This is a genomic window from Nonomuraea sp. NPDC003727 (assembly GCF_053586935.1).
This window is the reverse complement of sequence record NZ_JBSFNE010000010.1, coordinates 233,212-289,170: the sequence shown is the minus strand read 5'-3', so window position 1 is coordinate 289,170 and position 55,959 is coordinate 233,212. Positions and strand designations below refer to the sequence as shown.

Annotated in this window: 54 protein-coding genes and 1 other RNA gene (1 of these 55 only partly in view); 29 read left to right on the top strand and 26 right to left on the bottom strand. The window is 71.1% G+C overall.

Annotation, left to right across the window (positions count from 1 at the left end; translation table 11 throughout):
* The 3 genes in view from ACWDLG_RS26410 to ACWDLG_RS26400 are tightly spaced (each overlapping or abutting the next) and all read right to left on the bottom strand, a layout consistent with a single transcriptional unit that may run on beyond the window.
* Window positions 1-1,182: the 5' portion of a M20 family metallopeptidase gene (locus ACWDLG_RS26410; RefSeq protein WP_449924583.1), read on the bottom strand. The gene continues 9 nt to the left of window position 1, outside the view; only the first 1,182 of its 1,191 coding nucleotides appear in the window; the start codon lies at window positions 1,180-1,182; its stop codon lies beyond the left edge, outside the window.
* Window positions 1,179-2,192, bottom strand: coding sequence for a dipeptidase (locus ACWDLG_RS26405; protein WP_449924579.1), 1,014 nt, complete (start codon window positions 2,190-2,192; stop codon window positions 1,179-1,181). Before ACWDLG_RS26405 ends, ACWDLG_RS26410 begins: the two co-directional genes overlap by 4 nt.
* A complete protein-coding gene (locus tag ACWDLG_RS26400) occupies window positions 2,189-3,622 on the bottom strand; it encodes a flavin-containing monooxygenase (protein WP_449924576.1) in 1,434 nt (477 codons plus the stop codon). Before ACWDLG_RS26400 ends, ACWDLG_RS26405 begins: the two co-directional genes overlap by 4 nt.
* 85 nt (window positions 3,623-3,707) lie before the next feature.
* On the opposite strand from ACWDLG_RS26400, the gene ACWDLG_RS26395 reads away from it, so the two are divergent.
* From ACWDLG_RS26395 to rnpB, 4 genes are all read left to right on the top strand, one after another.
* The gene (locus ACWDLG_RS26395) at window positions 3,708-4,508 is read left to right on the top strand and encodes a Nif3-like dinuclear metal center hexameric protein (protein WP_449924573.1); all 801 of its coding nucleotides are present in this window, start codon (window positions 3,708-3,710) and stop codon (window positions 4,506-4,508) included.
* Between the two features lie 2 nt (window positions 4,509-4,510).
* Entirely contained in the window at window positions 4,511-5,251 is a 741-nt protein-coding gene (locus ACWDLG_RS26390; RefSeq protein WP_449924570.1) for a zinc ribbon domain-containing protein, read from the top strand.
* A 41-nt stretch (window positions 5,252-5,292) separates the two neighbouring features.
* Window positions 5,293-6,633: a bifunctional RNase H/acid phosphatase gene (locus ACWDLG_RS26385; protein ID WP_449924567.1), complete on the top strand. Its 1,341-nt coding sequence runs from the start codon at window positions 5,293-5,295 to the stop codon at window positions 6,631-6,633.
* A 716-nt stretch (window positions 6,634-7,349) separates the two neighbouring features.
* Window positions 7,350-7,747, top strand: an RNA gene (rnpB, locus tag ACWDLG_RS26380) — RNase P RNA component class A.
* A 54-nt stretch (window positions 7,748-7,801) separates the two neighbouring features.
* Here rnpB and ACWDLG_RS26375 read toward each other — a convergent pair.
* The 3 genes from ACWDLG_RS26375 to ACWDLG_RS26365 form a co-directional block, all read right to left on the bottom strand.
* Window positions 7,802-8,404 carry a site-specific integrase gene (locus tag ACWDLG_RS26375; protein WP_449924937.1) on the bottom strand — a complete coding sequence of 201 codons (603 nt, stop codon included), beginning with the start codon at window positions 8,402-8,404 and terminating at the stop codon, window positions 7,802-7,804.
* Between the two features lie 14 nt (window positions 8,405-8,418).
* Entirely contained in the window at window positions 8,419-8,883 is a 465-nt protein-coding gene (locus ACWDLG_RS26370) for a tyrosine-type recombinase/integrase (protein ID WP_449924564.1), read from the bottom strand.
* Between the two features lie 68 nt (window positions 8,884-8,951).
* Window positions 8,952-9,134, bottom strand: a complete 183-nt coding sequence (locus ACWDLG_RS26365) for a helix-turn-helix transcriptional regulator (RefSeq protein ID WP_449924561.1) — start codon at window positions 9,132-9,134, stop codon at window positions 8,952-8,954.
* A gap of 115 nt (window positions 9,135-9,249) precedes the next feature.
* On the opposite strand from ACWDLG_RS26365, the gene ACWDLG_RS26360 reads away from it, so the two are divergent.
* Genes ACWDLG_RS26360 through ACWDLG_RS26350 form a run of 3 tightly spaced genes read left to right on the top strand, consistent with a single transcriptional unit; the run spans window position 9,250 to window position 11,639 of the window.
* Entirely contained in the window at window positions 9,250-10,137 is an 888-nt protein-coding gene (locus ACWDLG_RS26360; protein WP_449924559.1) for a hypothetical protein, read from the top strand.
* 10 nt (window positions 10,138-10,147) lie between these two features.
* Entirely contained in the window at window positions 10,148-10,678 is a 531-nt protein-coding gene (locus ACWDLG_RS26355) for a GNAT family N-acetyltransferase (RefSeq protein ID WP_449924556.1), read from the top strand.
* A gap of 16 nt (window positions 10,679-10,694) precedes the next feature.
* Entirely contained in the window at window positions 10,695-11,639 is a 945-nt protein-coding gene (locus tag ACWDLG_RS26350; RefSeq protein WP_449924553.1) for a toll/interleukin-1 receptor domain-containing protein, read from the top strand.
* Window positions 11,640-12,363: 724 nt separating this feature from the next.
* Here the strand turns inward: ACWDLG_RS26350 and ACWDLG_RS26345 are convergent.
* From ACWDLG_RS26345 to ACWDLG_RS26330, 4 genes are all read right to left on the bottom strand, one after another.
* A complete protein-coding gene (locus tag ACWDLG_RS26345) occupies window positions 12,364-12,504 on the bottom strand; it encodes a hypothetical protein (protein WP_449924550.1) in 141 nt (46 codons plus the stop codon).
* A gap of 145 nt (window positions 12,505-12,649) precedes the next feature.
* Window positions 12,650-13,051 (bottom strand): carboxymuconolactone decarboxylase family protein, encoded by a 402-nt coding sequence (locus ACWDLG_RS26340; protein ID WP_449924547.1) that lies wholly within the window; start codon window positions 13,049-13,051, stop codon window positions 12,650-12,652.
* A gap of 7 nt (window positions 13,052-13,058) precedes the next feature.
* Entirely contained in the window at window positions 13,059-13,193 is a 135-nt protein-coding gene (locus tag ACWDLG_RS26335) for a hypothetical protein (protein WP_449924544.1), read from the bottom strand.
* 328 nt (window positions 13,194-13,521) lie between these two features.
* Window positions 13,522-13,761 (bottom strand): hypothetical protein, encoded by a 240-nt coding sequence (locus ACWDLG_RS26330; protein WP_449924542.1) that lies wholly within the window; start codon window positions 13,759-13,761, stop codon window positions 13,522-13,524.
* Window positions 13,762-13,904: 143 nt separating this feature from the next.
* Here ACWDLG_RS26330 and ACWDLG_RS26325 point away from each other — a divergent pair, with 143 nt between their 5' ends.
* Window positions 13,905-14,648 carry a GNAT family N-acetyltransferase gene (locus ACWDLG_RS26325; protein ID WP_449924539.1) on the top strand — a complete coding sequence of 248 codons (744 nt, stop codon included), beginning with the start codon at window positions 13,905-13,907 and terminating at the stop codon, window positions 14,646-14,648.
* A gap of 88 nt (window positions 14,649-14,736) precedes the next feature.
* Here ACWDLG_RS26325 and ACWDLG_RS26320 read toward each other — a convergent pair whose 3' ends face one another.
* The 4 genes from ACWDLG_RS26320 to ACWDLG_RS26305 all read right to left on the bottom strand — a co-directional run bounded on the left by ACWDLG_RS26320 (window position 14,737) and on the right by ACWDLG_RS26305 (window position 20,308).
* Entirely contained in the window at window positions 14,737-15,744 is a 1,008-nt protein-coding gene (locus ACWDLG_RS26320) for an NAD-dependent epimerase/dehydratase family protein (RefSeq protein ID WP_449924537.1), read from the bottom strand.
* Between the two features lie 63 nt (window positions 15,745-15,807).
* Window positions 15,808-17,979, bottom strand: a complete 2,172-nt coding sequence (locus tag ACWDLG_RS26315) for a bifunctional SulP family inorganic anion transporter/carbonic anhydrase (protein WP_449924534.1) — start codon at window positions 17,977-17,979, stop codon at window positions 15,808-15,810.
* Window positions 17,980-18,079: 100 nt separating this feature from the next.
* Window positions 18,080-19,561 (bottom strand): hypothetical protein, encoded by a 1,482-nt coding sequence (locus tag ACWDLG_RS26310; RefSeq protein ID WP_449924532.1) that lies wholly within the window; start codon window positions 19,559-19,561, stop codon window positions 18,080-18,082.
* 183 nt (window positions 19,562-19,744) lie between these two features.
* Window positions 19,745-20,308 (bottom strand): YbhB/YbcL family Raf kinase inhibitor-like protein, encoded by a 564-nt coding sequence (locus ACWDLG_RS26305; RefSeq protein WP_449924529.1) that lies wholly within the window; start codon window positions 20,306-20,308, stop codon window positions 19,745-19,747.
* Between the two features lie 240 nt (window positions 20,309-20,548).
* On the opposite strand from ACWDLG_RS26305, the gene ACWDLG_RS26300 reads away from it, so the two are divergent.
* Window positions 20,549-21,079: a PH domain-containing protein gene (locus ACWDLG_RS26300; RefSeq protein WP_354904562.1), complete on the top strand. Its 531-nt coding sequence runs from the start codon at window positions 20,549-20,551 to the stop codon at window positions 21,077-21,079.
* Complete coding sequence (locus tag ACWDLG_RS26295) at window positions 21,076-22,584, top strand: PH domain-containing protein (protein WP_449924526.1); 1,509 nt, start codon at window positions 21,076-21,078, stop codon at window positions 22,582-22,584. Before ACWDLG_RS26300 ends, ACWDLG_RS26295 begins: the two co-directional genes overlap by 4 nt.
* 414 nt (window positions 22,585-22,998) lie before the next feature.
* On the opposite strand, the gene sepH is transcribed toward ACWDLG_RS26295, so the two are convergent.
* Entirely contained in the window at window positions 22,999-25,983 is a 2,985-nt protein-coding gene (sepH, locus tag ACWDLG_RS26290; RefSeq protein WP_449924523.1) for a septation protein SepH, read from the bottom strand.
* Window positions 25,984-26,148: 165 nt separating this feature from the next.
* The gene (locus ACWDLG_RS26285) at window positions 26,149-27,135 is read right to left on the bottom strand and encodes a S8 family serine peptidase (RefSeq protein WP_449924520.1); all 987 of its coding nucleotides are present in this window, start codon (window positions 27,133-27,135) and stop codon (window positions 26,149-26,151) included.
* A 91-nt stretch (window positions 27,136-27,226) separates the two neighbouring features.
* On the opposite strand from ACWDLG_RS26285, the gene ACWDLG_RS26280 reads away from it, so the two are divergent.
* Window positions 27,227-28,018 (top strand): hypothetical protein, encoded by a 792-nt coding sequence (locus ACWDLG_RS26280; RefSeq protein WP_449924517.1) that lies wholly within the window; start codon window positions 27,227-27,229, stop codon window positions 28,016-28,018.
* Here ACWDLG_RS26280 and ACWDLG_RS26275 read toward each other — a convergent pair.
* From ACWDLG_RS26275 to ACWDLG_RS26260, 4 genes are all read right to left on the bottom strand, one after another.
* Window positions 28,015-28,362, bottom strand: coding sequence for a hypothetical protein (locus tag ACWDLG_RS26275; protein WP_449924514.1), 348 nt, complete (start codon window positions 28,360-28,362; stop codon window positions 28,015-28,017). The two genes, ACWDLG_RS26280 and ACWDLG_RS26275, sit on opposite strands and share 4 nt — an antisense overlap.
* A 71-nt stretch (window positions 28,363-28,433) precedes the next feature.
* A complete protein-coding gene (locus ACWDLG_RS26270; RefSeq protein ID WP_449924511.1) occupies window positions 28,434-29,726 on the bottom strand; it encodes a D-arabinono-1,4-lactone oxidase in 1,293 nt (430 codons plus the stop codon).
* 43 nt (window positions 29,727-29,769) lie between these two features.
* On the bottom strand, window positions 29,770-30,489 hold the full coding sequence (locus tag ACWDLG_RS26265; protein ID WP_354904546.1) for a polysaccharide deacetylase family protein: 720 nt from the start codon (window positions 30,487-30,489) through the stop codon (window positions 29,770-29,772).
* Between the two features lie 55 nt (window positions 30,490-30,544).
* On the bottom strand, window positions 30,545-31,768 hold the full coding sequence (locus ACWDLG_RS26260) for an MFS transporter (protein WP_449924507.1): 1,224 nt from the start codon (window positions 31,766-31,768) through the stop codon (window positions 30,545-30,547).
* 101 nt (window positions 31,769-31,869) lie between these two features.
* Here ACWDLG_RS26260 and ACWDLG_RS26255 point away from each other — a divergent pair, with 101 nt between their 5' ends.
* A complete protein-coding gene (locus ACWDLG_RS26255; protein ID WP_449924504.1) occupies window positions 31,870-32,967 on the top strand; it encodes a lytic murein transglycosylase in 1,098 nt (365 codons plus the stop codon).
* 30 nt (window positions 32,968-32,997) lie between these two features.
* On the opposite strand, the gene ACWDLG_RS26250 is transcribed toward ACWDLG_RS26255, so the two are convergent.
* Window positions 32,998-33,945: a ferrochelatase gene (locus ACWDLG_RS26250; protein WP_449924501.1), complete on the bottom strand. Its 948-nt coding sequence runs from the start codon at window positions 33,943-33,945 to the stop codon at window positions 32,998-33,000.
* A 39-nt stretch (window positions 33,946-33,984) separates the two neighbouring features.
* Between ACWDLG_RS26250 and ACWDLG_RS26245 the strand changes: the two genes are divergently transcribed.
* Both ACWDLG_RS26245 and ACWDLG_RS26240 read left to right on the top strand, forming a co-directional pair.
* Entirely contained in the window at window positions 33,985-35,964 is a 1,980-nt protein-coding gene (locus tag ACWDLG_RS26245; protein ID WP_449924498.1) for a prolyl oligopeptidase family serine peptidase, read from the top strand.
* Complete coding sequence (locus ACWDLG_RS26240; protein ID WP_449924495.1) at window positions 35,965-36,768, top strand: inositol monophosphatase family protein; 804 nt, start codon at window positions 35,965-35,967, stop codon at window positions 36,766-36,768.
* 78 nt (window positions 36,769-36,846) lie between these two features.
* Here the strand turns inward: ACWDLG_RS26240 and ACWDLG_RS26235 are convergent, their stop codons facing one another.
* Window positions 36,847-37,011 (bottom strand): hypothetical protein, encoded by a 165-nt coding sequence (locus ACWDLG_RS26235; protein ID WP_354904533.1) that lies wholly within the window; start codon window positions 37,009-37,011, stop codon window positions 36,847-36,849.
* Between the two features lie 228 nt (window positions 37,012-37,239).
* Between ACWDLG_RS26235 and ACWDLG_RS26230 the strand changes: the two genes are divergently transcribed.
* From ACWDLG_RS26230 to ACWDLG_RS26215, 4 genes are all read left to right on the top strand, one after another.
* Window positions 37,240-37,893: a response regulator transcription factor gene (locus ACWDLG_RS26230; protein WP_354904531.1), complete on the top strand. Its 654-nt coding sequence runs from the start codon at window positions 37,240-37,242 to the stop codon at window positions 37,891-37,893.
* The gene (locus ACWDLG_RS26225; protein ID WP_449924492.1) at window positions 37,890-39,239 is read left to right on the top strand and encodes a sensor histidine kinase; all 1,350 of its coding nucleotides are present in this window, start codon (window positions 37,890-37,892) and stop codon (window positions 39,237-39,239) included. Before ACWDLG_RS26230 ends, ACWDLG_RS26225 begins: the two co-directional genes overlap by 4 nt.
* A 284-nt stretch (window positions 39,240-39,523) precedes the next feature.
* On the top strand, window positions 39,524-39,823 hold the full coding sequence (locus ACWDLG_RS26220; RefSeq protein ID WP_354904527.1) for a DUF4193 domain-containing protein: 300 nt from the start codon (window positions 39,524-39,526) through the stop codon (window positions 39,821-39,823).
* A 51-nt stretch (window positions 39,824-39,874) separates the two neighbouring features.
* A complete protein-coding gene (locus tag ACWDLG_RS26215; RefSeq protein WP_449924488.1) occupies window positions 39,875-40,708 on the top strand; it encodes a hypothetical protein in 834 nt (277 codons plus the stop codon).
* Between the two features lie 51 nt (window positions 40,709-40,759).
* Here ACWDLG_RS26215 and ACWDLG_RS26210 read toward each other — a convergent pair whose 3' ends face one another.
* Both ACWDLG_RS26210 and paaK read right to left on the bottom strand, forming a co-directional pair.
* Window positions 40,760-41,356: a TetR/AcrR family transcriptional regulator gene (locus ACWDLG_RS26210; RefSeq protein ID WP_449924485.1), complete on the bottom strand. Its 597-nt coding sequence runs from the start codon at window positions 41,354-41,356 to the stop codon at window positions 40,760-40,762.
* Between the two features lie 3 nt (window positions 41,357-41,359).
* On the bottom strand, window positions 41,360-42,589 hold the full coding sequence (gene paaK / locus ACWDLG_RS26205) for a phenylacetate--CoA ligase PaaK (protein WP_449924484.1): 1,230 nt from the start codon (window positions 42,587-42,589) through the stop codon (window positions 41,360-41,362).
* A 118-nt stretch (window positions 42,590-42,707) separates the two neighbouring features.
* Here paaK and paaN point away from each other — a divergent pair, with 118 nt between their 5' ends.
* The 3 genes from paaN to ACWDLG_RS26190 all read left to right on the top strand — a co-directional run bounded on the left by paaN (window position 42,708) and on the right by ACWDLG_RS26190 (window position 46,657).
* On the top strand, window positions 42,708-44,354 hold the full coding sequence (gene paaN / locus ACWDLG_RS26200) for a phenylacetic acid degradation protein PaaN (protein WP_449924481.1): 1,647 nt from the start codon (window positions 42,708-42,710) through the stop codon (window positions 44,352-44,354).
* A 14-nt stretch (window positions 44,355-44,368) separates the two neighbouring features.
* The gene (locus ACWDLG_RS26195; protein ID WP_449924478.1) at window positions 44,369-45,202 is read left to right on the top strand and encodes a 3-hydroxyacyl-CoA dehydrogenase family protein; all 834 of its coding nucleotides are present in this window, start codon (window positions 44,369-44,371) and stop codon (window positions 45,200-45,202) included.
* 69 nt (window positions 45,203-45,271) lie between these two features.
* Window positions 45,272-46,657: an alpha,alpha-trehalose-phosphate synthase (UDP-forming) gene (locus tag ACWDLG_RS26190; RefSeq protein WP_354904514.1), complete on the top strand. Its 1,386-nt coding sequence runs from the start codon at window positions 45,272-45,274 to the stop codon at window positions 46,655-46,657.
* On the opposite strand, the gene ACWDLG_RS26185 is transcribed toward ACWDLG_RS26190, so the two are convergent.
* The gene (locus ACWDLG_RS26185; RefSeq protein WP_449924475.1) at window positions 46,638-46,919 is read right to left on the bottom strand and encodes a DUF4235 domain-containing protein; all 282 of its coding nucleotides are present in this window, start codon (window positions 46,917-46,919) and stop codon (window positions 46,638-46,640) included. The genes ACWDLG_RS26190 and ACWDLG_RS26185 overlap by 20 nt on opposite strands.
* A 69-nt stretch (window positions 46,920-46,988) precedes the next feature.
* On the opposite strand from ACWDLG_RS26185, the gene valS reads away from it, so the two are divergent.
* The 6 genes from valS (at window position 46,989) to ACWDLG_RS26155 (ending at window position 52,940) form a co-directional block, all read left to right on the top strand.
* Window positions 46,989-49,445, top strand: coding sequence for a valine--tRNA ligase (gene valS, locus ACWDLG_RS26180; RefSeq protein WP_449924472.1), 2,457 nt, complete (start codon window positions 46,989-46,991; stop codon window positions 49,443-49,445).
* A 94-nt stretch (window positions 49,446-49,539) separates the two neighbouring features.
* Entirely contained in the window at window positions 49,540-50,691 is a 1,152-nt protein-coding gene (locus ACWDLG_RS26175; protein WP_449924469.1) for an AI-2E family transporter, read from the top strand.
* 46 nt (window positions 50,692-50,737) lie between these two features.
* On the top strand, window positions 50,738-51,175 hold the full coding sequence (gene dut, locus ACWDLG_RS26170) for a dUTP diphosphatase (protein ID WP_449924466.1): 438 nt from the start codon (window positions 50,738-50,740) through the stop codon (window positions 51,173-51,175).
* 13 nt (window positions 51,176-51,188) lie between these two features.
* Complete coding sequence (locus ACWDLG_RS26165) at window positions 51,189-51,848, top strand: DUF3710 domain-containing protein (protein ID WP_449924464.1); 660 nt, start codon at window positions 51,189-51,191, stop codon at window positions 51,846-51,848.
* A gap of 27 nt (window positions 51,849-51,875) precedes the next feature.
* Complete coding sequence (locus tag ACWDLG_RS26160; RefSeq protein WP_354904501.1) at window positions 51,876-52,265, top strand: OB-fold nucleic acid binding domain-containing protein; 390 nt, start codon at window positions 51,876-51,878, stop codon at window positions 52,263-52,265.
* 18 nt (window positions 52,266-52,283) lie between these two features.
* A complete protein-coding gene (locus ACWDLG_RS26155; protein WP_449924460.1) occupies window positions 52,284-52,940 on the top strand; it encodes a DUF3159 domain-containing protein in 657 nt (218 codons plus the stop codon).
* Window positions 52,941-53,163: 223 nt separating this feature from the next.
* Here ACWDLG_RS26155 and ACWDLG_RS26150 read toward each other — a convergent pair whose 3' ends face one another.
* The gene (locus ACWDLG_RS26150; protein ID WP_354904496.1) at window positions 53,164-53,526 is read right to left on the bottom strand and encodes a DoxX family protein; all 363 of its coding nucleotides are present in this window, start codon (window positions 53,524-53,526) and stop codon (window positions 53,164-53,166) included.
* Window positions 53,527-53,679: 153 nt separating this feature from the next.
* Between ACWDLG_RS26150 and ACWDLG_RS26145 the strand changes: the two genes are divergently transcribed.
* Both ACWDLG_RS26145 and ACWDLG_RS26140 read left to right on the top strand, forming a co-directional pair.
* Complete coding sequence (locus ACWDLG_RS26145; RefSeq protein ID WP_449924457.1) at window positions 53,680-54,567, top strand: LysR family transcriptional regulator; 888 nt, start codon at window positions 53,680-53,682, stop codon at window positions 54,565-54,567.
* A 410-nt stretch (window positions 54,568-54,977) separates the two neighbouring features.
* On the top strand, window positions 54,978-55,959 hold a 982-nt coding region (locus tag ACWDLG_RS26140), incomplete at its 3' end, for a serine/threonine-protein kinase (protein ID WP_449924455.1).

The window sequence follows — 55,959 nt, the reverse complement described above, 5'->3', positions numbered from 1 at the left end:
CAGCACCGCGCGGACCAGCGCCCTGAGCAGCTCCATCCGGCGCGGCAGCTCCGCCACCACGACGTGCTCGTGGTCCGCGTGCGCGCCACCGCCGACCGCGCCGAGCCCGTCGAGCGTCGGCACGCCCAGGCCGGCGGTGAAGTTCCCGTCCGAGGCGCCGCCCACCGAGGCCGACGTCAGCGCCCCGAGCCCCAGCTCCTCCGCCAGCCGCTGCGCCAGCGCGAACAGCCGGGCCGACTGCGCCGCCTCCATCGGCGGCCGGTTCGGCCCGCCGCGCACCTCCAGCCGGATGCCCTCCAGCCGCGGCGACAGCGCCCGCATGAGCGTGTCCACCTTGGCCTGGGCGGCCAGGGTCGGCACCCGCACGTCCACCCCCACGTGCGCCAGGGCGGGCACCGTGTTCACGGTGGTCCCGCCGGACAGGACCGTCGGCGTCACCGTCGTTCCCGCGACCGGCCCGCCGGAGCCTGCCGGCGCCGCCGCGTCCCCGGAGCCGCCCGGGCCACCCGGACCGCCCGGACCGCCCGGGCCGGCCTGGCCGGCCGGGCCGCCCGGCTCGTCCGAGTCCACCACCGCCGCCATCCCCGCGATCGTGAGGATCTGATGGGCGAGCTCGATCCCCGCGTTGGCCCCCTTCCACGGCTCCAGCCCGGCGTGCGCCGCCTTGCCGTGCACGGTGACCGTGTAGTCGGAGGTGCCCTTGCGGGCGGTCTTGAGCGCGCCGCCGTCCGCGCTGGCCTCCAGCACGAACGCGGCCGCGAGACCGCGCGCGGAGTCCTCGATCAGCGCGCGCGAGGTGATGGAGCCGGCCTCCTCGTCACCCGTCACCAGCACGCTGACGCCGTCGAGCGTCTCCAGCCCGGCCAGCGCGTGGAACATCTGCACCAGCCCCGCCTTCATGTCGAAGACGCCGGGGCCGCGCGCGATGCCGTCCACCACCGACCACGGGTGGGTGGCCAGCGTGCCGATCGGCCAGACGGTGTCGTGGTGCCCGAGCAGCAGCACCTTCGGCTCGCCGAAGGTCCACCGCAGGTGCGTGACACCGTCGACGACGATCGTCTCCGGCTGCGCGCCCAGGTGGCGCGCGCCCATCGCCGCGACGACCTTCGCGCTGCGCGCCACCGCCTCCAGGTCGCTGGAGAAGGACTCGCAGCCGACCAGTTCCTCCAGGTCCTCGATCACGCCAGCGCCTTTCCGAAGAACCGGTGCACGTTCCCGCCGACGATCTTGTGCACGTCGGCCTCCGGCAGCCCCCGCGCCAGCAGCCCCTCGGTGACCAGTGGCAGGCCGCGGGGTCCCTCGAGCCCCGGTACGGCGGCGGCGACGTCGAGACCGGTGGAGGTGACGCTCTCGCAGCACGGAGGCGTGAGGTCGCGCCTGACCTCGTCCATGAAGTCGGGCCCGAGGCCCACGTGGTCGATCCCCACGACGCCCGCGATGTGCTCGATGTGGTCGAGCACGTGGTCGAGCGTGGCCTCGCGGGCGTTCTCGGTGAGGAAGGCGGCCAGGAAGTTCACGCAGACCACGCCGCCGGTCCCGGCCACGCCCCTGAGCTGCTCGTCGGTCAGGTTGCGGTGGTGGTCGCGCAGGGCGCGCGCCGAGGAGTGGGTCGCCATCACCGGCTTGGTCGCCAGCTCCAGCACGTGCGCGACGCCCGAGGCGCCCAGGTGGGAGACGTCGAACAGGATGCCCAGCCGCTCCATCTCCTTCAGCGCCTCGACGCCGTGGGAGGTGAGGCCGCTGCCGGTGGCGTCCTCGCCGCTGCCGTCGGCCAGCGGGGTGCGGCCCCAGTGCGCGATCGAGGCGATCCGCACGCCGAGGCGGTGCATCGTCGGGATCAGCTCCACGCTGGCGTCGATGCCGGGCATGCTCTCCATCGCCAGCACCAGCGCGATCCTGCCGGCGTCGATGGCCGCGTCGATCTGCGCGGCGTCCGTGCACAGCGCGACCTCGTCGGGGTTGCCCTCGGCGATCACGTGCGCGCACTCGATCATGCGCAACGTCTGCCTGAGTGATCCCTCCGGACGGTACTCCGAGGAGATGAACACCGGCAGGACCTGGAGGTTCACCCGGCCGGCGCGCAGCTGGGGAAGCCATTGGGTGCGGAAGAAGTCCGCCCACCGGTCGGGCGGTCTCGCCGAGACCGCCATGAGGAGATCGTTGTGCGTGTCAGCCACCACATGCGACGTCATGCCGATGACGTTATCCGGTAGGCGTCGAGCGGCGGGAGAGCGGTGAGCCTGCGGTACAGGCCCGCGCGTCCCGGCCAGTTGTTGACGACGCGCCCGTCGGCGGTCTTGTACCAGCTCTGGCAGCCGCCGCCCCACACCATCCGCTCCATCGCCGCCGCCAGCTGCCGCCGCCAGGCCGCCATGGCCTCGGGCCTGACCTCCATCGGCCCGTTCCTCTCCAGGTACGGCAGGCACGCCATGACGTGCCGCACCTGGCACTCGATCATGAAGACGATGGAGTTGTGGCCGAGGTTGGTGTTCGGCCCGTAGACCAGGAACAGGTTGGGGAAGTTCGGCACCGCGATGCCGAGATACGCCTCGGCGCCGTCCTTCCACTGGTCGGTCAGCGACACCCCGCCCAGCCCGGTGAACGCGATCGGCTGCAGGAACTCGGTGGTGCGGAAGCCCGTGGCGTAGATGATCGTGTCGGCCGCGCGCACGCCCTCGGTGGTCTGCACCCCCTCCGGCGTGACCCTGACGATCGGGTCCGTGACGACCTCCACGTTGGGCCGGGTGAGCGCCGGGTAGAACGCGCTGTCGATGACCACCCGCTTGCAGCCGACCGGGAAGCGGGGGGTGAGCTTGGCCCGCAGGACCGGATCGGCGACCTGGGCGTGCAGGTGGCCGAGCGCCCGCTTCCTCAGCAGGCCGGCGCTCCAGCCGCGGGCGAGGGCGGGGTAGAGGGTGCCCTCGGCGTACCGGTAGATCCACTCGCGGTAGGCCCGCCGCAGGCCGGGAACCAGGCGCAGGGCGAGCCGCGCCGCCGGCCCGAACGTCGCGTCGGGCTTGGGGATGACCCAGTTGGGGGTGCGCTGGAAGACGTCGAGACGGGCGGCCAGCGGCTGGATGCGGGGGATGAACTGCGCGGCGGACGAGCCGTTGCCGATCACCGCCACCCGGCGGTCGGTCAGGTCGTGGTCGTGGTTCCAGCGGGCGCTGTGGAAGGCGACGCCCGCGAAGCTCTCCCGTCCAGGGATCGGCGGGTACGCGGGACGGGTCAGCTGGCCCACGCACGACACCACGACGTCGAACTCCTCGCTCCCCTCACCCGTGGTGACCCGCCAGCGCCGACCGTCGAAGTCCGCCGCGACGACCTCGGCGCCGAAGCGGATCTTCGGCCGGACGCCGTACTTGTCGGCGCACCTGTCCAGGTAGGCGAGGATCTCCGGCTGCCCGGGGTAGCGGCGCGTCCAGCTCGCGTCCTTCTCGAACGAGTACGAATACAGCTGGGAGGGGATGTCGCAGCCCGCTCCCGGATAGGTGTTGTCGCGCCACGTGCCGCCGAGGCCGTCCGCCTTCTCGAAGACCGTGTAGGAGCCGATGCCCGCCTGCTCGAGCCTGATCGCCATGCACAGCCCGCCGAACCCCGCACCGATGATCGCGACCCTCATGCGCCCCTCCACAGATGTCAGGATCCACTTACGTTAGGCGGCGCTCGCTCACGTGTCGAGGTGGCCGAACCGGTAGTCTGCGCAGGTGACGCTGGCTGATGTGATCAACGTGTTCGAGGCCGCCTATCCGCCTGGCAGGGCCGAGTCGTGGGACGCCGTGGGCCTGGTCTGCGGAGACCCCGACCAGGCGGTGCGGCGGGTGCTGTTCGCGGTCGATCCCGTGCCCGTCGTGGCCGAGGAGGCGCTCGACTGGGGCGCCGACCTGATCGTCGTCCACCACCCGCTCTACCTGCGCGGCACCACCAGCGTCGCCGCGACCACCTACAAGGGCAGGCTGATCCACGACCTGATCCGCAACGACGTCGCCCTCTACACCGCCCACACCAACGCCGACGTCGCCAACCCCGGCGTCTCAGACGCCCTGGCCCGCGCCGTCGGCCTGGTCGGCGACCTGGTGCCGCTGCAGCCGTTCCCCGACGACCCCTGGCGCGGCCTCGGCCGCGTCGGCGACCTGCCCCGCACGATGACGCTCGGCGCGTTCGCCGAGCAGGCCGCTGCCGGGCTGCCGAAGACCTCGTGGGGCCTGCGCGTCGCGGGCGACCCGTCCAGGCCCGTCACGCGCGTGGCCGTCAGCGGCGGGTCAGGAGACTCCCTCCTCGGTACGGCACGCGCCGCCGGCGTCGACGTCTTCCTCACCGCCGACCTGCGTCACCACCCCGCCAGCGAGTTCGTCGAGGCCGGCGGTCCCGCCCTGATCGACGCCGCCCACTGGGCCACCGAGTGGCCATGGCTCGACAGCGCGGCGTCCATCCTGAGCTCCAGTGGCGTTAACGTTGAGACGCGCGTCTCCGCCACGGTCACCGATGCTTGGACAAAAGGATATTGATCATGAAAGCAGCCCCTGCCGCTCAGAAGCGACTGCTCGACCTGGCCGAGCTTGACTCCGCTGCCGACCGCCTGGCGCACCGCCGCCGTACCCTGCCCGAGCTGGCCGAGATCGACGAGCAGTCGAAGCAGCTGGCCCAGCTGGCCACCCAGGTGATCGCCGCCGAGACCGAGGCCGGTGACCTGTCCCGCGAGCAGACCAAGGCGGAAAGCGACGTCGAGACCGTGCGCACCCGCGCCGACCGCGACCAGAAGCGCCTCGACTCCGGCATGGTCACCTCGCCCAAGGACCTGTCCAGCCTGCAGTCCGAGATCGCCTCGCTGCACCGCCGCCAGGGCGACCTCGAGGAGGTCGTCCTGGAGATCATGGAGCGCCGCGAGGCCGCCGACTCCAAGGTCACCGACCTGATCGCCAGGCGCGACGAAATCGCGACCACCAGGGCCGCCGCCGAGGACCGCCGCGACGCCGCCCTGGCCGAGATCGACAAGGAGACGGCCGACGTCGAGGGCCGCCGCGCGGGCGTGCTCCCCGACATCCCCGCCGACCTGCTCGCCCTGTACGAGAAGCTGCGCGGCCAGTACGGCGTGGGCGCCGCGATGCTGCACGGCGGCCGCTGCATGGGATGCAAGGTGACGCTGTCGATCGCCGACATGAACCGCATCAAGGCCGCCCCCCACGACGAGGTGCTGCGCTGCGAGGAATGCCGCCGCATCCTCGTCCGCACCCCCGAGTCCGGCATCTGACCCAGGCCGCCGAACCGGCCGGCAGCGATCAAGGAGCTTCCATGAGCACGACCCCGTACCTCGTCGAGGCCGACGGCGGGTCGAGAGGCAATCCCGGCCCCGCCGGCTACGGGGCCGTCGTGATGGACGCCCGCGACCGCCAGGTCCTCGCCGAGCGGGCCGAGGCGATCGGCGTCACCACCAACAACGTCGCCGAGTACCGCGGCCTGGTCGCGGGGCTCGCCGCCGTGCTCGACCTCGGCGGTGAAGGCGCCGAGGTCGAGGTCCGTATGGACTCCAAGCTCGTCATCGAGCAGATGGCCGGCCGCTGGAAGATCAAGAACGAGGGGCTCAGGCCGCTCGCCCTCGAGGCGCAGGGCCTGGCCAGGCGGCTGCGGATCACCGGGTGGACGTGGATCCCCCGCGAGCGCAACAAGCACGCCGACCGGCTGGCCAACGAGGCGATGGACGCCGCGGCCAAGGGACTGGCGTGGCAGGCGGGCGGCACCGCCGTCCCGGAGGCGGGCGGGCGCGGCGCTTCGGCGGCCGGCTCGCGCGGCGCCTCGGAGCCGGGCTCGCGGGAGGCTGCCGGGGCGGGCTCGCCGGGCGGTCGCGCGATCCCCGAGACCGGGGGCGTGCCGGAGACGCCGCCCGCGGGGGCCGGACGGGAGGCACCCTCGGCGCCGAAGACCGGCGGGCAGACCGACCTGCTCGACCTGTCGGCGCCGACCGCCTCGCTGGTCACCCGGCAGGCCGCCAAGGGCACCGGCTGGGGCCCCGCCACCAGGGTCGCCACCTCGCTCCTCCTGCTGCGCCACGGCGAGACCCCACTGTCGGCCGAACGCCGCTTCTCGGGGCTCGGCGACGCCGAACTCACCGCGAACGGCCTGGCCCAGGCCGGCGCCGCCGCGCGCAGGCTGGCGGCGCCGCCGTACCGGATCGACGTGATCGTCAGCTCCCCGCTCAAGCGGGCCCGCCAGACCGCCGAGATGGTGGCGCGGCTCGTCGGCGTGGACGTCGAGGTGGACGAAGGCCTCAGGGAGACCGACTTCGGCGCCTGGGAGGGGCACACCTTCACCGAGATCCAGCGCGAGTGGCCGGACGAGCTGGCCGCCTGGCTGGCCGACCCCGCCGTCGCGCCACCCAGGGGGGAGAGCTTCACCCAGGTCGCCCGACGCGTCGAGGCGACCAGGGACCGGCTGGTCGAGCAGTACGAAGGCAAGACCGTGCTGGTCGTCTCCCACGTCACGCCGATCAAGACGCTCCTCAGGCTCGCGCTGCTCGCGCCGCCCGAGGCGCTGTACCGCATGCATCTCGACGTGGCGTGCCTGTCCCTGATCGACTTCTACGCCGACGGGCCCGCCGTCGTGAAGGCGTTCAACGACATCAGCCACTTGCACTGACCCCCCACCTGCCGACCCGCTGTCTTCGGGCGGTCCCTCGGCCTGCTGGGCAGTGCCGCGGCCCACAGCCCCGCGGGTTGCACCCCGGACCGCTGCCCCCAGGTAGCGCCTCGGACCGCTGCCGCCAGGTAGCGCCTCGGACCGCTGTCTTCGGGCGGACCTCGGCCCGTCGGCTGCAGAACGGGGTCCAGACAGAACCCCGGTCCACCGGACCAAGGGCAGAACCCTGGCCCACCGGACCAAGGGCAGAACCCCGGCCCACCGGACCAAGGGCAGAACCCCGGCCCACCGGACCAAGGGCAGAACGCCTGCGCCGGGGCCGCGCCGGGTCCCCGCTCCCGTGGCCCTGGAGGCGGGCGGAACCCCGCCCGCGTTCCCACCCCGCCCGCGGTGCCCCGCCCGCCGTGCCCTGGGTGAACACCCGCCTGCGGACGCGGCAGGCCGGCGGGCCAGGAGGGTCCAGTCAGGTTCGCCCGCTCCGTGGGTCGGCACGAGGAGCCCGCGCCCTCGGGCACCGCCCAGGCATCCCAGGAGCGTGTGGGCCGAGGCGTGACCGTCGTCCGGTCACGGCCCGGTCGGGCCGGATGCCGCGAGGTTTCACCCGGCACGACCGAGCCGTGGGCACCGTCCCCCTCAGACGATGACCACCCCAGGACATCACGGGGCTCTTGTGGATGGATTGGAGGTGGCTGGGAGTTTGATAACCTCCCTGCAGACGAGCCGGCCGGGCGACCGCGTCGAGCCCCTTCGCGGGGCTCGCCGAGGAAGGTCCGGGCTCCGCAGGGCAGGGTGGTCGGTAACCCCGACCCGGGGTGACCCGCGGGACAGTGCCACAGAGAGCAGACCGCCTCCCGGACATCCGGGAGGTAAGGGTGAAAGGGTGGTGTAAGAGACCACCAGCGCTCGCGGTGACGTGAGCGGCTAGGTAAACCCCACCCGGAGCAAGGTCAAGAAGGGACGCCCCAGCAGGAGCGTCCCGCGCGCGGCGTTCGAGGACTGCCCGTCCGAGTCGCGCGGGTAGACCGCTTGAGACCGCCGGCAACGGCGGTCCTAGATGGATGGTCGCCCCTTCGTTCGCGAAGGACAGAACCCGGCCTACAGGCCGGCTCGTCTCTCTCCGCTTCTCTGACCAGGGGCGGAGCTGTGTCTAGACCCTGCCAGTGCACATTCAGTGCACACGGAACGCAGACCGGAAGGCCATGTCCAGCGCCGTCCGGGCCCGCCCGGAAGCTTCCGGAACGAGATGGCCGTAGAGATCCACAGTCGTTGTGATCGACTCGTGGCCGAGCCACTTGGAGACCTCGGAGATCGGAACGCCAGCGGCGAGGGCAGTGCTCGCGTAGGTGTGGCGGAGGTCATGAAACGTGGTGTCGGGCATCAGGCCCGCCAACTTGATCGCGGGTTTCCAGATCTTGGCATTGAAGTAGTCGCGGCGAATCAGGTTGTCCCGCAGCGCAGTACGAAACACGATGTCGGACGGGTCGTATGTCGCGATGTGCTTGGCTAGTGCCTCGGCCACGAAGTCGGGCATGGGCACGTCTCGAACCGACGCCGGGCTCTTCGGAGTGCCCAGCACGGCGCGACTCTTGATCACGACGACCTGTTGATCGACTCGGATCATGCCCGCCTCGAAGTCGATCCGATCCTTGGCCAGCCCGAACGCCTCGCCCTGACGGAGACCGGCACCGGCGCCGACAAGAACCAGGGCGGCGTACTCCTTGGCCATGGCCTCATAGAGGGAGACCACCTGATCAGGGGAGAGGAGGTGGATCGTGGTCTTGCTGGCTACGGCAAGCGGATGTCAATGCAGGGAGACTTGCGGATCAGCTCATCTCGTACGGCTCCGCGCATGATGCTCGCGAAAATCGTGTAAATGGTCTCGATCGTCCGAGGAGCGAGACCGGTCTGTTGGAGGACCTTCACCCAGTGCTGAACGGCGGTCGGGCGAATCGAGACCAGCCCGAGTGCGCCGAAGGTCGGGTAGATGTGGTTGCGAAGCGCATGCTCGTAACGCTCGATGGTCCCGGCCTTATGCAGCCGCGCAGCCATCCAGTTGGGGGCGTACTGATCGAATCGAGTCTGGCCGAGCCGGGGATCGATCCAGTCACCCCGCGACTGGTCCGCCTTCCTGGTCGCCTCGAAGCGGTCAGCATCGGCCTTGCGCTCGAAGCTCCGGGCGCGTTGCTCGCCACCCTCATCTCGATAGCGAACCAGCCATCGGTCACCCTTGCCATGCTCCTTGGTCGGCACTTTGCGATGTTCTGAACACCTCGGCTCGCCGGGCTCGGGCCGAGACTTGTGCCATCGGTCAGTGACCGTCATGACTGCTCCCGGACCCAGGCGAGCACGTCAGCGGGGAGATAGCGGAGATGCTTGCCGATACGGCGGCCAGGGGGCCCGAGCCCGCGTGTGCGCCATTGGTAGAGCGTGCCGAGGGGGACACCTAAGAACTCGGCGACCTCCCTCGAAGTCCACAGGCGATCTTCAGTGTGTACGGCCATGCGGATACCTCTTTCTGCCTGGATCAGGCCGTGCAGGCGATCTCTTCTCGGGCCACGTGGGCGTACTCGCGAGCCTTGGCCGCAGCAGATCCACGAGGATGTTCACGAACTGGCGATGGCCTATCCACAGCGCCCGCTTTCCGAGATCCTCGGCGACCTGGTCAGCGTCCAAGACGTGATCTTCACTCTGTTGGAGCAGCGTCAGCGTCCCGACCAGGCCAAGCACCTCTACTTCCTGGCAGGGGTGAACGGCGGGCTGCTGGCCAAGGCATCACACGACCTTGCCGACCCACACGCGGCCATGACCCAGGCGCGGACGGCGTTCATGTGCGCCGACCACTCCGATCACGACGGTTTGCGAGCCTGGATTCGCGGCCTACAGTCGTTCGTGGCGTACTGGGCCAAGCGGCACAACGAGGCGATCCGGTACGCGCAGCAGGGCACGGAGTTCGCGGCACGCTCGCGGAACACCTCGATGGTCTGGCTCGCGATGAACGAGGCCCGGAGTTGGGCCGCGCTCGGCAACCCGATCAACACCACGGCAGCTATCCAACGGGCCGAGGACGCTTGGGACCAGGTCCAGCCGGACGAGATGGACGAGCTCGGAGGCATCGCCACTTTCAGCCGGGCGCGTCAGCTCTACTACGCGCCCGATGCTCTCGCCTGGCTTCCATCAGAGGCCGAGCAAGCCGAGAGCTACTCGACTCAGGCCGTAGCCGAATACAGCGACGCCAGCCGACCTGAGTGGGCGTTCGGCGACCAGGCCGGTTCGCATTCCGACCTTGCCATCGCACGCATCCAACGTGGTGAGGTCGAAGGAGCCGCCGAGGCCCTCACACCAGTCCTGGATCTTCCACCTGAGCAGCGCATCAATGGCATCATCAAGTCCGTTGAGCACGTCCACCAGGTGCTGTCCAAGGCGCCGGCCAGCGGCGAAGCTCGGGAGTTGCAAGAGCACATCGAGTTCTTCACGCGCTCCCCGATGAAGGCTCTGCCGATGTAGCCTCCGGATCATGCATCCGGTTCGCTTGGTCGGCGAGAAGGTCATCCTCCGCGAGTTCCGCCCTGACGACGTTGACGGCGCGTTCCGCATCGTTGGCGATCCTCGCGTGACTGACTGGCTCTCATTCGATACCCGCACCCGTGATCAGGCTGCTGACATGGTGGCGGGTATCGTCACGCGTGCCAAGGAAGAGCCACGCACTGAGTACTATCTCGCGGTCACCAAGCACGACGCGGAAGAGTTGATCGGCTTTGCGCGCCTCGGGCTAAGCGGTGTCCAAGCGGCAAAGCTCGGCTTCGCCATCGTGGCTGAGGAATGGGGCTGTGGCTTTGCCACAGACGCAGCACGAACTTTGATCGCCTTCGGTTTTGAAAGCCTTAACTTGCATCGGATCAGCGCAGCAATCGGTCCCAAAAACTCGACGTCGATGCTTCTTGTCACGAAACTCGGTTTCGTACCCGAGGGGCGAATTCGTGATCACGTATTTACCAATGGCCAGTGGCGGGACAGCATCCTCTACAGCATGCTTAACCCGCTATAGAAGAAGGTGAGGCCTTATGGCATCAAACCCGAAGCCTTCATACGATGAGCCTCAGCGAGACTTTGCTCTAGAGCTGTTCATCTCTCACGCTTCCGAGGATAAAGAGCTCCTTGTTCGCCCCCTTGCCGAATTCCTGCGACGCTTAGGCGTTAGTGTTTGGTATGACGAGTTTACCCTCAAGTTGGGGGACAGTCTATATGACTCCATCAATCGAGGAATCGCCACTTCGAAATATGGTTTGGTGGTAATCAGTCCCCACTTCCTTAAGAAGGGGTGGACGGATTTCGAGTTAAAAGGATTGAATGTTCGTCAAGTAAGTGAGCGTAGCAAGGTAATCCTGCCTCTTTGGCATGGGGTTACAGGAGATCAGATCAGGGCCAAGTCTCCCACGCTTGCTGATACGGTGGCGATCACAACCGGCGGCAAGTCGATTCAGGATATCGCCGAATCTATTATCGTCGCAATTCGGCCAGACCTCGAAAATCGTCTTTCTCTGTATCGGGCCTTGAGGCGCTCGGAGGGTGAGAGGATTAATGTTCCATTGAGTGCCCTCGCCCCCGCTCCGCTGCCCAAAATAATCACTACCGAGGGAGATGTTATAGTTCGCTGTGCTCTGGTGGTTAATGCGCTTAGTGATGCGGCTAGAGAGTTGGTCGAGGACCTGCCAACTTTCATTGGTGATCTTTATAGGGATGCTAATCCGGAAACGGAGCTGCGAATCTGGGAGGCAATTGCTGCAGCATACTTGCAGGTGGCCAACTGGGCTCGTTTGGATAGCGCCCAGCGTAACTCCTTGGCTCGCATGCTACTACAGGAATCCATGGGGCTTTCCTCGGAAGAAAGTCGTTCTCCGCTTTCGGCAAGAGTGATTTCTTTCGCGCTGGATAGACTTGGATTCTATATGGATATGCAGCGTCGTGGCACTGTCCAGCTGGATTCTAGGCCTCAATCGGAAGAATAATGTTCGGCGGACCTCTGTAGGCTCAAAACGGAGAAATCGCGCATGCGATATCTCTGGGACATCTCCCGCTGTGAGTACTTTCTTTACTGCTTCAAGGGCGCGCTACCGCGCGCCGCCGAGCTGATCGCCATGTGTGGGTAGGCGCGTCCTCGTGCGAACGGGCTGACCATCGGAGCGCACGCGCGCCATGCGGAAGACTGGGCAAGCGCGGCAGCTGTGGCCAAGTGGGGCGCGGTCGCCGGCCCCCGCTTACGCCTTGACGGCGACGCGGCGCCGGCACCGCGCGAGGCCGCACCCGCGCATCGGTCCACACGGGCCGCGCGCCGTAACGCCGTTCGGTGGCTGGGCGCTGTACGCCGGGGGCCGACCCGCTCCGGGCTCGCCGCCTCACCGAATTGTTGCGGAGCCGGATCAGATGGGACCCACGAAGATCTCCCAGGGGATCAGGGCCACGCTCCGCGCGGTGAGGCCAGCGGCCTCACCGATGATCAAGTTTAACGATCCCCTGGAAGATCTTCCCCATCAGATCCTGCGCCACCGCAACAATTCGTCAACCCGGCGCACCCTCCACGGGATCGACCCTGCGTAGGTGCCCCTGGAAGAGTGCACAATCCGTGCACATCGCATCCGAAGATCTTGTGAATCACTGACAAGCAACGGCAGCGTCTTGCCTGGTCAACACCCCGGTCCGGCGCAAACCAGCAGGTCACGATCACGGCGAATTTCAACCCGGCCTACAGGCCCGCTCGTCACACACCCCTCTGACCGGGGCGTCGTAGGCCTGCGCGGTGGCCCGCAGGCAGGAGGGGAACAGGCAGGAGGAGAACAGGTAGGAGGGGAACAGGTAGGAGGGGGAATCGGTCACGGTGGACGATGGCGGCGCGCGCCGGCGGCCCGCGATGAGCGGGCCGCCGCCTTCCCGCCGCGTCATCCCGGCGCGTCACCGCGTTGGGTCTCCCCGTCGGGTCTCGGGGATCACCCCGTCGGGGCCCCGTTGGCCCTGGGCGGGCTTACGGCCCGGCCGGGGGGACGGGCAGCAGGCCGCGCTCGGCGAAGACCTGCTTGGCGATCGAGGTGGCGACCAGCGCCCGCGGCATCCCGCAGTAGACGGCCGCCTGCAGCAGGGCCTCGGTGATCTGGTCCGGGGTCAGTCCCGCGTTGAGCGCGATCCTGAGGTGCATCTTGAGCTGCGGCTCGCAGTTCCCCAGCGTGGTGAGGATGCCCAGGATGACGAGCTGGCGGTCGCGCGGCGGCAGCGCGGGCCGGTCGTAGATCTCGCCGAAGGCCCAGGAGATCACCTGGTCGGCGAGGTCAGGCGAGATGTCGTCGAGGGCGGCGGTGAGGTGCGCGCGGGCGGTGCCGTCCAGGCGGTCCAGGATGGCTTCGCCGTGCTTGCGGCGTTCTGTCGTCATGTCTTCCTCACCAGCGGACGTGGAGGCTGTCGGGGTGCCGGTAGCGCCAGCCGTGGAAGGCGGGCGGCCGGTCCGCGTCGGCCCGCAGGCCGGGCAGGCGTTCCAGCAGTACCTCCAGGCTGATGCGGACGATCTCGGGCACGAAGTCGATGGCCAGGCAGCGGTGCCGGGCGTAGCCCAGCGAGACGTGCGGGTGCAGCGGCCGTAGAGGTCGAAGCGGTCGGGATCGTCGAACACGCTCTCGTCGCGGTTGGCGGAGGCGACGATGGCCGCGACCGGCGCGCCCGCCGGCAGCGTCACCCCGGCCAGCGTGACCTCGCCGGGCGCCGAGCGCATGAGTTTTGCAAGGGGACGGTGACCGTCCGTGATGACGGAACGTCCCCGTGACCTGGTTCGTGTGTCAGGGCGGACGGCATGCGCCGAGCAGAGATCTCAGGCGGTGAGACCCGCCTCCTCCCGACCGAACTCGATCACGATGTACCTGCCGTTGGCGTAGCTGACCACAGGGCGCTGGAGCAGGTCACCCACCCTGCGGGCGACCCCTGGAACAGCTCCACCAGCTCCGGAGTGTCGGCGCTCACCCGGAACCGGCCGCCGGCGGCGAGCTGCTCGGCGACGAGTGGCACGAAGTTCGCCTCGGCGCGGACCTTCTCCTCCGCGCTGAGAGGGGTGCGCCGGGGCACGGGCTGCGTGCCGGGAGGGTGGGCCATCACTGATCTCCTCGTGATCGCGGGCCTCTCAGGATGCCACAAGGGCGCCGAGGGGCGGCATGTCACCCAGATCCCGGAGGCGGCCGTCGGGCCGGCCGATCCGGTCGCCGTAGGTCAGGGCGCGCTCTTGTAGGGTCCCTTCCATGACCATCACCGATCTGGCCGAGCTCCGCCTGGCCACCACGAACGCCACGGCGTTGTGGAAGGCGCTGGCCGGCGCGCGTGGCCACGACGTGGTCGAGCGGCCCGGCTTCGTCGCCGTGGCCGGCGACGAGCGGGCGGGGTTGCGGATCATCCTGCAGTCCTCCTCGCCCGACGCGTCCGACGTCGCCGAGCTGACCGCGCTGGCCGAGGGCTGGACCCGCGGCCCCGCGCTGGTCGAGGACTCCTACGGCGTCGTCCACATGACCGCGATCGGGCTGACCCCGCGCCGGATGCCCGTCATGATCCGCAGACCCGGTACGGCCCTGCCGCCCCCGGCCGTCGAGATCGTCAGGGTGGAGCGTGCGGAGCAGCTGGAGACGGCCGAGCGGATCGTCGTCGAGGGTTTCCCGCTGTCCCGTTTCCAGCCGCACCTCGCCGGCCAGGCCTTCCCGGCGGCGCTGCTGGGCCACGAGGGCGTCGATCTTTTCGTCGCGGAGAAGGACGGCGAGCCCGCGGGGGCGTGCGTGACGGTCGCCGACGGCACGGTGGGCGGGCTGTACTGGGTGACCACGCTGCCCGGCTTCCGCTCGCTCGGCGTCGGGCGGGCGCTCATGCACGCGGTGCTCGGCGGACTGCTGAAGGACCTGCCGGTCACGCTGACGGCGGCCAGCGCGGGCAAGCCGCTCTACGACTCGCTCGGCTTCACCACCGTCACGCAGTCGACCTGGTGGTCGTCCCCCTGACCCGCACCCGCTGACGAGCGACGAGCCCCGCGACCGCCCGACCGGGCCGGGATGTTCCCCGGCCCGGGGCGCGGCGTGCGGTCGTCCGCTAGCGTGCCGCCCAGGCGGCCAGGATCGCCGCCTCCTTCTCGGGCGCGATGCCGTGGACGTTCCTCCGGCCGAACACCCGCTCGGCGACCGGGATCTCCCGCAGCCACTCCCAGGTGTCGCGGACCGTCTCGGCCACGCTACGGCAGCGCAGCCCCGCCGCCTCCGCCTTCGCCGTGGAGATCGTCCAGAAGTTGGCCGTCTCGGGATTGCGCGGCGCCCAGAGCGGCAGCTCCATCCAGGCACCGGCCTCGTGGTCGAGGAGGAACTGGTCGTCCACCCACACGAACTCCGCGTCGGAGCCGGTGGCCTGCCTGCACAGCTCCAGCCACTCGCCGTAGGTGGCGTTGCCCGCCGGCCCGGTGACCATGAAGCGGTCGCGGACGCCCTTCTCCGCCTGGTCGAGGGTGAAGATCGCGATGTCGCGGGCGTCGATGAGCTGCATGGCCACCGAGGGGTCGCCGGGAGCCAGCACCTGACCCCCGCGCTCGATCCTGGTCAGCCACCACGGCAGCCGGGCGACGTTCTCGTGCGGGCCGAGGATGAGCCCGGGCTGGATGATCAGTGTGTTGCCGTCGAAGCCCTGCTCGACCGCGCGCTCGCAGCCCGCCTTGAGCACGCCGTAGTCGCCGTCGTCGGGACCGGCGTCGGGCGCGCAGTCCAACAGCCCTGACTCGTCGGTCGCCGGCTCGGCAGGGAAGCCGCGCACGGCCGACACCGTCGAGACGAAGGCGTAGGTGCCGGCGTGGCCGGACAGCAGCCGCGCCGACTGCCCGGCCACGCGCGGCACGAACGCCGAGGTGTCCACGACGATGTCCCACTGCCGCCCGTCCACCAGGCGTTCGAGGTCCGCCGCCGACTCCCTGTCGCCGCGGACGGCCTCCACGCCAGGCACGTCAGGGTAGCTCTGCCCCCTGTTGAAGGTCGTGACCTCGTGACCGCGCCCGAGCGCCTCGGACACGATCGCGCGGCCGAGGAACGCTGAACCTCCGATGACCAGAACTCTCATACGAGCATTCTTCGGGTACGGCACGCGATTCACGCCGCGGCTTCACCGAGAGCGTAGGCGGGCTCACGAGACGGCTTCCTCCTCACCGGCCGGCACGGGCACCTCGGGGGAGGGCAGGATGTGCACCCTGGCCGAGGCGATGTCGAAGTAGAGCCCCACCAGCTCCAGCGACCCGGCGGCCACCTGCTCGGCGACCTTCCGGTGCGTGCGCAGGTTCTCCAGCTGCTGCGTCACGTTCACCCTGCACAGCCGGTCCAGCGGCCCGCTGTCGCTGCCGTCGCTGTCGCCGAGGATGAACCGGGCCAGGCTGTGGTTGCCGTGCCGCAGCCACCGCCGCAGCCCGGGCAGGCTGCCCGCCTTCTCCCCGCCCGACAGCAGCCCGGCCATCGCCCCGCACCCCGAATGGCCGCACACCGTGATCGTCCGCACGCCCAGCACCTGCGTCGCGTACTCGATCGCCGCCGCCATCGAGTCGTCGTGCGGCTCGGCGCCGTACCGGGGGACCATGTTGCCGATGTTGCGCACCACGAACAGGTCGCCTGGACCGCTGGCGGTGATGAGCGTGGGCACGATGCGGGAGTCGGCGCAGGTGATGAACAGGTGCGTCGGCTGCTGCCGGCGCGCCAGCTCGGTGAAGATGGGCCGCATCTGCGGCGCCGCCCGCCGGTGGAACTCGCGCGCCCCCACGGTCAGCTCGCACTCGGCCGGACCGCCCTGCTCGGGCACCGTCGCACTCTTGCGCCTGCGGCGGTGCGCCCACGGCAGCCACCCGTGCTCGTGCGCCTTGGCCGGCGTCTTGGCGGGGAACATGCGGTGGCCGGCGGCGGCCAGGCTGTACCACTCGTCGTGCAGCTCGTCGATGTCGACGCTGCCGCCGGAGCGCTCGTGCATGAGCCGCCACGAGTGCAGCGCCTCGAAGGCGGCGTTGTCCATGAAGTCGATGTTGAGATCGAGGTCGACGGGCACGCCCGGCGGGATGGCGCGCAGCTCGTCGGTGAGGCGCGGCACGCCGAGGAAGGTGAGCGATCCCGAGATCGTCACGTGCCGGCGCCCGTCCTGCTCCTGCCGTACGTGCGCCGAGATCCACGTCAGCCGCCGCAACGCGAGCAGGACGGCCAGCGCCAGCCCGAACAGCACCCCCTCGGCCAGGCCGAGGACGACCACGCCCGCCAGCGTGACGAGGTAGACGGGCACCTCGCCGTGGCCGTGGACCTTGCGCACATGACCCAGGTTGAACATCTGCAGGCCGATGAAGGCCAGCAGCGCCGCCAGCGCCTCCAGCGGGATCAGCCGGATGGCCCAGCCGAAGCACAGGACGAAGACCAGCACCCACACGCCGTGCAGCACGGTCGACCAGCGGCTGCGGGCACCCGCCTGGACGTTGGTGGTGCTGCGCACGATCACGCCGGCCGTCGGCAGCCCGCCGAGCGCGCCCGAGACGATGTTGGCGATGCCCTGCCCGCGCAGCTCCCTGTCCAGGTCGGTGCGCGGGCCGTCGTGCTGGCTGTCGACGGCCACCGAGCACAGCAGCGACTCCACGCCCGCCAGCAGCGCCACCAGCAGCACCGCGGCGAGGATGCCGTGCCAGTCGCCCGCGGGCAGCACGGGGGGCACCCACTGCAGGAGGTTCTCCGGCAGGTCCACCCGGGTGACGTCCAGGCTGAACGCCGCCGCCGCGACCGAGGCGATCAGCAGCGCCGCCAGCGGTCCGGGGACCAGGCGGACCCGGCGGGGCAGCCACTTCCACACCAGCAGCACGCCGATCGTGATCAGCCCGACCGCGGCCGCGTGGTCGTGCAGGTCGGCGACCTGCGCGGGCAGCTCCAGCAGGTTGTCGACGGCCGAGGACTGCGGGCTGCCGCCCAGCACCACGTGCAGCTGCGACAGCGCGATCACCACGCCCACGCCCGCCAGCATGCCGTGGATGACGGCGGGGGAGACGGCCAGCGCCGCACGGGCCGCCTTGAACACGCCGAGCAGCAGCTGCACCACACCGGCCAGCAGCGTGATCATGCAGGTGGCCCGCCAGCCATAGGTGTGCACGAGCTCGGCCACCACCAGTGACAGGCCGGCGGCGGGCCCGCTCACCTGGACGGCCGAGCCGCCGAACAGCCCCGCCACCACGCCGCCCACGACCGCGGCGGTCAGCCCGGCGGCCAGCGGGGCGTCGGAGGCGACGGCGATGCCGAGCGACAGCGGGACCGCGACGAGGAACACCACCAGCGACGCGGGCACATCGTGTCTAAGGGCAGTCAGGCGATTACTCTGAGTGTCCACCGACAGACTGTAACTGCTGGCGGCCCGGTGAAACGCCTGTTACGAGGGGCCTTTACGATCAGCGGTAATAGTCGGGATAGTCCTGGTCTGGGGCGCGGTGGTGGTTGCCCCGGCGCCCCTGCCTGGCCGACTCGGGCTCCTCCTGGCCGTACATCTCGCCGTAGGAGGGCCAGCTGCCGCCCGCGGCGGGCTGCTCGGGCCAGGCGGCGGGCGTGGCCGGCGGCGCGTACGGGGTGGCCTGCGTCTGCGCCTGCGGCTCGTAACCGGAGGCGCGCTGCGCGCCGCCGCCCAGCACGTCGTCGTACGGCGAGACCGCGCGGCCCGGGGCGGTGGGCGTGGTGGCCGCGGGCGTCGGCCCGGTGACCAGCGCGTCGTCGTCGGGTGCGGCCCAGCCGGAGCGCACCTCGTAGGAGTTGGGGAAGGCGGCGGCGGGCTGGGTGTAGGTCTCGAACGCGGGCCACGACGAGGCGGGGGCGGCGGCGTCGAGCACGTCATGGGCGGGGGGAGCCGGCCACGAGCCGGAGTTCTGCCCCGCGGCGGGCTGCTGTGCCGGCTGTTGTGCCGACTGCCGTGCCGGCTGCTGCGCCGACTGCCAGGTCGTCTCGGCGTCGGCCGCGCCGTAGGCGGGGAACGGGTCGCTCGTCGGCGCCCCGTGAACCGGAGCGGCCGGCACCGAGGGGAAGGAGCCGCTGTTGACGGCGGGGAACGAGTTGCTGCCGAACGCGGAGAAGGAGCCGCTGTTCGGCTGCGGCTCGGGCTGCGGCGGCGGCACCGGCTTGGCGCCCGCGCCCAGGATGCTCATCACGTCGGGCGTCGGGGCGGCGAACGTCACCGTGCGCTGGTCGGCCAGGTCGGAGGTGGAGACGGCGGGGCGCGGCTCGGCCGCCGGCGCCGGCTCGACCAGCGGCCGCTCGGCGGCGGCGGCCGCCGCGGCGGCGCGGGCAGCGGCCCTGCTCGACCGGGTGGAGCGGGCCGGCCTGGCGGCGGGCGCGGGCGGTGCGGAGGCGGCCGGAGCGGCGGGAGCGGCCGCGGCGGGCGCCGGGGGGGCGGCCGCGGCGGCGGCGGGCCGCGGCGGCAGGGGAAGCTGGACGGTCCGCTCGCCCGAGGGGTCGGCCGCCGGGCGCTCCGGCTCGACGGGCCTGCTGGCCGCCATGCGCGCCTTCACCGTGCCGCCCGCGCCGAAGCCGCCCTCGGTGGCCTCGTTGCGGATGTTGGCCCAGAACTCCTCGTCGTCGTCCTCGGCCGCGCCGTTGCCCCACTCGTCGACACCACGCCTGCCGCGCTGGCCCGTACGCACGGGTTTGGGCTGCTTCGCCTGGTCAATGGGGCTGAAGTCGGGGCTGAAGTTGGACATGCGCGGCTCGTGGGCGGCGAACTCGTCCGTCGACCGAGCCTGGGTCATCTCCTCTTTCTCGGCCATCGCCTTCAGCCGCTCCGGAGGGAGCGAGCTCTCACGCTTGTTCATCGAACGCATGCCCAGTGCCACGACTACGAGCACGAGGAGCACGACGGCGACGAGAACCAGTACGACCGCGGTCATTGCACCACCCTCAAGGCCATGGCCTGCCAGCAGCGCCGGTGAGATCGCGCGGCCATCGACGCGATCTGCCCCCTTTGATCACCAACGCACAGCGAACGGATCTGATTGTGTCGGACCACTATGAGCGTTGTCACACCCAAAGTGAAGAATTGGTAACCATCACTACCGGCAGCGTTTAGGTCATCACTCGATGTGCACCGCCGTCAGGCGCCCGCGCGCGATGGTGTGGTCGGCGATCATCTTCAGGATCTCGGGGAGGGAGGCGCCCACCGGGTCCTGCAGCCGCCCGCTCAACGCGTAGACGCTGAATCGATAGCTTCCGGTCTTCTCGCAGGGCGGCTCGTAGCCGACCTTCGTACTGGTCACCGCCGCTTGGGCGGCCTCCTTCGGCAGGTCGGAGGCGGCGTCCTCGCCGAGCTCGGTCGTGCGGGGGTCGATGTTGTAGACCACCCAGTGCACGGCGGGGCTGGGGGAGGTGGTTTCGTCGACCACGATCGCGATCGACTTGGCACGGGAGAGCACATCGCTCGACCAGCGCAGCGGCGGGCTCTTCCGGGTGCCGTGACAGGAATATTCCGACGGCAGGGGAGTGCGGTCACGCAGTCGCGAACTGCTGACGTTGATCTCCCTGATCTCCCTCGCGGGACCGTTCAGGATGCCGCAGCCGGACACGCCGAGCGTCAGCGCGGCCACCATCCCCATGACGGTGACGCGCCGTACGCGCGTGGACGTGTTCGCCTGCCCCATGCCGGAAGATGCTACGCGCCTGCCGGTGGTGCGCCGACCGGTTCGGGAGGTTCGGTCGCGAGGAAAGCCACGGAAATCCACCATAATCAGGGCATCGAAGGGTGACCTTGGACACAACCCTGACCGTCGCGGTCAGTTCCGCGCCGCGCCGGCCAGCCGTTTCAGCCGTCCGGTGACCCTTGATCGATCGATACGGCCGAGACGGAGGGAAACCGGGTGGGCCCTTCTAAGCTGGGCAGTGTGAGTGAGCAGCCCGACCCCGTCGCGGGTCCCCTGCGCGACCCCGAGCATCGCGTCTCGCCCAAGGCCGTGCGCCTGTGGCTGCTGGAGGCCGTGGTCGCCTTCGTGATCTTCGCGGGGGGCTCGTTCGGGCTCGCCGCCTGGATCCCGAGCTGGTCATGGCTGCCGGAGTGGCTGTCGGGCAACTCCTGGCTGGTGCCCGTGCTGGTGCTGGTGCCCGGCACGCCGCTGCTCCTGCTGGAGCCTTTCGTGCGCTATGCCGTCCATCGCTGGGAACTGTCCGGCGACGTCGTCTACGCCAGGTCCGGCTTCCTGACCAGGGAGTGGGTGTTCGTGCCCGTCAGCCGCATCCAGACGGTCGACAAGGCGCAAGGGTGGTTCGAGCGGATGCTGGGGCTGGCCACGCTCGAGATCCGCACCGCCTCACACGCCGGGTCGTCCAGCATCCAGGGTCTCGACCAGGCGGTCGCCGCCGGCCTCGCCGAACGGCTGGCGCGAAGGGCCGAGGAGCTCAGGGACGACGCGACATGAGCGAGGAGGCCCCCGGCACGAAGCTGAGCCCCAAGGTGCTGCTCATCGATCCCGTCCGCATGCTGCCCTCGCTGCTCGTGCCGCTGGTGGGCGTGCTGTTCGTGGGCGGCTTCTCGCCGCGCTCGTTCGGGTGGGCCGCCGTCGGCGTGGTCGGCGCCGTCGTCTTCGCCGTCGTGCGCTGGGCGACGTTCAGCTACCGAGTCGCCGGCGACCGGCTGGAGATCAGGCGGTCGCTCATCAGCAGGTCGGTGCGGACGATCCCGCTGGAACGCATCAGGGGCGTGGACGTCAGCACCCCGCCCATGCACCGGCTGCTGGGGCTGGCCGTCGTCAAGATCGACACGGGCGCCAGCGGAGGCGGCGAGCAGGAGGGCGAGCTCGACGGGGTGACCGTCGCGGAGGCCGAGAGGCTCAAGAGCGTCCTGCTGCGCCGCGCCAGAGCGGTCAGGGCCGAGGAGGCGCGACAGCCGGGAGACACCCTCACCGAGGCGCCCCCGCCGCCGCCCGAGGAGCGGGTGATCGTCAAGGTGCCCCGCGCGTGGCTGCTGTACGGCCCGCTGTCGGGCGCCTACTTGCTCACCCCCTTCGCCCTTGCCGGCGGCGCCATCGGCCTGGTCCTCCAGTGGGGCAACGACCTCGGCCTGCGCGACGTCGCCTGGTACGCGGGCGAGTGGCTGTGGCGGCACCCCCTGCTCATCGTGGCCGCCGTCGTGCTGCTGGTGCTGGCCATGCCGTTCGTCGCGGCGGTCATGTACGCCGTCTTCAACTGGGACTTCACGCTGACCGAGCGCGAGGGCTACCTGGTCGCCGAACGCGGCCTGATCACCAGGCGCAGCGTCTCCCTCGAGGCCCGCCGTACCAGGGGCTACGAGATCGTCGACGCCCTGGCCGAGCGCAAGGCGGGCGTCGTCAGGATGTGGGCGATCGTCACCGGCCTCGGCGACTCCGAGACCCGGGGGCAGTTGCTGCCCGACGTCCCCCGCCCCATGGCGCTGGAGGTCGCCGCCCGGGCCGTGGGGCCGTTCACCGCGCCGCTGCGCCCGCACCCGCCCATCGCCCGCAACCGCCGCCTGTTCAGGGCGATCGCCCCCTGGCTCGCCGTGGCGGCCGCCTTCGCCGTCCTGGCCCTGGCGACCGGGACGGGGCTGTGGTGGCTCGTGGCCGGCGTGGCGCTGGTGCTGGCCGGTCTCGGCCTTCCCCTCGGCGACGACCGCTACCGGTCGCTCGGCCACGGCTACGACGGGCGGCTGCTGTCGGTCCGCTCGGGTTCGCTGCGGCGTGCCCAGGCGGTCGTCGAACGGCGGGCGGTCGTCGGGTGGCGGCTGCGGCAGACGTGGTTCCAGCGGCGGGCCGGAGTGTTCACCCTCATCGCGGGGGTGGGCGCGGGCAAGGGCGGCTACGAGGCGGTGGACGTCTCCGCCGTGCAGGCGGTCGGATTCCCCGCCGAGGTCACGCCCGAATGGATGACCCCGTTCCTGCGCACCCCGGACAGCCGCCACCCCTGACGGCTCCCCCGCCCGACCGCTCCTGGCCGCCTGTCCGGGATCCGCCTGAGCGCCCGGTGGTCTGCTTGGAGGGTTCGCCGGAGCGCTCCCCGGCCGGGCCCACCCTTTGGTCGGGCCTGCCGGCAGGATCCTGACCGGGCCTGTTCTCTCGGGCGGGCCTGTTCTCTCGGGCGGGCCTGCTCGTCGGGTTCGGGCCGGGTCTGCACGTCCGGGGTGGGTCCGCTCGCACGGCTCAGGCGTGGGTGGTTCGCGCCGGGGTTGCTCGTGAGGCTCAGGCCGGGGTGGCTGGCGCTGTTGAGTCGGGTCGCACGCTCCAGGTGCGGATGCGGGGAAGGCGCCGGGCGGCGTGTGTGCCCCCGATGATGCGAACGAGGGGCGGTCCTGTGGGACCACCCCTCGTGTCGGCTGCTCGCGTCAGTCCTGGCGGCGGGCGCCGAACATGATCTCGTCCCAGGTGGGCACCGAGGCGCGACGGCCCCTGGAGCCCTTCTTGGGCTGGCGCGCGGCGGGCGCCGGCGGCGGCGACGGCACGGGCCCCGCGTCCCCCGGCTTCTTGGGGACGGGCGGCTTGGGCACCGGCGGCTTGTCCGGGACCGGCCTGCTCTCCTTGGCGCCCTCGTCGGTGCTCGGGCGCGCGGCGGGCACCTGGGCCTTCTCCTCGGGTACGGCCTGCCCCGCCGCCTTCACCGCCTCGGCACCCTGCCCAGCCTCGGCACGCTGCCCGGCTTCGGCACCCTGCCCGGCCTCGGTGCCCTGTCCGGCCACGGCTGCCGCCGAGTTCTGGACGGCTTCCTCGGCCTGGGGCGCCTTGGGCGTCTCCGCGTCCCTGTCGGCCTGGGCCGCCTCCACGGCGTCGGCGCTCTGCCCGGACTCGGCGACCTTGAGGTCCTCGGCGCCTCGCTCGGCCTCCGCCCCCTTCGAGACCTCACCGACTTCGCCGACCTGGTGACCCCGTCCGCCCTGGGCGGCCTGCTCGGCCTGCGCTGTCTGGTGAGCCTGTCCGGCCTGGGGAACCTGCCCGGCCTGGTCAGCTTGCCCGGCCTGGTCGGTCTGCCTGGTCTGGTTCTGTCCGGCCGGGTTGGCCTGTCCGGCCGGGTCGGCCTGCCTGGTCTGGTCGGTCGCGTTCGCCGCCGGACTTCCAGCGCCCGGGTCGGTCGCTGTCGCGGTCGCGGTCGGTGTGCCGGTGCTCTGCTCGGTCACGTCAGGCTGCGGCGCCTCGGTGGCCTGGGCGGTCACATCGGGCTTGGGCGCTTCGGCGCTCACGTCAGTCTTCGGCGTCTCGGTGGCTGGCGCGGTCGTGGCGGGCTTGGGAGCCTCGGTGGCCTCGGCGCTTACCGCTGGCTTCGGCGCCTCGGCGGCCTGCCGCGTGGCTGCTTCGGAAGTTCCTGCGGCCTGCTGCGTGGCGGCTGCCTCGGAAGTTCCTGCGGCCTGCGTGGCGGCTGCCCCGGGAGTGTCCGCGGCCTGCGGGGTCGCGGCTGCCTCGAGAGTCTCGACCGCCTGCTGAGTCGCGGCGGCCCCGGGAGTTTCGGCGGCTTGCGGCGACTCGACGGCCTTCTGCTCCCGCACGGACGCGTCAGCTGCCTCCGACGGCCCTTCGGCCGCCTGCGGCTGCTCAGCGAGGTCCGCGTCGACCCCCTGGGAAGCCCCGGCTGGAGTGGTCGCGTGCTGAGCGGCCTCCGGCTCGGCGGTAGCCACCTGCGCGGCCGCAGGGACGACCTCCGGCCCGGCAGGGGCGACCTGCTCAGCACCAGGGCCATCCTGCGCGGTGGTCGAAGCGTCCTGCGCGGTGGCAGGGCTGTCCTGCACGGTGGTCGAAGCGTCCTGCGCAGTGGCAGGGCCGTCCTGCGCGGTGGCTGCAGCGTCCTGCGCGGTGGTCTGCGGGGTCGTGGGGACGGCTTGTGCGGTCTCGACGGCGCCGTCGACAGGCGGAGACACCTCCCCGGCCCCCTTCACCGCGGCGGATCCCTGAACAGCGGCCACGTCGGCGGCTGCCGGTGCGGTCGCGGCGTCAGAAGCAGGCTGCGCGGTACCGGAAGAGGGCAGCTCGGCGTCGGAAGCGGGCCGCGCGGTGTCAGCGGCTCCTGGTGACTCCACGGCGGTGGCGGCCTGCGCGGTCGCGGTGGCCTCCGGAGAAGCGGCGGCCTCCGGAGAAGCAGGAGTCTCCGGAGAAGCGGTGGCCTCCGGAGAAGCAGGGGCGACGGAGGCAGGCGCGGGCGCGACGGCCCCAACCGTGTCCTCGACCAGCGGAGCGGCCGTGACTGGCGCCTCACCGGGCGCGGCGTCGCCCGTGGCGGCGGGAGCCGGGACAGCCTCGGCTCCGTCGAGCAGGGGCCGGCCGGCGGCGGAACCCGCAGAGCCGTGCGCGGGGCCTGCGGGCGCTTCGGGCGACGGCGACGGTGCGGGCTCGCGCACCGCGGGTGCGTAGATCGACTCCGGCTCCCGGGCGGCGCCGCGCCCCCCGGCCTCGGCCGTACGCGAAAGGCTCGGTGTCCACGCCGCGGGCGGCTCGGCAACGGCGGGATGTGCCACCGGCGGCGGGAAGCTCGTCGAGTCCTGGAACGCCGCCGGAGCGGGCGGCTCCTGCCTGGCCGCCGGCGCGGGCGCGTCGTGGTGGATCAAGGCGGCCGGCGGCTCGTGGCGGACAACCGGAGCGGGTGGTTCGTGGCGGGCCACCGGGGCCGGTGGTTCGTGGCGGGCCACCGTCGGGAACGGCACGGGCGGCTGCATCAGCGGCTCGGCGGCCAGCGGCGGCACCGGCTGCAGCTTGGCCACACGCGGCGCGAAGGGCGTGACGGTGGTGTCCTCGACCTGCGGGTTCGGGTCGAAGTCGGCCGACGACAGCCGCATGGCCTCGTCGTCGTGCGGGGTGACGTGGCGGCGGCGCGGGTCGAACAGCCACTCGGCGTGCCGGGTGTGACCGTTCCATACGTAGCCGAGCTTGACCCGCCACATGCCGTCGTCGCGCTTGGCGGAGTCCCAGTCGATCTCGTCGGACGGCACGCCACGCCGGGTGAGCCGCTCGGCGACCAGGTCGCCGAGCGTGGGGCCGGGGGCCGACTCCCCAGGCATGCGCACGGACACGCGCTGCGCCTGCTGGGCGACGTACTCCCTCTCCTGGAGCACGGGGCCCTCGAACCAGCGGACCCGCTCGACGGGGATTCCCGCGGTCGCGGCGATCTCCTCCGCGGTCTCCCCGGCTCGGATGCGGGCCTGGATCTCCTTGGGGCGCAACGGACTCTCCACTTCGATCTCGTACTGGCCGAGACGGGAGAAGTTTCCGCGGACGGCAGCGCGGAGCCGGTCGTCCACGGGAAGCGTGAAGCGGGTCCCTCTCCCGGCCGTCGCCAGCACGAGATAGGTGCCGTCCTCGCTCACCGCGACGAGTCGGAGCTCCTGCATGCGAGTCCCTTCGTCAGCGTCGTGCTCAATCTTCCCCCGGACCCTTGAGTCTCTCGCGTGTGCCGGTTGCCTGCCAGCACCGTACCCGGCATGTCCGAACATCGCCTTCATGGGACGGGCCCTGTTCGATGTGACGCCGGTCACATTTGATGTTTCCATCCGGAATTACAGCCCGCCACCGTGCAGCAGGAGGTTAGGCGTCCCCGAGGGATTCTGGCGAATCGCGTCACGCGTCGCCGTGAACTTCGGCCAAGTGGCCTGATCTGGCGGGTCGCCGGACGGTCGGGGCTCCAGGTGGCGGGCGAGGACGCCCGCCGCGCGTGGGGAGGTGACCACGGCCACTCCGGCCTCGCTGAGCCGACGTACGGCGGTGGCGAGGGCGGGGGAGTCGCCGGAGTCGACGGGCAGGGTGGCCACGGCGGGGCGGTGGGCGTGCCTGCGCACCCAGTCGAGTCCCGCGATCACGTCGGACAGGCGGCCGGAGCCGTCGCAGCCGAGCACCTTGACCGAGCCGACGTGGGCGCCGGGCGCCCTGCCGTACGGGCTGCCGGCCGCGATGGCGGCGGCGCGGGTGCCGTGCGAGCCGCAGAAGCGGCCGCGCGCGCCCGTGGCGTCGAAGGCGTGCCAGGCCCGGCCGCCGAAGTCGGGACGGGTGACGTCGACGCCGGTGCCGAGCACGTAGACGGTGACGCCCCTGCCGGTCGACGGCGAGCGGGACGGCCCGGCCGACGCCAGGCCGAGCGCGTGGCCCGGCCCCGGCTCGCCCACGCGGCCCCCGAGATCACCCGCGCGGCCGCCGAGCTGGAGCGCCCGGACCCTGCTGTCGGGTTCCACCGCGCTCACCCTGGGGTCGGCGCGCAGCTCGGCCGCCTCCGCCGGAGTCAGCACGGTGGCGAAGCCGGGCAGCGCGGCGGCGTAGTAGCGGCGTACCCGCCAGCGCGCGTCGCCGACCAGTGCCCGGGCCTCGGCTCTGCCGACGGCGGTGACGATGGAGGGGCGGGGCGGCTCGTCGGGCACGGTGAGCGTGGCGGCGGGTGTCACGACAGAGGCCACCACGGGGGCCGCTGTGGTGACCGCCGTCGCCACGGCCGCGGCGGCGTAGACGGAGGGCAGTCCGAATCGGCGGGGCACGAGGGTCCAATCTGCTGTCACGCAGGTCACAGGAACAACAGGACACGCGGTCGCGTCTAGTTACGAAGAAGCTCTTTACCGAACGCGTGACAAGAGGGGACTGATCCGGGGGATGAGCGGCGAGCAGCAGAAGTTCGAGCTGAGCGTGCCGCAGATCGCAGGGGGAGCGCTGGCCGCGGTGACCGCGGCTGTCGCGGCGTCGTACCTCGGGGTGGCGGGGACCTTCGTCGGCGCGGCCGTGGCGAGCGTCGCCAGCACGATCGGCGGCGCGGTCTACACGCACTACCTGAAACGCGCCAACGAGCAGATCAAGCAGCATACCGTCGTCGCCTGGCGCGACCGGTCCGAGCCGCCGGCCCGCGTCGAGGGGGCGGGGGAGCTGGCCACGGCGGTGCAGGCCACCGTGCGGGAGGAGGGCGAGTCCGCGCCCACGCTGGTGATGGCCCCGGTGGTGCCGAAGCGACGGCTGCCGTGGCCCAAGCTGCTGGCGGCTGCGGCGCTGGTGTTCGCGATCAGCACCGGGGTCATCCTCGCCTACCAGGCGCTGGCCCACGAGACCGTGCACGAGACGGTGACCGGCAGGTCCAGCGCCGTCCAGCAGAAGAAGGAGCCGAAGCGCGAGCGGGAGGAGCCGGTGGCGCCGCCGTCGTCCGAGGCGCCGCGGTCGCGGGAGCCGGCGACCACGCCCACCCCGTCTCCCACGCCGACGCCGACCCCCAGCCCGACGCCCACCCGGACGCCCGCGGCGACGCCCACGCCACCCGCGACCGAGCCCACGCCGGAGCCCACCGGCTCGGCCACCGAGGCGCCCGCGCCCGCCGAGACGCAGAGCGACAGGGGCACCGAGCCGGACCAGGACGCGCCCGCCGAAGACCGTCTCGAGCAACTGCCCGGCCAGTCCTAGCGCTTTCCGGCCTCATCGCGACGCAGGAAGCCCCGGATGTCGTCGAGGCCGTCGAGCGCCCGTCCGTCCACGTCCGACGGATCGGCCTCCGCTCGCGCCGCCAGGGACGTCGCGAGCGCGACGGCGTGATCGCTGAGGTGTCCGAAACGTCGCGCGGTATGCCCCAGGCACAGGCCGGCCAGCCCGAGCAGCGGACTGCCGGCCGAAGCCCGCGTTCCGACCTCCACGCAGCAGTGCTCGACGAACGCCCGGTCGTCCTCGTTCAACGCGGTACCGACCAGAGCGTCCGCCGCGGCGGCCTCCTGCGAGCGGTCGCTCAGAGCCCGCTCCAGCGTCTCGAGCACCACCTCATGGGGCAGTGCTGAAGGGTTCCCGAAGCGCCGGTGCGCATCCACCTGGAGCGCGGCCTCGGCCCTCAGGCGCCCAGGACGGTGTCCAGGTAGGGGTTGGCGAACACCCTGCCGGGGTCGAGGCGGTCGCGCAGCGCCACGAAGTCGGCGAACCGCGGATACACCCCGCGCAGGTAGGCGGCGTCCCTGGTGTGGAGCTTGCCCCAGTGCGGCCGCCCGTCGAGGCGCGTCATGATCTCCTCGACGCCCTCGAAGTAGGCGGGGTTCGGGGTCGGCCGGTAGATGTGGCAGGCGATGTAGGCCGACGGCCTGCCGTACGCGGTGGACAGCCAGGCATCGCTCGGCGGCGTGACGCGCACCTCGATCGGGAAGGTGATCTTCCAGTCCATCCGCTCGACCAGGTCCCTGGTCTCGCGCAGCGCCTGGCCGAGCCGTTCGCGGGGGACGGCGTACTCCATCTCCAGGAAGCGCACGTCACGCACGGAGGTGAAGACCTTGTAACTGGTGTTCACCGATTCGGAGTCGCCGAGGAAGGCCGCTGACAGCGCGTTGAGCCGGGGGATCGCGGCGGGGAAGCGTCCGCCGATGCCGCACAGCGCCCCGAAGAGGGTGTTCTCCAGGAACACGTTGTCCAGCCAGTGCTTGACGGCGCCGGGCGGGCTGGCCGGGCCCGGGTGCCGGTTGTTGGTCTTGACCAGGCAGGCGTCGGTGTGCGGGAGCCAGAAGAAGTCGAGGTGCTCGTTGTCGGCCGTCATCGCGTCGAGGCCGTCCAGGATGTCGCTCAGCGGCATCGCCCTGCGCCGGTTGTGCAGCAGGAAGGAGGGCTCGACCCGGAAGGTGACGGCGGTGAGCACGCCCAGCGCGCCGAGCCCGACCCTGGCGGCGTCGAACAGGTCGTCACCGGGGACGGCCGTCGCCACGGAGCCGTCGGCCAGCACCATCTCGAGCTTGACCACCTGGTCGGCCAGGCCGCCGGTGTCGCGTCCGGTGCCGTGGGTGCCGGTCTGGATGGCGCCGGCGACCGTCTGCGCGGTGATGTCGCCCATGTTGGCCAGCGCCAGGTCGCGCTTGGCGAGCTCCTCGTTGAGCACGCTGAGCGGGGTGCCCGCCAGCACGCACACCGAGCTGGAGCCGTTGTCCCTGGTGACCGAGCGGATGCCGGTCAGCTTGTGCGGCCTGAGCATGATGCCGTCGGTGAGGGCCACCCCGGTGAAGGAGTGGCCCGTGCCGACCATGCGGACGCGGCGCCCGCTCGCGGCGGCGTCCTGGACGGCCCGCGCCACGTCCTGCACGGAGGATGGGGTGCGCACCTCGGCGGGCGTGGCTGACTGGTTGCCGGCCCAGTTCGTGAAGACCATGCGCACCCCTCCGGAGCAACGTTCGGTTAAACGCGAACGATACTCACTTTTCCCATCCTTCGGGAACGGGGAAGATGTCGCCCGGCTGCAGGTTCTGGCTCTTGACGACCTCGGAGACCGTCACGAGATGGTAGCCCTTGCCCTGCAACGTCTTGATGAGCGCGGGCATCGAGTCCACGGTCTGCTTCACCCAGTCGTGCATGAGGATGATGCCGTCCTGCTTGGCCACCGCGAGCGTCTGCTTCTTGATGGCCGCCTCGTTCTTGGACTCCCAGTCGCGCGAGCCGCCGGTCCACAGGATCATCGGCATCCCGAACTCCGCCGCGATCTCGGAGACCTGCAGGTCGGCCAGGCCGTACGGCGGGCGCAGCAGCTTGGGCTCCACGCCGGCGGCCTGCTTGACGGCGTCCTGGGTCTTCTTGATCTCGTTCCGGATGGCCCCCGGCTCGAGCGTGGTGAAGTTGGGGTGCTTGTAGCTGTGGTTGCCCAGCTCGTGCCCTTCGGCGGCCATGCGCTTGACGAAGGCCGGACGGCTCGTCACGTACTGGCCTTCGAGGAAGAACGTGGCCTTGGCGTTGTACTTCTTCAACGTGTCGAGCAACTGGCCCGCGTACTGGCCGGGGCCGTCGTCGAAGGTCAGCGCCAGGCACTTGACCTGGGTGCAGTCGACCTCTTTGGGGGCGGGTGCGGCTGTCGCGGCGGCGGGGGTCGATGCGACCGTTACCGCGGCGATGGCCAGAAGTGAAAGGAGATGTCGGGACATAGCAGACTTTCGTAGGTTGAGGGGGTGTCTGAGGGGATCTCCCGACCGTAGCGGATCATCCTTTGGCGGGTGAAGGAGCCTCAGGAAGTCTCAGCAAACCCGAACCTCCGATGCCGACGACGGCCGCCAGCAGCGCACACGTCAGCGAGAAGCCGTAGGCGTTGGAGGCGCCGAACGCCTCGGTGAGCCGCCCGCCCGCCCACGCGCCGACCGCCACGCCGAACCCGATCGAGGTGGAGATCCACGCCATGCCCTCGGTGAGCAGCGACGGCGGCACCAGCCGCTCGGTGAGCGAGAAGCCGGTGATGAGCGTCGGCGAGATCGCCAGGCCCGCGATGAACAACGCGATCGCCATGACCGGCGCGCTGCCGATGAAGGCGATCGGCAGCAGGCCGACCGCGAAGACCGCCAGCGCCCTGACGAACCTGGCCCGCAGCGACACCTTCCACGCCCGCGAGCCGAACCACAGGCCCGACACCATCGAGCCGCCCGCGAAGGCCGCCAGCAGGAAGCCGGCCATGCCCTTGACGCCGTGCTCGTCGGCGAAGGCCACCGTGATCAGGTCGACCGAGCCGAAGACCGCCCCCAGCGCGAGGTAGACGCACGACAGCAGGGCGATGCCGGGGATGGTGATCGGGCTGCCGCCGACGTGCCGTACCAGGGCGACGGGAGGCTCGGTACGGCGCTGCATCGCGAACGCGAGCGTGCCCACCAGCATGAGCACCAGCGCCACGATCAGCCCCGCGAACGGGTTGACCATGGTCGCCAGGACGGTCACCGTCGCTGGCCCGGTAACGAAGATCACCTCGTCGGCCACCGACTCGAACGCGAAGGCGGTGTGCAGCCGCGCCGAGCCGCCCAGCAGGTGGGACCAGCGCGCCCGGACCAGCGACCCGAGGGAGACCGAGCTGGCGCCGACCACGAAGCCGGAGACGTAGAGCGTCCAGCCGGGCAGGCCGAGTCCCGCGCACAGCATGAGCGCCGCCATGGCCGCGCCGTTGACCAGGGCGAGCGGTGTGATGACCCGGCCCTGGCCGAACCTGTCGACCAGGCGGCCCGACAGCGGGGCGGCGATGGCGTAGGAGAGGTTGGTGACGGCGGCGACGGCGCCTGCCGTGGCGTACGAGCCGGTGATGAAGGAGATGAGCAGGACGATGCCGATTCCCAGCATCGACATCGGCATCCTGCCGATGAATCCCGCGACGACGAAACCCTTCACGCCGGGCATGTTGAACAGCCCCCGGTACGGCCCGACCACTTGTGTCCCCCTACTCTTCAAGCGTTCAACCTTTGCGCACCGTGTGTCCGGACAGCAAGTGATTTTTCGCCTGATCGTCTAACGTGGCGCAGGTGTCTGCTCTTCCCTCTGTCCGGGGACTCATGATCGTTCTCGCCGTCGTGGTGTCGGTGGGCGCCGCGGGCGCGTTCGCGTTCACGATGAGCGAGGAGAAGAAGAAGGGCGCCGATCCCGCCCCGCCCGTCGTCCTCAAGGAGGAGACCCCGCGGCTCGACCAGCTGGTGCCGGTCAAGGAGTTCGGGCAGGGCGGCCCGGGGGTCTCGGTCACGCCGCCGCGCATGCTGGGCATCGCCCGGGCCACGGTGCCCAAGGACACCCGCCTGGCCCTCGGCGGCCTCAAGCACGTGCAGAAGGTGATCGTGGTGGACGCGGGCTCGGTCAGGATCTCCGGCACCGGCGTCAACCTCCTGGCCGTCGACCCCACCGAGTACCGCTCGTGGACCCCGCAGGCGGTCGCCGACCAGCCGGAGGTGTGGAGCGCGCTGGCCAGGGGCGAGCTGGTCGCCGACACCTCCGCCGCCCGCAGGTTCGGCCTGGTCCTCGGTGCCACCTACCAGATCGACGGCGGCCCGAGACTGCGCGTGGCCGCCTCCGCCACGCTCGGCCTGCCCGGCGTGGACGGCGTCGTCAGCACCGAGGTCGGCCGCAGCCTCGGCCTCATGCAGGGCGTGGCCGTCCTCCTGCACGGCAAGGAGGGCAAGATCCGCGAGGCGGGCGTGCGCCGGCTGCTGGGCAAGGACACCCAGGTGGTCACCATCGGCCGCGCCCCCGCCCGGCCCCGGCCGCAGAAGCAGGTGGTACGGCAGGGCAGCTACCTGGACCTCTACAAGTCGGCCGCCACCCGCTGCCCCGGCCTGTCGTGGACCGTGCTGGCCGCCATCGGCCAGGTGGAGAGCTCCCACGGGCGCAACAACGGCCCGTCGAGCGCCGGCGCCCTCGGCCCGATGCAGTTCATGCCCGCCACCTGGAAGGCCTACGGCGTCGACGGAGACGGCGACGGCCGCAGGGACATCTGGAGCCCCTACGACGCGGTGCCGGGCGCGGCCAACTACCTGTGCGCCAACGGCGCCGGCCAGGGCGGGCAGAAGCTGCGCAAGGCGGTGTGGTTCTACAACCACTCCTGGGACTACGTGAACAAGGTCCTCGGCCTGGCCGACGCCTACGCCCGCGCCTACACCTGACCCCGCCCGCCTGACCCCGCCGGCCCCGGTCTACGAGGGGCGTCGCACGGGCGCCGGGCAGCAGGTCAGCGGGCACGCCACCGGCTCCGGCTCGTCCATCAGCTCGCGCACCATGCGCACGAAACGCGGATGCGTGCCCGCCGTCGCCGCCCGCTCCAGCGGCAGCCCCAGCTCGGCGGCCAGTTGCCGGGCCTCGACGTCGAGGTCGAAGACGACCTCCATGTGGTCGGAGACGAAACCGATCGGCACCAGCACCACGGCGGGCGCGTTCGTCTTGCGCAGGTGGTCGAGCACGTCCGGCTCCAGCCACGGCACCTGCGGCGGGCCGCTGCGCGACTGCCACACCAGATCCCACGGCTCGTCGCGGCCGAGCGCCTGGTTGACCAGCTCGGCCGACCTGCGCAGCTGCGCCTCGTAGAGCCCGCCGGAGGGGCCCGCCGTCTCGGCCATGGAGACGGGGATGCTGTGCGCGGTGAACACCAGCCTGGCGTCGTCGCGGCCCAGCCGGTCGAGCGCCTGCCTGGTGTGGTCGGCCAGCGCGGCCACGAACCCCGGATGGTCGCCGAAGTGGCGCATCTTGACCAGCTCGGGCCCGCCATCGAGGGAGATGCGCCGGATGTCCTCGTAGTACTGCCGGCAGCTGGAGTAGCCGGCGAAGGCCGAGGTGGCGAAGACCGCCGCCTTCCTGACCCCGTCGGCCTTCATCTGCTTGACCGTGTCCTCGCCGAACGGCCGCCAGTTGCGGTTGCCCCAGTAGACCGGCACGTCCAGCTCCGGGCGCAGGGCCGCCATCAGGTCGCGGTTCTGCTGGTTGATCGGGCTGACCCCGCCGAAGGACTGGTAGTGCTCGGCCACCTCGAGCAGCCGCTCGCGCGGCACCCCCCGGCCCCGCACGACGTTCTCCAGGAACGGCATCACGTCGTCGGGCCCCTCGGGACCGCCGAAGGACAGCAGCAGCAGCGCGTCATAGTTCCCCACGCCGGTAAGCCTAGGCGGACCACGATGTAGGTTCGTGACGTGAGCTCATTCAAGGATATTCGAGACTACGTTGCCATCCCCCGAGTTCTCTCGCTGAAGCTGTCGCCGGACGGATCCCGGCTCGTCAGCGCCGTCCAGTCGCTCAATCCCGACGGCAAGTCGTTCGGCACCGCGCTGTGGGCCATCCCCGTGGACGGCGAGCCGTACCGTCTCACCAGGAGCGCCAAGGGAGAGACCGGCACCGAGTTCACCTCGGCGGGTGACGTGCTGTTCGCCTCACGCCGTCCCGATCCGACCGTCAAGGACGCCGACGAGGAGGTGCCCGCCCTCTGGCTGCTGCCGCGCGCCGGCGGCGAGGCCCGCCAGGTGGCCGCCCGCCCCGGCGGCATCGCCGCGGCCAGGACGGCGGGCGACGTGGTCGTCTTCGCCTCCGACGTGCTGCCCGGCGACGAGGCCGCCGACGAGGAGCGGCGCAAGGCCCGCAAGGACGCAGGGATCAGCGCGATCCTGCACGAGGGGTACCCCGTCCGCTACTGGGACCACGACCTCGGGCCCGGCCGTACCCGCCTGTTCGCCGGCAGGCTCGGCGCCGACCGGCTGGAGGACGTGCGGGATCTGACCCCCGACTCCGGCAGTTCCCTCGGCGACCACCTGGACTTCGCCCTCACCCCCGACGGCGCCACGGTCCTGAGCACCTGGGCGGTGCCGACCGGCGCGGGCCAGCAGCGGATCGAGGTGGTCGCCATCGACGTGGCCACCGGCGAGCGGCGCACCCTGTTCGCCGCCGACGACCACGACTTCGAGGGGCCGCTGCGGATCTCGCCCGACGGCGCCCGCGTGGCCTGCTCGCGCAGCCGCCACACCGCGTTCGACGTCTCGGCCCGCTCCGAGCTGTGGATCGGCGAGATCGCCACGGGCGAGGGCAGGGTCCACGCCGACGACCTGTTCCCCACCGACCTGGCGTGGGCGGCCGACTCCACGGCCGTCTACCTCGCGGCCGACCACCAGGGCCGCCGCCCGGTCTTCCGCGTCTCCCTCGACGGCGCCGTCACGCGGCTCACCGCCGACGACGCCGCCTACCTGGCGCTCAACGCCTCCGTGGACGGCCGCTTCCTGTACGTCCTGCGCAGCGGCTACCACGCCCCCGCCACCCCGGCCAGGATCGACACCGCCACCGGCGAGGTCGTCGAGCTGCCCTCGCCCGCCCCCGCGCTGGAGCTGCCCGGCACGCTCACCGAGCTGACGGCCGTGGCCGACGACGGGCAGGAGATCCGCGGCTGGCTGGTGCTGCCCAGGGACGCCTCGGCCGAGAACCCGGCGCCGTTCCTGCTGTGGATCCACGGCGGCCCGGTCGCCTCCTGGAACGACTGGTCGTGGCGGTGGAACCCGTGGATCATGGCCGAGCACGGCTACGCCGTCCTCATGCCCGACCCCGCCCTGTCCACCGGCTACGGCCAGCACATGATCGACCGCGGCTGGGGCGACTGGGGCCCGCGCACGCTGGCCGACCTCGACTCCATCGTCGACGAGGCGCTCAAGCTGCCCGAGATCGACGAGACCCGCCTGGGCGCGATGGGCGGCTCCTTCGGCGGCTACATGGCCAACTGGGTGGCCGGGCACTCCGACCGCTACCGCGCGATCGTCACCCACGCCTCGCTGTGGAACCTCGACCAGTTCGCCGGCACCACCGACGCCTCCATGTACTGGCAGCGGGAGTTCGGCGCGCCCGGCTCCGAGCGGTACGGCAAGCTGTCCCCGCACGTGGCCCTCGACCGGATCAGCACGCCGATGCTGGTCGTCCACGGCGACAGGGACTACCGGGTGCCGATCGGCGAGGCGCTGCGCCTGTGGTGGGACCTGCAGCGCAGCGACGTCGAGTCGAAGTTCCTCTACTTCCCCGACGAGAACCACTGGATCCTCAAGCCGGGCAACGCCGTCGCCTGGTACGAGACGGTGCTCGCCTTCCTCGCTCAGCACGTGCTCGGCCAGGAGTGGAAGCGCCCCGAGTCGGTGGCGTAGATGACCGACTTCGCGGCACTGGCCACGGACATCGCCCGCGAGGCGGGCGACATGCTGCTGGCCAAGCGGCCGAGCAACCCCGAGGTCGTGCAGACCAAGTCGAGCCCCACCGACGTGGTCACCGCGCTCGACCGGGCCTCGGAGGAGCTCATCAGGGCCAGGATCAGGCAGGCCAGGCCCGACGACATGATCCTCGGGGAGGAGGGCGGCGACACCCCGGGCTCCAGCGGCGTGCGGTGGGTCGTCGATCCCATCGACGGGACCGTCAACTTCCTGTACGGCCTGCCCGAGTGGGCGGTCTCCATCGCCGTCGAGGTGGACGGCAGGGTCGTCGCGGGCGCCGTCAACGTGGCGCCGCGCGGCGAGCTGTTCAGCGCCTCCCTCGGCGGCGGGGCCGTCCTGCACAAGGACGGGCTCGCGCAGGAGCGGCTGCGCTGCAACAGCGGGGTGCCGCTGGCGCGGGCGCTGGTGGCGACCGGGTTCGGCTACGACGCCGCACGGCGCAGGGTGCAGGGGCAGATCGTGGCGGCCGTGCTGCCCGCCGTACGCGACATCAGGCGGGGCGGTTCGTGCGCGATCGACCTGTGCTCGGTGGCGGCGGGCCGGGTGGACGCCTACTACGAGCGCGGGATCAACTACTGGGACCACGCCGCGGCCGGGCTGATCGCCACCGAGGCGGGGGCCAGGGTCGGCGGCCTGCACGGCAGGCCGGCCGGCGGCGAGCTCACCATCTGCGCCGCGCAGGGGCTGTTCGAGGAACTGCACGACCTGCTCGTGCCGCTCGATCCCGAGCGCGACGCCTGACCGGTGGGGTGCGGCGCACCCCGGACACGACGACGGCCGGAGCCTTCAGGCTCCGGCCGTCACGCGTGCGGGTGCGGTTCAGCGCGGCAAGGGGACGCCGTGGTCGTCGGCCAGGCGGCGCAGGTCCTCGATCTCCGCGGTGAGGGTGTCGGCGAGGTAGTCGTCGCCGACGGACCTCGCCTCGTCGAGACCCTTGTAGGCCTGGCAGAGGCGGCGTTCGATCGTGATCGTGAACTCGCCCATCTCACCTTCTCTCTCACATGCATCTCGGGGGCGGCGCGTGCGGTCATGGGGGTTCCACGGCACGCGGCGATGAGTGTCTGCCGGGTTTACCCACCCCGGCCGCGGTCCGAAACCTCCGATCGCGTGTGCCCTGCGTCACGCTGCCGCCGAACATGGCTTACCGTGCGTTTATCGGGGATGTGGGGACAATGAAGCCACATCGAGGAGCAGGGAGAGGGGCCGGCAGCCGTGCGGGTGCTTGTGGTGGAGGATGAGCGGGTGCTCGCCGACGCGATCGCGACGGGTTTGCGTCGTGAGGCCATGGCCGTGGACGTGGCCTACGACGGCGGAACGGCGCTGGAGAAGACCTCCTACATCGACTACGACGTGATCGTGCTGGACAGGGACCTGCCGGTGGTCCACGGCGACGAGGTGGCCCGCCGGCTGGTCGCCGACCGCAGCGCCTCCCGCATCCTCATGCTGACCGCCGCGGGCGACGTCGACGACAAGGTGGAGGGCCTCGGCCTCGGCGCCGACGACTACCTGGCCAAGCCGTTCGTGTTCATCGAGCTGGTGGCCCGGGTGCGCGCCCTCGGCCGCAGGTCGGCGCCCGCCCTGCCGCCGGTGCTGGAACGTTCGGGGGTACGGCTGGACCCCGGCAAGCGCCTGGTGGAGCGCGACGGCAGGGAGATCCAGCTGACGAAGAAGGAGTTCGCGGTCCTGGAGGAGCTGCTGCGCGCCGACGGCGCCGTGGTCAGCCAGGAGGACCTGCTGGACAAGGCATGGGACGAGAACATCGACCCGTTCACCAACGTCGTGCGCGTCACCATGATGACGCTGCGCAAGAAGCTCGGTGAGCCCCAGGTGATCGAGACCGTCCCGGGAGTGGGATACAAGTTGTGAGCGACGAGCAGGACCGCCCGGCGGTCCCCACCCATCCGATGATCAGCCCGCACTCGGAGCGGGCGAGCATGACACGGACGCGGGTGGAGCAGCTGGGCCAGGGGGACGGGGACAAGGGCGGGCAGCGGCCGCCGCAGGAGGAGGCGTGGGACGGCCCGCCGCCCATCCAGCCGGCGGCCGAGGAGACGATGGCCGAGCGCATCAGGGTGATGCGCGACAGGGTGAGCATCCGCTGGCGGCTCACCCTCACCTACAGCGCGCTGTTCTTCGCCGCGGGCGCCTTCCTGCTCGCGGTGATGTACCTGATCGTCAGCGCGGTGCTGCACCAGGGCTTCTCCTTCACCCTGAAGCTGCCGCAGTGGGCGCCGGAAGGGCTGGCCGAGTCCCTGAACGACCAGTCCCAGCTGCTGATGAACAACAACATCAACCTGATCCTCGAGAACCTGATCAGGCAGTCGATCATGGTGTTGATCGGGGTCGGCATCCTGGCGCTGATCCTCGGCTACTTCGTGGCCGACCGGGCGCTGCGTCCCGTGACGCAGATGACCGCGACGGCCAAGAAGCTGTCCGAGAGCAACCTCGCCCACCAGCGCATCGACCTCAAGGGTCCGCAGGACGAGCTGAAGGAGCTGGCCGACACCTTCGACGCGATGCTGACCAGGCTCAACATCGCCTTCGACACCCAGCGCAGGTTCGTGGCCAACGCCTCGCACGAGCTGCGCACACCGCTGACCATCAACAGGACGGTGCTGGAGATCGCGCTGTCCGACCCTGAGGCGTCCGAGGACCTCAAGGCGCTGGGCCGTACCCTCCTGGAGGTCAACGCCCGCAACGAGAAGCTGATCGAGGGCCTGCTGCTGCTGGCCAGGAGCGAGCGCGAGCTGCGCGTGCGCAAGCCGGTCGACGTCAAGGAGGTCGCGACGACGGCCGTGGAGCAGCTGGCGCCCTTCGCGGCCGAGCACGGCGTCACCGTCACCACCGAGCTGTCGGCCGCGCCGACGCTGGGCGACCCCGTCCTGCTAGAACGCTCCATCAGCAACCTGCTCGAGAACGCCGTCAAATACAACATCCCAGAAAACGGAAAAGTCTGGATCCGGACGGGAATGGTGGACGGGGCACTGGTTGTTCAGGTGGCCAACACGGGACAGCATGTCCCGGCGTACGAGGTCAACAGCCTGTTCGAGCCCTTCAGACGGCTCCACGCCGACCGCGTGGACTCGGCGAAAGGCTCGGGTCTCGGCCTGTCCATCGTCCGCGCGGTCGTGCAGGCGCACGGCGGAAACGTGGCCGCGGTGCCGCGCGACGGCGGAGGACTTGTCGTGACCATTCGACTTCCCGGGCGCTAGTCCGGCGTGTTGATCTGACGGGGGAGTCTCGTTCGCGCCGTACATGTGGTTGGATGTGCCGTCGAACACGGTGGTGCATGCCGCCAATGCTGTGTGTTTCGCCATATTTGGCTAACCACGGGCCGTTGGTAGCACGCCCCAACGTGTCGGGAGGTTCAGCAGCCGTTCCTTCGGGGTACCGATGCACAAATCTCCCGGAGGAATCGGGCACAAGATGGGCCTCTCGGACGTTAGACACGCGCGACGAGCGCGAGACCATAGATGAGGGGGATGGAGCGAGCACAATGGCAACCGACTACGACAGCCCGCGCAAGACCGACGACGACCTGGGGGAGGACAGCCTCCAGGAACTCCAGGCGCGGCGCACTGACAAGTCGTCCGGCAGCATCGACATCGACGAGACCGACCTCGCCGAGTCGCTGGAGCTGCCCGGTGCTGACCTGTCGAACGAGGAGCTGTCCCTGCGGGTGATCCCTCGCCAGGCCGACGAGTTCACCTGCTCGCGGTGCTTCCTTGTGCACCACCGCAGCCAGCTGGCCTCCGAGAGGAACGGGCAGCAGGTCTGCAAGGAGTGCGCCGCCTGACGGAGAGGGCACCTCATCGTGTCATCCAGGAATGAGGAGCGGGACGACCCTGTGAACGACCCGACGGTCGCAGAGTCGTCCGCTGCCTCCACCGCGGACGAGGATCGCGAACACGAGGCCGCGGACCTCGACAACGAGGTAGGCGAGCTCGTCGGCCGCCTGGTGCGGCCCGGTGAGCTGAAGAGCGCCGAGCGGCGCAGGCTGCTCGGCCGCCTCGGCGCGGCACTGTCCGAGGGAGCCAGGAAGGCGCAGGCCTCGGGCGTCGGCCGGGGCAGGTGGCTGGCCGAGGTCTTCCTGAAGATCGCACCGCGCATCCCCATCCGAGACCTCGCGACCCTGTCCGACCACCACCACGGCCTCACCGGCGAGCAACTGGCCGACGATCTCGTCCGCACCGCGCAGAAGGCGACGATGACGATCGGCGCGATCGGCGGGGCACTGGCCGCCGCCGAGTTCGCCGCGCCCCCGCTGCTGCTGTCGGCGCCCGCCCAGCTGGTCGCCGAGACCATCCTGGTGGCCGCGATCGAGGTCAAGCTGCTGGCCGAACTCCACCAGGTCTACGGCGTCGAGGTGCCGGGCACGGGCACCCAGCGGGCCGTCGCCTTCACCGTGGCGTGGTCCAAGCAACGCGGCATCGACCCCCTCGCCCCCGCCTCGGTCACGCTCGCGCTGGGCGGGGCCGCGAAGACGGCGCTCCGCAACAGGCTGATGCGGACCCTCGGACGGCACCTGACGACGCTCGGCCCGTTCCTGACCGGAGCCGTGGCCGGTGGCGCGCTCAACCGGGCCGCGACCAGGCGACTCGGCGCGGCGATCCGCGCCGACCTGCGCATCAAGGGGTCCGCTCTGCCGCGGCCCGCCGACGCCGCCGAGCTCGAGAGCTGATCCGCGCCCAGGTGGCGTGGCCCTTCCCCCGTCGCGCCCCTGGGGTCCGCGTCAACGGGTGCGCAACCCGTCGAAGGCGATCGTCAGGATCGCCTCGGCCAGCTCGTCGGCCGATCCGCCGCGTGACGGCTGGTACCACTCGGTGATCGAGTTGACCGTGCCGAACAGCAACCGTGTCACCAGCGCGGGATCCACGTCCGGTCTGATGTGCCCCTCCGCCGCGGCCTCCTTCACCAGGTGGCTGACGAACCTGTCGAACTCCCTCCGCCGCTCGAGCGCCTGCTGCTCGGTGGCGCTGTTGCCGCGCACCCTCAGCAACAGTGTCACGTACGGCAGCCGTTCGACGAGGATCGACACGCTGCGCCGGACCACCCACTCCAGCCGCGCGATCGCGGGGCCCGAGGTGGCCATGGGGTCGGCGATCATCGTGAACAGGCCGTCCAGCGCCCGGTCGAGGGCCCGGGCGAGCAGCTGCTCCTTGCCCGGCACGTGGTAGTAGATCGCCGACTTGGTCATCCCGAGGGCGCGGGCGAGGTCCTCCATGCTGGTGCCGTCGTAGCCGCGCTCGTTGAACACCGTCACGGCCGTGTGCAGGACGGACTCGGGGTCGTGCCCGCGCCCGCGCTGACGGGTCGGAGTGGTGGTCATGGGCTAATTATCCCGAAGGTCCACTACGCGCTGGAGCTTTCCCGCCGACCTGGCCAGCGTCCCCTGCGCCACGAGCTCGACCGCGATCGTCACGCCGACGGTGTCCTTGACCGTCCTGGCGAGCGCCTCGCCGGCGCCTTCGGCCCCCGGGGCGGCCTCCACCCGGACCGTCATCACGTCGAGGCGCCCGGGCCTGCTCAGCTCGATCAGGAAGTGCGGCGACAGGCCCGGCGTGCGCAGCACGATCTCCTCGATCTGCGTGGGGAAGACGTTGACGCCGCGCAGGATGATCATGTCGTCGGTACGGCCCCGCACCTTCTCCATCCGCCGGAAGGCGGGCATCGCCGTACCGGGCAGCAGGCGGGTCAGGTCGTGGGTGCGGTAGCGGATGACGGGCATGGCCTCCTTCGTGAGCGAGGTGAAGACCAGCTCGCCCCTGCCGGAGGCGTCCGCGTCGACGATCTCGGGATAGAAGTGGTCCTCCCAGATGTGCAGGCCGTCCTTCGTCTCGACGCACTCCTGGGCCACGCCGGGGCCGATGACCTCCGACAGGCCGTAGATGTCGACGGCGTCCAGGCCGAAGGCGTCCTCGATCTCGGCGCGCATCTCCTCCGTCCACGGCTCGGCGCCGAACAGGCCGACCCGCAGCGAGGTCGCGCGCGGGTCGAGCCCCTGCGCCTCGAACTCCTCCAGCAGCGCCAGCATGTACGACGGCGTCACCATGATGACGTCGGGGCGGAAGTCGGTGATGAGCTGGACCTGGCGGGGCGTCATGCCGCCGGAGACCGGCACCACCGTGCAGCCGAGCCGCTCGGCGCCGTAGTGCGCGCCGAGCCCGCCGGTGAACAGCCCGTAGCCGTAGGCGACGTGCACGATGTCGCCGGGCCTGCCGCCGGCCGCCCTGAGCGACCTGGCCATGACGTCGGCCCAGGTGTCGATGTCGCGCCTGGTGTAGCCCACCACGGTGGGCCTTCCGGTCGTGCCGCTGGAGGCGTGGATGCGCACCACCTGCTCGCGCGGCACCGCGAACATGCCGAACGGGTAGCGGGACCGCAGGTCGTCCTTGGTGGTGAAGGGGAACATGGCCAGGTCGTCCAGCTTCTTGCAGTCAGCCGGATGGACCCCCGCCGCGTCGAACTTCTCCCGGTACAGCGCGACGTTGCGGTAGGCGTGGTCGAGGGTCCACCGCAGCCGCTCCAGCTGCAGCGCGGCCAGCTCGTCCGACGAGATCATGGCTCCTCCTCCCGCAGGCGGGGACACGCCGGCGCGACACGGATGTCTCCCTTGTCAGCTGACCGAATGTTCGGTAAACACATCATCGTCCGCAGGTCCTGTCAAGGGAGGGGCGACCATGTTCGACCAGCACAGGCAGACGCTCAGCCGGGCCATGGAGGCCATCGCCGAGCGGGGCTACTGGAGCGCCTACCCCGAGTCGCCGAGCCCCCGGGTCTACGGCGAGGGCGCGGCCGAGCGGGGCAAGGAGGCCTTCGAGTCCTACCTGGGCAAGCCCTTCCCGCTCGACCAGCCGGGCACCGGCCTGTGGATCGGCGCCGAGCGCTCGCCGTACGGGATGGAGCTGGGGGTGACCTATCCGGAGCCGTCGCCCGAGCAGCTCGTCGACGTCGCCGGAGCCGCGATGCCCGCCTGGCGCGACGCGGGCCCGCAGGTGCGCGCGCAGGTCTGCGCCGAGATCCTGCACCGGATCAACCAGCGCAGCTTCGAGATCGCCAACGCCGTCCAGCACACCACCGGGCAGGCGTTCGTCATGGCCTTCCAGGCCGGCGGGCCCCACGCGCAGGATCGCGGGCTCGAAGCCGTCGCCTACGGCCTGGCCGCCATGACCGCCGCCCGGCCCCGCGCGCGGTGGGAGAAGCCCGGCAAGGGTGACCCGCTGGTCATGGACAAGACGTTCACCGTCGTGCCGCGCGGCGTCAGCCTGGTCATCGGCTGCAACACCTTCCCCACCTGGAACGCCTACCCGGGGCTGTTCGCCTCGCTGGTGACCGGCAACCCGGTCATCGTCAAGCCGCACCCTGGCGCGATCCTGCCGCTGGCCATCACCGTGGCCGTCGCCAGGCAGGTGCTGGAGGAGGCCGGCTTCGACCCCAACCTCGTCACGCTCGCCGCCGAGGAGGGCCAGGGCCTGGCCACCCAGCTCGCCACTCATCCCGACGTGCGGATCGTCGACTTCACCGGCTCCACCGAGTACGGCGACTGGCTGGAGCGCAACGCCACCCAGGCGCTCGTGCACACCGAGAAGGCCGGGGTCAACCCGATCGTCGTCGACTCCACCGACTCCTACCGGGGCATGCTCGGCAACATCGCCTTCTCGCTGTCGCTCTACAGCGGCCAGATGTGCACGGCGCCGCAGAACATCCTCATCCCCTCCGGCGGCATCGAGACCGACGCGGGTCACAAGAGCTTCGCCGAGGTGGCCACCGACCTGGCCGGCGCCGTCACGCGGCTGCTCGGCGACGACACCAGGGCCGTCGAGTTCACCGGCGCGATCGTCAACGCGGGCGTGCTGGGCCGGCTGGAGGCGGCGCCCTCCCTCGGCGAGGTCGTCCTGGAGTCCAGGGCGGTGGCCCACCCCTCCTTCCCCGAGGCGACCGTGCGCACCCCGGTGATCGTCAAGCTCTCCCAGGCCGACGAGGAGATCTACGGGCGCGAGCACTTCGGCCCGATCGCCTTCGTCATCGCCACGGGGTCCACCGAGGAGTCCCTGGCCGTGCTGCGGCGGACGATCTCGGCCCGCGGCGCGCTGACCGCCTCGGTCTACTCCACCTCCCCTCAGGTGCTCGAGGCGGCCGAGCGGGCGGCGCTCGACGCGGGGGTCAACCTGTCGTGCAACCTGACCGGCGGGGTGTTCGTCAACCAGTCGGCGGCCTTCAGCGACTACCACGGCACCGGGGCCAATCCGGCCGCCACCGCCTCGCTCACCGATCCGGGGTACGTGGCGAGCCGGTTCTACGTCGTCCAGTCCCGTCGCCACGCCTGACCCGGCGGCGTGAGATGAGTGTGCGGGTCGCGGTGATCGGCGGCGGTCGCATGGGCGCCGGCATCGCCCAGGTCTTCCTCGCCACCGGCGCGCTGGTGACCGTCCAGGAGGCCGACGACCGCGCGGCCGGGGCGGCCGCCGAGCGCATCGCCAAGGGTCTGCGGACGGCCGAGTCCCGGCAGCCGGACGTGCGCGCCGCCGAGGCGCTGCGGCGGCTGTCTGTCGGCCCGGTGCCCGAGATGGCCGACCTGGTGATCGAGGCGGTGCCGGAGGACCCGAAGCTCAAGGCCGAGGTCCTGGCCGAGGCCGAGGCGCGCGTCGGGCCGCAGGCGCTGCTGGCCACCAACACCAGCTCGCTGTCCGTCAGCGAGCTGTCGGCCGCGCTGCGCGGCCCGCACCGGCTGATCGGCCTGCACTTCTTCAACCCCGTCCCGGTCCAGCGCCTGGTCGAGATCGTCGTCACCCCGCACACGCCGCCCGCGGTGCTGGCCGCGGCCCGGCGGCACGTCGAGGCGCTGGGCAAGACGGGCGTGGTGGTCAACGACTCGCCCGGCTTCGCCACCAGCCGCCTCGGCGTGCTCCTCGGCCTGGAGGCCATCCGCATGGTCGAGGAGGGCGTGGCCGGCGCCGAGGACATCGACACCGCCATGACCCTCGGCTACAACCACCCCATGGGCCCGCTCCGGCTCGGCGACCTGGTCGGCCTCGACGTACGGCTGGCCATCGCCGAGTACCTGCACGCCAGGCTCGGTGCCCGCTTCGAGCCGCCCGCCCTGCTGCGGGCGATGGTGGCCAGAGGGGAGCTGGGCCGCAAGACGGGGAAAGGATTTTACATCTGGGACAGTTGACCGATTTGTGTTTCTTTGTGCACGTCCGGGGTATGGGTCTGCGGACCCTCGACTCCCAGGAGGACATGCGTGACCGGCCGCAGCTCGTTCCTGATCGTCGCCAACCGGTTGCCGGTGGACAGGACGACGGAACCCGACGGCACGGCCTCATGGCGCAGGAGCCCCGGCGGGCTCGTCACGGCCATCGCGCCCGTCATGCAGCGCCGCCAGGGCGCCTGGCTCGGCTGGCACGGCGCGCCGGACGAGCACCTGCGGCCGTTCGAACACGAAGGCATGAGCCTGATCCCGGTCCCGCTGTCGGCCGAGGAGGTCGAGCTCTACTACGAGGGCTTCTCCAACGCCACCCTCTGGCCCCTCTACCACGACGTGGTCGCCACACCCGTCTTCGAGCGCCCCATGTGGGAGGCCTACCGGCGAGTCAACGAGCGCTTCGCCGACGCGGCCGCCGCGACCGCGGCGGAGGGGGCGGTCGTCTGGATCCAGGACTACCAGCTGCAGCTCGTGCCCGCCATGCTCCGTGAGCGCCGGCCCGACCTGCGCATCGGCTTCTTCCTGCACATCCCCTTCCCGCCGGTCGAGCTGTTCTGGCGCCTGCCGTGGCGTACCGAGCTGCTGGAGGGCCTGCTCGGCGCCGACCTGGTCGGCTTCCAGCTGCCGGGCGGCGCCTCCAACTTCATCAGGCTGTGCCGCCGCCTGCTCGGGCTGTCGTACAAGAGCAACGAGGTCTACGTCGGCGACCGCGTCGTCACCGCGCAGGCCTTCCCCATCTCGGTCGACTTCTCCGAACTCGACGTCCTGGTCCGCGAGCAGCACATCGTGCAGCGCGCCAAGGAGATCCGCGCCGAACTCGGCGACCCCGAGCACGTGCTGCTGGGCGTCGACCGGCTCGACTACACCAAGGGCATCGGCCAGCGCCTGGAGGCCTTCGGCGAGCTGCTGGGCGAGGGCCAGGTCAGCCCGGGCGAGGCGGTGTTCGTCCAGATCGCCACACCGAGCAGGGAACGCGTCGAGGAGTACCGCAGGCTCCGCGACGACATCGAGCTGCAGGTGGGCAGGATCAACGGCGAGCACTCCCTGCTCGGCCACCAGCCGATCCAGTACTTCCACCAGTCGCACGACCGCGACGAGCTGGCCGCCCTCTACCTGGCGGCCGACGTGATGGTCGTGACGCCGCTGCGCGACGGGATGAACCTGGTGGCCAAGGAGTACGTCTCCTGCCACCACGACCTGCGCGGGGCGCTGGTGCTGAGCGAGTTCGCCGGCGCCGCCGACGAGCTGCGGCAGGCCTACCTGGTCAACCCCTACGACGTCGAGGGGCTCAAGCGGACGATGATGACCGCCATGCGGGCCACCCCGCACGAGGTGGCCCGGCGGATGCGCGCGCTGCGCCGGCGGGTGTCTACCTACGACGTCGACCGCTGGGCGAGCGAGTTCCTCACTGCTCTGGAGTCTTGAGCGACTTCCAGGCCAGGTAGCGCTTCTTCGCGGTCTTGTTGACCACGATCTGGGCCACCTGCATGCCCACGCCCATCACCACCGCGTAGCCGATCGCCTCGGCCATGCCGACCTCGTCGGACTCGGTGTCGACGGGCGGCTGCTTGCCGGTCACCTTCAACCAGGCGTAGCCGAGCAGCTTCTTGGCCGCCCAGGCGGTGGCAAGACCCACCAGGCCGCCGATCACCCGCCACGCCAGGTCGGGCTTCTCCTCTGTCTTCATGTGTGCAACCCTATTCGCCTTCGCCGCGTACCATTTGGAGGCATGACTCAGCGATCACGCCCTGTGCCCATGCCCGAGAAACCCACTCTCGACGGCCTGGAGCAGGTATGGGTAGAGCGCTGGGACTCCGATGGCGTCTACCGCTTCGACCGGTCGAAGACGCGGGAGCAGATCTACTCCATCGACACCCCGCCGCCGACCGTCTCCGGCTCGCTCCACGTCGGACACGTCTTCTCCTACACCCACACCGACACCATCGCCCGTTACCAGCGGATGCGCGGGCGCGAGGTCTTCTACCCCATGGGGTGGGACGATAACGGCCTGCCGACCGAGCGCAGGGTGCAGAACCACTTCGGCGTGCGCTGCGACGCCTCCGTGCCCTACGACCCCTCCTTCCGGCCGCCCGACAAGCCGGGCAAGCAGCAGATCAGCATCTCCCGGCGCAACTTCGTCGAGCTGTGCGAGCGGCTCACCCTGGAGGACGAGAAGGCCTTCGAGCACCTGTGGCGGCGGCTGGGCCTGTCGGTCGACTGGAGCCTGACCTACGCCACCATCGACGGCGCCTCCCGCGCCGCCTCCCAGCGCGCCTTCCTGCGCAACCTGGCCAGGGGCGAGGCCTACCAGGCCGAGGCGCCGACGCTGTGGGACGTCACCTTCCGCACCGCCGTCGCCCAGGCCGAGCTGGAGGACAGGGAGTGGCCGGGCGCCTTCCACCGCGTCTCCTTCTACGGTGACCAGGGCCCGGTCTGGATCGAGACCACCAGGCCCGAGCTGATCCCGGCCTGCGTCGCCCTCGTCGCCCACCCCGACGACGAGCGCTACCAGCGCCTGTTCGGCACCAGCGTGCTGTCGCCGCTGTTCGGCGCCGAGGTGCCGGTCCTGGCCCACCACCTGGCCGAGCCCGACAAGGGCTCCGGCATCGCGATGATCTGCACCTTCGGCGACGTCACCGACGTCACCTGGTGGCGCGAGCTCAACCTGCCCACCAGGCCCGTCATCGGCTGGGACGGCAGGCTGCTGCCCGAGCCGCCGGACGGCGTGGAGGCCGAGCCGTACAAGGAGCTGGCGGGCAAGACCGTCCACAGCGCCCGCGAGCGGATCGTCGAGATGCTGCGCGCCTCCGGCGACCTCGCCCGCGAGCCCCGCCCCGTCAGCCGCCCGGTGAAGTTCTACGAGAAGGGCGACAAGCCCCTCGAGATCGTCACCACCCGCCAGTGGTACATCCGCAACGGCGGGCGCGACGCCGAGCTGCGCGAGCGGCTGCTGGCCAGGGGCGCCGAGCTGGTCTGGCACCCGCCGCACATGCGGGTGCGCTACGACAACTGGGTCAAGGGCCTGGCGGGCGACTGGCTGATCTCCCGCCAGCGTTTCTTCGGCGTGCCGTTCCCCGTCTGGTACGAGGTCGACACCGGGGCGCTGATCCTGCCGGCCGAGGACACGCTGCCCGTCGACCCCTCCTCCGACGTGCCGCCCGGCTACACCGAGGACCAGCGCGGCGTGCCGGGCGGGTTCGTCGGCGACACCGACGTCATGGACACCTGGGCCACCTCGTCGCTGTCGCCGGAGATCGTCGGCGGCTGGGAGCAGGACCCCGACCTGTTCGCGCGGGTCTTCCCGATGGACCTGCGGCCCCAGGCCCACGAGATCATCCGCACCTGGCTGTTCTCCACGGTGGTCCGCGCTCACCAGGAGTTCGACTCGCTGCCGTTCAGGAACGTGGCGATCTCGGGCTGGATCCTCGATCCCGACCGCAAGAAGATGTCGAAGTCCAAGGGCAACGCCACCACGCCCATGGCGATGCTGGAGGAGTACGGCTCCGACGCCGTCCGCTACTGGGCGGCGGGCGGCCGTCCCGGCACCGACACCGCCTTCGACACCGGCCAGATGAAGATCGGCCGCCGGCTGGCGATCAAGATCCTCAACGCGTCGAAGTTCGTGCTCGGCTTCCCCGAGGGAGACCGGGTCACCGAGCCGCTCGACCTGTCGATGCTGGCCGCGCTGGCGCAGACGGTGCGTGAGGCCACCGACGCCTTCGAGGGCTACGACTACGCGCGGGCCCTGGAGGTGGCCGAGCGCTTCTTCTGGTCCTTCTGCGACGACTACCTCGAGCTGGTCAAGGCCCGCGCCTACGACGGCGACGCGGCGGCCTCCTCCGCGCACGCCGCGCTCAGGCAGGCGCTCGACGTGCAGCTGCGGCTGTTCGCGCCGTTCCTGCCGTTCGTCACCGAAGAGGTGTGGTCGTGGTGGCGTGACGGGTCGGTCCACCGCGCCTCGTGGCCCGTGGCCGAGCCAGGCCAGGGCGACCCCGCGCTGCTGGCGGAGGTGTCGGAGGTGCTGCGGCAGGTCCGCAAGGCCAAGTCAGAGGCCAAGGTGTCGATGCGCGCCGAGATCGCCAGGCTCACCGTCGGAACGCCGCAGGCCGGGCTGGTCCGCCAGGGCGCCGACGACCTGTGCGGCTCCGGCAACGTCGACGAGTTCGTGCTGGAGCCGGCCGAGGAGCTGACCGTCTCCGTCGAACTGGCGTGATTTGCGGGGGTACGGCCCGCGCCGTACCCCCGTATCTTTCGTCGACGGCGATAACCGCGCGCGTTCGGGCCGGTGACATGCCAGTCTTGAACATGTGTTCTCCGACCGCCCAACCCAGCTGGTACCTCCCGTCGTGGCCAAGATGGCCGCCTGGAGTGCGTGCCTGATCGTCGTCGGCGTGGTCGTCTACGTCTTCGCCTCGATAGTGGCCAGGCTCAGCTTCGTGGCCCTGCCGGTGGCGATCGCGCTGTTGCTGACCGCGCTGCTCTTTCCGCTGACCAGCCGGCTGACCCGTGCGGGTCTGCGGCCCATCTACGCCACCTGGATCACGCTGCTGATCGCGCTCGCCGTCCTGGTCGGCGCGGGCTGGCTCATCGGGGCCAGAGCCAGCGACGAGTTCCCGACCGTGGTCGACCAGGTGCAGAAATCGATCAACGAGCTGCGCGACTGGCTGGTGACCGGACCCATCCACCTCGACACCAAGCAGCTCGACGACTGGGTCCAGACCATCACCAACCAGCTGAAGACCTCGCAGGCCGCCCTCACCAACACCGTGCTGACCGCGGGGCAGGTCGCCATCGAGGTGCTCGCCTCGATCGTGCTCATGCTGTTCGTGACCTTCTTCCTGCTCAAGGACGGCGACCGGATCTGGTCGTGGTTCCTCAAGGGCTTCGGCGGGATGTCCTCGCGCGTCGACCGGGCGGGCCGGGCCGCGTGGACCACCGTCTCCCACTACGTGCAGGGCACGGTGGCCGTCGCCGCCGTCCACGGCCTGCTCATGGGCATCGTGCTGGCCGGGCTCGGCGTGCCGCTGTGGGCGCCGCTGGCCATCCTCATCTTCCTGGCCAGCTTCATCCCCATCATCGGCATCTTCATCGCCGGCACGGTGGCCACGCTGGTCACGCTCGGCACCACCAGCCCGCTCAAGGCGCTGATCTTCCTGGCGGTGCTCATCGTCGAGCAGCAGCTGGAAAACCACGTGCTGCAGCCGCTCATCGTGGGGCGGGCGCTCAACTTCCACCCTCTGGCGATCATCATCGTGCTGGCCGTGGGCGGCATCCTCGGCGGCATCGCGGGGGCGGCCGTGGCCGTACCCGTCGCGGCGGTCATCTATCGGGCGCTCCCCGAGCTCCGGCACGAGACCCCCGCGCTGCCACCGGCGGAGAAGCCGCCGCCCCCGACGGCGGAGACGCCACCATCGCCGCAGCCGCCCACGGAGAAGGAATCCGAGCAGTCCAAGGGGTAGTCTCATGCCTCATGACGCGTACGTTGGGGTGTAGCGAGGAGACCGCATGACCGTAGAGGTGCTCATTCACCGCCTCGACCCCGACCTGCCGGCGCCGAGCTACGCCCACCCGGGCGACGCGGGGGCGGATCTGGTGGCCGCGGCGGACGTCGAGCTGCTGCCGGGCGAGCGGGCACTGGTCGGCACCGGCGTGGCGATCGCGCTGCCCGACGGCTACGCCGCCTTCGTGCACCCACGGTCCGGTCTGGCCGCCAGGCACGGCGTCACGCTCGTCAACGCGCCGGGCACCGTCGACGCCGGCTACCGGGGCGAGATCAAGGTGACGCTTCTCAACACCGACACCAAGGAGCCGGTCCGGCTGCGCCGCGGCGACCGCATCGCCCAGCTGGTCGTCCAGCGGGTCGAGCGGGCCACCTTCTACGAGGTCGAGCGGCTGCCCGGCTCCGTGCGCGGGAACAACGGCTTCGGTTCCACGGGCAGATAGGGAGTGATCGACAGTGTTCCGACGTCGCAGGCGTGAGCAGCCCGAGCAGGCTGCCGCCGAGGCGGCCGTCCAGCAGCCGCAGGACATACGCGAATCGGGCCCGTGGGACGCCGACGAGCCGCACCCCGAGGCCGACCGCGTCGATCTCGGCGGCATGCGCGTCAACATCGGCTCTGGCTTCGACGTGCAGATCGCGGTGGCCGGCGACCAGCCGATCGGCGTGGTGGTCATCCAGGGCGACAGCGCCCTGCAACTGCACGCCTTCGCCGCGCCCAAGCGGGGAGGGCTGTGGGAGGAGGTCAGGACCAAGCTGGCCGCCAGCGTGAAGGAGGCGGGCGGCACGGTCGAGACGACCGAGGGCCCGTTCGGCCCCGAGCTCGTCGGCACCATCCCCGCCGAAGGCGGCGCCCAGCCGGTCCGCTACGTGGGCATCGACGGCCCGCGCTGGTTCCTACGCGCGGTGATCAACGGCAAGGCCGCCGTCGACGCCGCCGCGGCCGGGCCGTTCGAGGCCGTCATCCGCGACGTCGTCGTGGTCCGCGGCGAGGAGCCCATGGCTCCCGAAGAGCCCATCCTGCTGCGCATTCCCGGCGACCGGCACGCCGCGCCTGGCGCCCCGGAAGCCGGTCTCGACCCGTTCACGAGAGGGCCGGAAATCACCGAGACCCGTTGAGCGCCGCATCGCATAAGCTGGGTCATCATGACTAGTACGGCAGAGCCCTCCAAACGCGGGGGATTGCGCGGATTCTTCAGCAGACTGGCCTCCACGCAGGCCGAGCTGGAGGCCGAGGAGCTGCGGGAAGACGCCGACCAGGCGGGCGCCACGCCGATCGTCTCCTGCGGAGGCAGGCGGCGCTTCTGCGTAGCGGGTACGCTACGAACGGTGACGTTGCGGCCCCGGGGCGGCGCCCCCGCGCTGGAGGCCGAGCTCTACGACGGCTCCGACGTGATCGACCTGGTGTGGCTGGGCCGACGCAAGATCGCGGGCATCGAGCCGGGCCGCGCCGTCAAAGCCGAGGGCCTGGTCAGCATGCAAGACGGGCGCAAGGTGATGTTCAACCCGCGCTACGAACTGCGCCCAGGCGCCTGACAGGGAGCTAGCGAACACGTGACAGAGCAGGCTACGGCACACCAGACCGTTGAGGCGGCCATCAGGGCGCAGCTGTCGAAGGCGCTCGGCGGCATCCGCGGCATCGTGGAGGCCGCGGTGCCGACCATCGCCTTCACCGTGTCGTGGCTGGTGACCGGGCAGCTCAACAAGTCGCTCATCATCAGCGCATCCATCGCGGGCGTGCTGCTGGTGGCGCGCCTCGCGCAGCGCTCCACGCCACAGTTCGTGATCAACAGCCTGATCGGCATCGGCATCGGCTGGTTCTTCGCCTCCCGCACCGGTGACGCGCGCGACGTCTACCTGCCGGGCATCCTGTACAACGCCGGATACGCCGCGGCCATGCTGATCTCCATCCTGGCCCGGTGGCCGGTCGTCGGCTTCATCATCGGATCGGTCACCGGCGATCCCACCGGGTGGCACAAGGAGCCGAGCGTCGTGAAGCTGTGCACCAGGCTGACGTGGCTGCTCATGCTGCCGTGCGTGGTGCGGGTGGCGGTGCAACTGCCGATCTACCTGTTCGGCGGCGGCGACGAGGCGATCGCCGCGCTGGGCATCGCCAAGGTGCTGATGGGCTGGCCGCTGCAGGTCGCGAGCCTGGCCGCGATGGCCTGGATCCTCAGCCGCGGCCGCACCCCCATCGCCGCCGCGGTCTGAGCGCTTCGCCGGTACGGCAGGGACAGAAGAGGCCACCGGGGTCACCGGTGGCCTTTCGTCATTCCCGGCGCCCTGAGAACCCGCCGTCACGGCTGTCCGGCGCTCTGAGAGCCCGCGGTCACGGCTGTCCGGCGCTCTGAGAGCCCGCGGTCACGTCTGTCCGGCGCTCTGGGAGCCCGCGGTCACGTCGTTATCGCCGGCGGGCCGGTGGGCGAACCCCTGGTCAGGCGGTGGCGCCCGACGCGGTGGACAGGACGAGTGACGCGACGGCCAGCGCGAGGAAACCGCCGGGGAAAGCGATGTTGTGGAACACCCGCGTGCGCACGTGGAGGGCGACGGCGCCGACGAAGAACAGGACGAGTCCGATCGCGGCGGCGATCCCGATGAACGGAACACCCAGGAGCCCGAGCAGGAGCCCGGCGGCGCCGGCGGCTTTCAGGGCGGCCAGCAGCGGGATCCACGAGTGCGAGATGCCCAGCTCAGCCGAGTTGGCCAGGACGAACCGGGCCCGAGCGAAGTCGGCGGAAGCGGCCCCGGCGTTCACCACGATCGTGACGAGGGTGACCAGGACATAGGCGATGGACATGCGGAGGGCCTCCGTTCGGCCGGGATGCGGCAAGTGTCGGCGAGGTCGGGTGGCCGGGGTGTCTCCACCACCGTGGACCGTCGCGGCCACCTGCACCAAGCCTCGTCGAGCGCCGGCTTGAACGTCCAATACCTGCATCTATAACCTGACGGCATGGATGTCGACACCCGGTTGCTGCGGTACTTCGTCGCCGTGGCGGAGGACGGCAGCCTCACCCGGGCCGCGGAACGGCTGTTCGTGTCGCAACCGGCGCTGACCAAGCAGATCAGGCAGCTCGAATCGCAGCTCGGCGTACGGCTGTTCACCCGTTCCCGAGCCGGCATGGCTCTCACCGAACCGGGCCAGGCCCTGGCGGAGCAGGTCCCCGCCCTGCTGGACGACTGGGACCGGGTGCTGCGGGAGACCAGGCGCGTGGCCGGCCGGGCGGCCCGCGTGCTGCGGGTCGGCTTCCTGGCCAGCGCCGCCAACGAGGCCACCCAGGACATCATCGCGGCCTTCGCCCGGCGCCGGCCGGGCTGGCGGGTCGACATGCGCCAGGCGGCATGGTCGGACCCGGCGGCCGGACTCGCCGACGGAGAGGTCGACGTCGCCCTGCTGCGCCTGCCCTTTCCCGGCCAGGACGCCCTGCGCGTCGAGGTGCTGTTCACCGAGCCCCGCTGGGTCGCGCTGCCCTCGGCGCACCCGCTCGCCACACGGGAACTGATCCCCTTCCGGGATCTCTGGGACGAGCCGTTCGTGGCGGCCCCGCCCGAACCCGGCCCCTGGCGGGACTACTGGCTGGCTGTCGACGAGCGTGACGGCCATCCGGTCCGCATCGGCGCCGTCACCGACCAGCCGGACGACTGGCTCAGCGCGATCGCCAACGGGTACGGCATCGCCCTGGCCCCCGAATCGGCCGCCCGGTTCTACGCGCGACCCGGCGTCACCTACCGGCCGGTCAGCGGTGTCGGCCCCAGCGAGGTCGGCGTCGCCTGGGCCCCGGCCGACGACGCCAACCCGATCGTCCAGGACTTCGTCGGCTGCTGTCTGGCCAGCCGGTGAGCCGGGGAGCGTCGGCTCCGGCCCTGCTGGTCTGATCGTTCAGAGGTCGTCAGCTGTCGTCTGGCCAGCCGGTGAGCGTCGGCTCCGGCGCTGCTGATCTGATCGTTCAGAGGTCGTCGGCTGCTGCCTGGTCGGCCGGGGGCATCGGCTCCGGCCACGACGTTGCCGGTCTGATCGTTCAGGAGTCGTCCGCTCCTTCCGGGACGGCCGGTCGCCGGGTTGTCGGCGGGCCGGGCCGGTGTGGTGGGGCGTCGGCTGACGGTGCGGGCCTTGCCGGTCAGGATGTGGGCACTGCCGTCCGGACGGCCTGCCATCCCGGTTCCGGTCCGAGCCCAGGGTTCGAGAACGGGGCATCTCATGCGAGTGTTGACGTAACGGGATGCGAACGGCGACAGGGGTGGAAGCGGAGCGTGGGTGAACCCTCCGGGATACGGCTGGTCGGCGGCAGGTACCTGCTGTCCGACGAACTGGGGCGTGGCGGGATGGGCGTCGTGTGGCGAGCCCACGACCAGGTGCTCGACCGGCCCGTGGCGCTCAAGCAGGTGCTGGTCCCCGGCTGGATGGCCGACAAGGACAGGGAGCGCGCGTTCGCCCGTGTGCTGCGCGAGGCCAGGGCGGCGGCGCGGCTGCGCAACCCCTATGTGATCACCATCCACGACGTGGTCATGGACGAGGGCCATCCGTGGATCGTCATGGAACTGCTCGCCGCCTCCTCCCTGGCACAGGCGGTGGCGCGGACCGGCCCGCTGCCGGAGCCAGTCGCCGCCGACATCGGCGTCAAGGTCCTGGACGCCCTGCGCACCGCCCACACCGCGGGAATCACCCACCGGGACGTCAAACCGGCCAACGTCCTCCTGCTCGACGACGGGGGAGTGGTGCTGACCGACTTCGGCATCGCGCACGTCGCCGACTCCCCGACGCTCACCGCGACCGGCATGCTCATGGGGTCGCCCGCGTACATGGCGCCCGAACGGCTCGAAGGCGCGCCCGCCACCGAGGCGAGCGACCTGTGGGCGCTGGGGGCGACGCTGTACACGGCGGTGGAGGGCGTCCCGCCGTACCCGATGGACAGCCCCGTCGCGATCATGGCCGCCATCCTCATGCGGGAGCCGCGGCCGATGCGGCGCGCCGACCGGCTGGAGGGGGTCGTGCTGGGGCTCATGCGCAAGGATCCCGCCGAGCGGCTGTCACACGAGCCGGCCGCCGCGGCCCTGCGCCGGGTGGCGGCGCGACCACCGGGGGAGGAGGGGCGCCGGCGGCGGGGCTCGCGGGCGCTGGCGGCGCTGGTCCGGGACCCGGACGCCGCCGGTCCTCATCCCGACGCCCCGACCACCCCCGGCCCCACCGCCCCACGCCCCGCCGCCCCGGACTCCGCCGCCGCGGACTCCCCTG

Coding starts and splice junctions, on each gene's coding strand:
- ACWDLG_RS26270 (WP_449924511.1), bottom strand. CDS start 29,726: ATGGTCTTCACGAACTGGGCCGGCAACCAGTCAGCCACGCCCGCCGAG.
- ACWDLG_RS26400 (WP_449924576.1), bottom strand. CDS start 3,622: ATGAGGGTCGCGATCATCGGTGCGGGGTTCGGCGGGCTGTGCATGGCG.
- ACWDLG_RS26385 (WP_449924567.1), top strand. CDS start 5,293: ATGAGCACGACCCCGTACCTCGTCGAGGCCGACGGCGGGTCGAGAGGC.
- ACWDLG_RS26330 (WP_449924542.1), bottom strand. CDS start 13,761: ATGGCCCACCCTCCCGGCACGCAGCCCGTGCCCCGGCGCACCCCTCTC.
- ACWDLG_RS26150 (WP_354904496.1), bottom strand. CDS start 53,526: ATGTCCATCGCCTATGTCCTGGTCACCCTCGTCACGATCGTGGTGAAC.
- ACWDLG_RS26280 (WP_449924517.1), top strand. CDS start 27,227: ATGAGCGGCGAGCAGCAGAAGTTCGAGCTGAGCGTGCCGCAGATCGCA.
- ACWDLG_RS26220 (WP_354904527.1), top strand. CDS start 39,524: ATGGCAACCGACTACGACAGCCCGCGCAAGACCGACGACGACCTGGGG.
- ACWDLG_RS26310 (WP_449924532.1), bottom strand. CDS start 19,561: ATGACCGCGGTCGTACTGGTTCTCGTCGCCGTCGTGCTCCTCGTGCTC.
- paaK (WP_449924484.1), bottom strand. CDS start 42,589: ATGATCTCGTCGGACGAGCTGGCCGCGCTGCAGCTGGAGCGGCTGCGG.
- valS (WP_449924472.1), top strand. CDS start 46,989: ATGCCCGAGAAACCCACTCTCGACGGCCTGGAGCAGGTATGGGTAGAG.
- ACWDLG_RS26185 (WP_449924475.1), bottom strand. CDS start 46,919: ATGAAGACAGAGGAGAAGCCCGACCTGGCGTGGCGGGTGATCGGCGGC.
- ACWDLG_RS26160 (WP_354904501.1), top strand. CDS start 51,876: ATGACTAGTACGGCAGAGCCCTCCAAACGCGGGGGATTGCGCGGATTC.
- ACWDLG_RS26350 (WP_449924553.1), top strand. CDS start 10,695: ATGGCATCAAACCCGAAGCCTTCATACGATGAGCCTCAGCGAGACTTT.
- ACWDLG_RS26305 (WP_449924529.1), bottom strand. CDS start 20,308: ATGGGGCAGGCGAACACGTCCACGCGCGTACGGCGCGTCACCGTCATG.
- ACWDLG_RS26295 (WP_449924526.1), top strand. CDS start 21,076: ATGAGCGAGGAGGCCCCCGGCACGAAGCTGAGCCCCAAGGTGCTGCTC.
- ACWDLG_RS26210 (WP_449924485.1), bottom strand. CDS start 41,356: ATGACCACCACTCCGACCCGTCAGCGCGGGCGCGGGCACGACCCCGAG.
- ACWDLG_RS26365 (WP_449924561.1), bottom strand. CDS start 9,134: ATGGCCGTACACACTGAAGATCGCCTGTGGACTTCGAGGGAGGTCGCC.
- ACWDLG_RS26390 (WP_449924570.1), top strand. CDS start 4,511: ATGAAAGCAGCCCCTGCCGCTCAGAAGCGACTGCTCGACCTGGCCGAG.
- ACWDLG_RS26360 (WP_449924559.1), top strand. CDS start 9,250: ATGGCCTATCCACAGCGCCCGCTTTCCGAGATCCTCGGCGACCTGGTC.
- ACWDLG_RS26240 (WP_449924495.1), top strand. CDS start 35,965: ATGACCGACTTCGCGGCACTGGCCACGGACATCGCCCGCGAGGCGGGC.
- ACWDLG_RS26265 (WP_354904546.1), bottom strand. CDS start 30,489: ATGTCCCGACATCTCCTTTCACTTCTGGCCATCGCCGCGGTAACGGTC.
- paaN (WP_449924481.1), top strand. CDS start 42,708: ATGTTCGACCAGCACAGGCAGACGCTCAGCCGGGCCATGGAGGCCATC.
- ACWDLG_RS26145 (WP_449924457.1), top strand. CDS start 53,680: ATGGATGTCGACACCCGGTTGCTGCGGTACTTCGTCGCCGTGGCGGAG.
- ACWDLG_RS26325 (WP_449924539.1), top strand. CDS start 13,905: ATGACCATCACCGATCTGGCCGAGCTCCGCCTGGCCACCACGAACGCC.
- dut (WP_449924466.1), top strand. CDS start 50,738: ATGACCGTAGAGGTGCTCATTCACCGCCTCGACCCCGACCTGCCGGCG.
- ACWDLG_RS26340 (WP_449924547.1), bottom strand. CDS start 13,051: ATGACGACAGAACGCCGCAAGCACGGCGAAGCCATCCTGGACCGCCTG.
- ACWDLG_RS26195 (WP_449924478.1), top strand. CDS start 44,369: ATGAGTGTGCGGGTCGCGGTGATCGGCGGCGGTCGCATGGGCGCCGGC.
- ACWDLG_RS26320 (WP_449924537.1), bottom strand. CDS start 15,744: ATGAGAGTTCTGGTCATCGGAGGTTCAGCGTTCCTCGGCCGCGCGATC.
- ACWDLG_RS26355 (WP_449924556.1), top strand. CDS start 10,148: ATGCATCCGGTTCGCTTGGTCGGCGAGAAGGTCATCCTCCGCGAGTTC.
- ACWDLG_RS26255 (WP_449924504.1), top strand. CDS start 31,870: ATGATCGTTCTCGCCGTCGTGGTGTCGGTGGGCGCCGCGGGCGCGTTC.
- ACWDLG_RS26235 (WP_354904533.1), bottom strand. CDS start 37,011: ATGGGCGAGTTCACGATCACGATCGAACGCCGCCTCTGCCAGGCCTAC.
- ACWDLG_RS26405 (WP_449924579.1), bottom strand. CDS start 2,192: ATGACGTCGCATGTGGTGGCTGACACGCACAACGATCTCCTCATGGCG.
- sepH (WP_449924523.1), bottom strand. CDS start 25,983: ATGCAGGAGCTCCGACTCGTCGCGGTGAGCGAGGACGGCACCTATCTC.